Below are 55,453 nucleotides of genomic sequence, written 5' to 3'. Positions count from 1 at the left end.
CTCGTGGTGGCACTGGCCGCCGCCAGCCTCAACTTCATCCTCGGCTTCGGCGGCATGGTCGCGCTCGGGCATGCGGGCTTCATCGGCATGGGCGCCTACACGGTGGTGGCGCTCAGCGACGCGGGCGTGGTGTCGGCCTGGGTGATGTGGCCGGCGGCCGCGCTCGTCGCCGGCCTCGTCGCGGCGCTGATCGGCACGGTGGCGCTGCGCACGCGCGGCGTCTACTTCATCATGACCACGCTGGCCTTCGCGCAGATGCTGTACTTCGTGGTGGTGTCGCTGCGCCGCTATGGCGGCGACGACGGCTACACGCTGATGAGCCGGCCCACGCTGCTTCCCGGGCTGGACCTGGGCAACGAGTCGAACTTCTACTGGGTGGTGCTGGCGCTGGTCGCGCTTGCGCTCTGGTGGCTGCACCGCGCGACGCAATCGCGCTTCGGCCATGCGCTGATGGGCATCCGCGACAACGAGACGCGCATGCGGGCGCTGGGCTATCCGGTGTTCAGGCTGCAGCTGGTGGCCTTTGCGATTGCCGGCGCCATCGCAGGGCTGGCGGGCGCGCTGCTCGCGGGTGGCAATGGCTTCGTGAGCCCGGCGACGATGCACTGGACGCAGTCGGCCACGCTGCTGGTGATGGTCGTCATCGGCGGGCTCGGGCGCAGCTGGGGCGGGCCTGTGGGCGCCGTCGTGTGGCTCGTGCTCGAAGAGTTCCTGAAGCAGCACACGGAGCATTGGCACATGCCGCTCGGCCTGTTGCTGATTGCTGTCGCGTTGTGGGCACCGAAGGGGCTTGCTGCTCTCTATCGACGCCGCTTGCCCCTCACCCCAACCCTCTCCCCACAGGGGCGAGGGAGCAAGGCAACAACATGAGCCTTTTCAGAATCGAAGGGTTGGTCAAGCGCTTCGGCGGCTTGCTCGCGACCGACCATGTGAACCTCACGGTGGAGCGAGGCGAAGTGCATGCGCTCATCGGGCCGAACGGCGCGGGCAAGACCACGCTGGTGAACCTGATCACCGGGCTGCTCAAGGCCGACGCCGGGCGCATCCTGCTCGACGAGAAGGACATCACCGGCCTCAAGGACCACCAGCGCGTGGCAGCCGGCATGTCGCGCTGCTTCCAGGTGACGCGCGTCTTCGCCAAGGAAACCGTGCACGACAACCTCATGCTTGCGGCGCAGGCCCATGCGGGCAGCAGCCTGCGCTTCATGGCACCGCGCGCGACCGAACGCGGCCTGGTCGAACGCGCGATGGCGCTGGCCGACCGCGTGGGGCTGGGCGGCGAACGCCACCGCATCGCGGGCACCTTGCCGCACGGCGCACAGCGCGCGCTCGACGTGGCGCTGGCGCTCGCGGCCGAACCCAAGCTGCTGCTGCTCGACGAGCCGATGGCCGGCATGGGCCCCGACGAATCCGCGCGCATGGTCGAGCTGATCGAATCGCTGCGCGAATCGATGGCCATCCTGCTGATCGAGCACGACATGGACGCAGTGTTCCGCCTCGCCGACCGGCTCACGGTGCTGGTGCAGGGCCGCGTGCTGATGAGCGGCACGGCCGACGAAGTGCGCGGGCATCCCGACGTGCAGGCGGTCTATCTCGGAACGGAAGCAGAAGGGCACGCATGAACGCAACGACCATCACATTGCTCGATGCGAAATCCATCGAGGCCGGCTACGGCGCCAGCCAGGTTCTGTTCGGCATCGACCTTCATATCCGGCCCGGCGAAGTGCTTGCGCTGCTCGGCCGCAACGGCATGGGCAAGAGCACGCTGCTGAAGGTGCTGACCGGCATGCTCGCGCCGATGCGCGGCAGCGTGCATTTCGGCGGCGACGCCATCGGCGGCCACAAGCCCGACGCCATCGCGCGGCGCGGCGTCGCCATCGTGCCCGAAGGCCGGCATGTGTTCCCGAACCTCAGCGTGGACGAGCACCTGCGCGCCTTTGCACGGCCACGCCCGGGCAGCGCGCCACGCTGGACGATCGAGGCGCTGTACGGCCTGTTTCCGCGCCTTGCCGAACGCAAGGCCAATGCGGGCAACCAGCTGTCGGGCGGCGAGCAGCAGATGCTGGCGATTGCGCGCGCGCTGTCGACGCATCCGCGCCTTCTGATCCTCGACGAAGCCACCGAAGGCCTGGCCCCGGTGATCCGCGAAGAGATCTGGCATTGCATTGCCACGCTCAAGGCCGAGGGCGAAGCGATCCTGGTGGTCGACAAGTACGTGCAGCGCCTGCTGCCGCTGGCCGACCGTCACGTGATCCTCGAACGAGGGCGCGTGGTGTGGCAGGGCGACTCGGCCGCGCTGGACGCCGACCGTTCGCTGTGGACGCGCTACCTGGGCGTGTAGGTCTGCACGCGCTCCCGTGGACGGCACGCGAGGAAGCTGACCCACGTCACGTTCTCGCGGCCGATCCACTGCCTGTCCCATTCCGTGCGCAGGCCGGCCGCTGCGAGCTCTTCGGCAAACCGGTCTTTCGCCCAGTACACGGTCTGGTAGTCGCCATTCGTCTCACCTTCGCCGATGCGCATGGCCACGAGGAAGACGCCGCCGGGCTCGAGGGCGTCAAACACCTTGCGCAGGACCGGCGCGACCTGCGCGCGATCGACATGGATCAGCACGGCCATCGCGAGGATGGCGCTGTAGGGCCCGCCCAGCGCATCCGTCACGACGTTGAGCAGCTCGCCCTTCTTGCCGCGCTCCGCCTGCAGATGGAGAAAGGCCTGCGTCGCATCGGTGCGCCTGACGATCCCGCCCAGGGACTCGACGAAGTCGGCGTCCCGCCCCGTGCCGGAACCGATCTCGAGCACGGTGCCGCCGGCGGGGACGAGCGCCATCATCCGGCGCAGCGCGTCCTCGATCTCGGGCGGCGGGTGGTCCGCCACGATCGCGTCGTATTCGCGCGCGGAGTCTTCGTAGGACTGGACGGTGCGGCGCATGTTCGTCAGCACCGGAGCGGGAATTTTCATGAGAGCCTTTCCGGTCCATCGGACATCCGACGGGAACCGGAAAGGCTAGGTCCAAGGCACCACCCGGCTCATGGGGAAAATCACCTAAAACCCACGCCTTACACCGGCGCGGCGTCCAGCCGCAGGATCAGGTCGCGGCTGGCCTGGTTGAGCCCGATGGCATCCACTTTGCGCAGCCGCTCGACCGCCTTCATCAGCGCGGCCACGGCGGTCGCGACGCGCTGGACATGCGCTGAAGGCGGGGGGACATTCGAGGAGCAAGGCACCCGTCGGCGGGAGCGCGCCCTGAAGAACTCTAGAACTCTAGACCGCAGGCAAAGTCGCCTGCATCGAAGCACGCCGGTTGAACGCATCGAACCACTTCGCCGTGTTCAGCGCCTGGGCTCGCCAGTCGACCGAAGGAAAACGGAAGTCCATGTACCCCAGCGCACAGCCGAAGGCGATGGTGCCGATGTCGACGCGGTCGCCAAACGAAGGCGCGGCCGTTTCGAGCCATTCGACACCGGTACGCACCTTGGCGAGTTGCCCCTCGGTCCATTCGTTCCAGCGTAGCGCCTCCGGGCGCAGCATCGTTTCATAGCGCGCGAGCAATGCAGCGGCGGTCATGCCGTCGGCCAGCGCGAGTTCCGTCAGGCGCGCCCAGCGCTCGGCGCCTTCCGCCGGGAACAACGCACCCGACTGCGTGGCGTTGAGGTACTCGCAGATCACGCGGCTGTCGAACAGTGCCTGCCCGTCATCGCACAGAAAGGTCGGCACCTGGCCGAGCGGGTTCTTCGGAAGAATGGTGGCATCGCGCTTCACCGGACCGGCGGCGCTCGGCAGTTTTTCGATGCGGTCGGCAATGCCCAGTTCGTGGGCCACGACCATGCATTTGCGCACGAAGGGGGAAGCCGGCGAGTAGAAGATCTTCATGTCGATGCAGGTCCTTGAATTGTTTTCAGCGCTTCACGCGCAGCATGCCTTCTTGCGCCGTGGAGGCCACCAGCCGCCCGTCGCGCGTGAACAGGCTGCCGCGGCACAGGCCGCGTGCACCGCTCGCGCTTGGCGAGTCGAGCACGTAGAGCAGCCAATCGTCCATGCGGAAATCGCGGTGGAACCACATCGCGTGGTCGAGGCTCGCGGGACGCACCTGGCCGCTCATGAAGCTCAGGCCGTGCGGCAGCATCGCGGCGCGCAGCAGCCCGTGGTCGGAAGCGTAGGCCAGCAGCGCACGGTGCACGACCGGGTCGTCGGGCAGCGGCGCAATGGCGCGCATCCAGATGGCGCTTTCGGACGGGCGCACCTCCGGCGTCAGCAGGTCGTCGGCCTCGACGCGGCGGTATTCGATGCCGTGCGGCTCCAGGCCCTTGATGCGCCAGCGCTCGGGCAGGCGGTCGCCGAGCGCAAGGCGCTGGTCGAGTTCGCTCACCAGCCCCTCGGGGCCCACGACGGTGGGCATGGCGGACTGGTGCTCGACGCCGTCGTCCACCGTCTGGAAGGAGGCCGACATCTCGAAGATGATGCGCTCCTGCTGGCGCGCCACCACGTGCCGCGTGGTGAAGCTGCGGCCGTCGCGCACGCGGTCCACGCTGTATTCGATCGGCGCATGCTCGCCCGGCAGCAGGAAGTAGGCGTGCATGGAATGCACCGGCCGGTCGGCGCCGACCGTGAGGCTTGCGGCCGCGAGCGACTGGCCGAGCACCTGGCCGCCGAACACGGCGGGCGTGCCGATGTCTTCGCTCTGGGCCAGGAACTTGTCGCCCCCAAGGGGTTCGAGCTGCATGAGCGCGACGAGTTCGTCGACAAGGCGGGCGGCGGTGGCGGGATCGGTGGTCATCGGGAGAGGCGCGTTCAACGCAGAGGAAGCAACCCTCAACCATAGCAAAGGCCGGGCCCGCGGGCTGTCGCGGGGCGGTCAACACCACGCCGCAGGATCAGCGATCGAGATCGGCGCCGTCGGCGACCAGCTTCTTTTGCAGCGCAGGCATGTCGACGTCCGCGAACTTCGAGCTGTCGCCCAGCGAAGCCGCTGCCGTACCCGCTGCCTGCCCCATGACAAAGCAGCCGCCGCTCGCGCGCGCGGCCGACTGGCCTTCATGCGTCATGGCGGCGCAGCGGCCGGCCACCAGCAGGTTGTCGATCCGGCGCGGCACCAGCATGCGCCAGGGCAGCTGGTTGTAGGTGCGGTTGTCGTCGCGCGGAAAGGCCCATTCGATGCGGCCGTCGGCATGCATTTCCATCGGCCAGGCGTTGATGCCGATGCTGTCGTCGAAGCTGGCCGACGACAGTATGTCTTCGCCCGTGAGTGCGTACAGGCCCTCGATGCGGCGCGTTTCGCGAATGCCGACCTGCGGCGCGATCTCCACGATGGCCGACTCGGCGAAGCCCGGCACCTCGGCCTTCATGAACTTGAAGTATTCGGCAATCTGGCGCCGGCCTTCGAGCTCGCCCTCGGTGAGCTCGCGCGCATCGACGCCGTTCATCGCACGGCCGGCCGCGTTGCGGATCTGCGTGACGTTGGCACGCCATTCGCGTGGGTCGATGTTGGGCCGCAGGATCGCGCCTTCGCGCGGGAACTTGTAGGCGCCGGGCTTTTGCGCCTGTACCCGCTCCATCAGATCGTTGATGGCCTTGAATTCGCCCACGGCCGCGAGCGCCGGCTGCGCATCCACCTGGCCGACGCGAAACATCGTGGTCGGGAAGAGGCCGCTGCCATGGCCGTCGCCCACTTCGAAAGGCACGCCTGCAAAGGCCGCCACGTCGGCGTCGCCGCTGGCATCGACAAAGGCATTGGCGCGAATCGCCTGCCGGCCCGACTTGGTCTCGACCACCAGCGCCGCAATGCGGTCGCCGTCGCGAATCACCGCCGCCGCCCAGGCGTGGAACAGCAGGTGCACGCCGGCATCGAGCAGCAACTGGTCCGCCGCGATCTTGTAGGCCGAGGTGTCGTAGGAGCGCACGCGGATGCGGCCCTGCATGCCGTCCTGCGGCTTGTTGAGGCCACCCAGCGCGTCGATGCGCGCCAGCAGGTCGTCGGTCACGCCGCGCACCAGCTGCGTCATCTGGCCGTCGCGCTTGCCGTACAGGCCCGCGAAGTTGGTCACGCCGCCCGCGGTGCCCATCCCGCCGAGAAAGCCGTAGCGCTCCACCAGCAGCGTGCTGGCACCGTGGCGCGCCGCGCTGACGGCCGCGGCAATGCCGGCGGGCCCGCCGCCGACCACCACCACGTCGTATTCGCCGAACACCGGCAGCTCGCGCGCCGGCTCGGTCAGGGTCTTGCTGTGCTGGACGGCTGTCATCACTGGATCTTGATGCCGCGGGTCGCGATGATCTTGCTCATGATTGCCGCTTCTTCCTTGACGCGCAGGCGCATGCCGTCGGGCGAGGTGCCCACCGCCTGCCAGCCCTGCTCGAAGAGCTTCTGGCGCACTTCGGGCTGCTTCATGATCACTTCGAGTTCGCGGCTGATGCGGGCCTGCGCCGTCTTCGAGAGGTTGGCGGGGCCGAGCAGCGCCACCCACACTTCGAGCGAGAAGTCGCGCACGCCGGCGTCGGCCAGCGGCGGCAGCTCGGGCACCAGCGCGCTGCGGCCGCCCGTGAGGCCGATGGCCTTGAGCTTGCCGGCGCGCACCTGCGGCATGGCCACGCCCGGGGGAATGAGGGCCATCTGCACCTGGTCGCCGAGCATCGCGGTCACGACCTGAGGATTGCCCTGGTAGGGCACGTGCTCAGGATTGAAACCGGCCACGCGGCTCTTGAGCAGCTCCATGCCCAGGTGCCCGACCGAGCCCACGCCCACCGAACCGTAGTTCCACTTGTCGCCGCCCTTGCGTGCCGCATCGAGGAAGGCCGCGCCCGAAGGCAGGTTGTTCTGCGCCACCAGCACCAGCGGCGCCGTGGCAATCAGCGAGAGGTAGGTGAAATCTTTCGCCGGGTCGTAGGGCAGCCGCGGGTACAGCATCTTCGACGAGGTGAGATTGCCGTTGATGACGATGCCCAGCGTGTGGTCGTCGGTGGCCTTGGCCACCATGTCGGCCGCGATGTTGCCCGAGGCGCCGGGCTTGTTGTCCACCACGACCGGCTGGCCCAGCGCCTTGGCCAGCGGCTCGGCGATGGTGCGGGCGGCGATGTCGGGCGTGGAGCCGCCCGGAAAACCCACGAGCAGGCGAATCGGCTTGGTCGGCCAGGCGTTGTTCTGCGCCTGGGCCGCCAGCGGCAGCGCGGCGGCGGCTGCCAGGCCGCAGGCGATCAGGAGGGCTCTCTTGGATGCGTGCATGGAAGAAGGTGAAAAAGAAGACTGTGAAAAAACGTAATGGTACTGATGGGCGCCGCTACTCGAGGCTGATGTTGCCCCGGCGCACCAGTTCGCCGTACACCTTGGACTTGGCCTCGGCGTTGCGCTCGATCTCCTCGGGCGACCAGGCCAGCGGCTCGAACGCGAAGGTGTCGAAGCGGGCGCGGATTTCGGGGTCTGCAATGACCTTGGCCACGTCGGCGTTGATCTTGGCCTTGACCGCCGCCGGCACGCCCTTGGGCGCAAGCAGCGAGACGAAGGAATTCACCTCGAGCGAGGCCGGGCCACCGGCTTCCGCCATGGTCGGCACGTCGGGCAGCTGCGGAATGCGCTTGGGCGCCGCGATGGCCAGGTAGCGCAGCTTGCCGGCCTTGTAGATGCCCTGGCTCGACGGAATGCTGGCAAAGCTCCACGGCACGTCGCCCGTGCCCACGTTCGAGAACAGCTGCGACACCTCGCGGTACGGCGCATGCCGCATGCGGATGCCCGTGAGCGCCTCCAGCTGCTGCGCGCCCAGGTGGCCCGGGCTGCCCACGCCCCACGAGCCGTAGACGATGGCTTCGGGGTTGGCCTTGGCGTCGGCGATCAGGTCGCTCATGTTCTTCCACTTCGACTCGCTGGACACCGCCACGAAAAACGGCGTGCGAAACAGCGAGGCCACGGGGTCGAAGTGCTGCAGCGTCACGAAGTTGCGCGACTTGTACAGATGCGGCAGCGCGGCGATGTGTTCGCTGTCGAGCTGCAGCAGCGTGTAGCCATCGGGCGCGGCGCGCCGCGCCTGGTCGATGGCGATGAAGCCGCCGCCGCCGGGCTTGTTGTCGATCACCACGCGCTGGTTCCACAGGCGCGAGAGCTTGTCGGACACCAGCCGCAGCACCGCGTCGGGCCCGCTGCCGGCGGCAAAGGGCGTGACCAGCGTTACCGGCTTGCTCGGAAAGTCGCTGGCCTGCGCCAGGGCGGCACCGCTGGCCGAAAGGGCGATGAGCCCCGTCCACAGTGCGCGTGAGATGTTGTTGTTCATGGTCCTTTGTCTCCTGGGCCTGTGGCCTCAAATGGTGATGGTGGAAGAAATCCGTGCGATTCAGTGCGCTGAAATCACCGCGGCCGAGCAGCCCGGTCGCGCGTCGTCCAGGCAATGCTCGGGCCGCCAGGCATAGAGCCATTCGACCGCATCGTAGAAGCGTTCGGGCGTACGGCCTACCCAGAGGCTGTTGCGCACCAGCCGCTCCACGCCCTTGGCGTGATAGAGCCGGCCCATCTCGCGCACCGAAAGCACCACGCGGGCGGTGCGTGGAATGCGCGCGGCCTCGTAAAGCTTGAAGGCGGCCGGCATGTCGAAATCGCAGGCCTGCACCGCGGCGCCCAGTGTCACCGCGTCTTCGAGCGCCATGCAAGCGCCCTGCGCGAGGTACTGCATCATCGGATGGGCCGCATCGCCAAGCAGCGTGGCCGGGCCGTCGCTCCAGCGCTCCACCGGATCGCGGTCGGCCGTGCTCCAGCGGCGCCACGACGTGGGCCGGTCGAGCAACTGGCGCGGGCGCGCATGCACGCCCTCGAAGTAGGAGAGAACTTCTTCCCTGCTGCCCTCGGAAACGCCCCACTCTTCCTTGTCGCGGCTGTGGAAGGTGACGACCAGGTTGTATTGCTCGCCATGGCGCAACGGATAGTGCACCAGGTGGCAGTTGGGACCGGCCCAGACCACGGGTGCGTTCCAGCGCAGGTCGGCCGGCATGTCGGCCACCGGCACCACCGCGCGGTACACCACATGGCCCGAGGCGCGTGCCTCGTCGCCGACGAGTCTGGCGCGCACGACCGATTTCACGCCGTCGCAACCCACGATGGCGTCGGCCTTGAAACGCCGGCCGTCGCGCGTGGTGACGACCACGCCTTGCGTTCCGCCTTGGCCGATGTCGATGGCCTCGACCTGTGCCGAGGTGTGGAAGCGGATCAGGGGATGCTGCTTCACCGCCTCGTGGATGGCACCGTGCAGGTCGGCGCGGTGGCTCACCGCGTACGGATTTTTGAAGCGCGCGCGAAAGGCCTCGCCCACGGGCACCGAGGCCACCTCGCCGCAATCGACCGCATCCATCATCACGAGCCGGTCGGTGAAGACCGAACTCTGGCGCACCGCCTCGCCCACGCCCAGCGCGTCGAGAGCGGCGAAGGCATTGGGACCGAGCTGCAGGCCGGCCCCGATCTCGCCGATGGTGGCGCTCTGCTCCAGCAGGTCGATGGAAACACCGAGGCGCGCCAGCGACAGTGCCGCGGCCATGCCGCCGATGCCGCCGCCGACGAGCAGCACGGTGGGGGGATTCTTCGGGGGAGATGTGCTCATGGTGGGCCTCTGCGCAATGCTCGATCAGTCGATTCGCACGGTGAGCAAGGGGAGCTTGTCGATGCTCACCTTGAGGATCTGGCCCGGCTTCACCGCGCCCACGCCTTCGGGCGTGCCCGTGAAGATCAGGTCGCCGGGCTGCAGCGTGAAGAGCGTCGAGAGATTGGCGATCACCTCGTTGACGGACCAGATCAGGTGCGTGATGTCGCTGTTCTGGCGCACCTGGCCGTCGACCTCGAGCGTGATGGCGCCGGCATTGATCTCGCCCACGTCGGCAAAGGTGCGAAGCGGCGCGATGGGCGCCGAGAAGTCGAAGGCCTTGCCGATCTCCCACGGACGGCCCTGTTCGCGCATCTTCATCTGCAGGTCGCGGCGCGTCATGTCCAGGCCCACGGCATAGCCGTGGATGTGGCTGGCCGCCTGCTCCACCGCGATGTCCTTGCCGCCCTTGCCGATGGCCACCACCAGCTCGGCTTCGTAGTGGTAGTTGCTCGTGAGCGGCGGGTATGGAATGGCGCCGGTTTCACCTTCGGCCACGGGCACCACGGAGGCGTCGTCGTTGGGCTTGCAGAAGAAGAACGGCGGCTCGCGGTCGGGGTCGAAGCCCATCTCGCGCGCATGCGCCGCGTAGTTGCGGCCCACGCAGTAGACCCGGCGCACCGGGAACAGGTCGCTCGAACCGGCGATGGGCAGGCCGACGATGGAAGGAGGCGTGAAGACGAAGGACATGAAGGCTCCTGCCGCGCGGCGGCACAGGGTCAAGACAAGGACGGAAGAAAGAAAGAAAAAATGAGGTCCGGCCGGCTCTCAGGCCTCGTCGAGGAAGGCTTCGCGCAAGATGCCCATGGCCTGCTGCACGGGACGGTCGGAGAAGCTGAAGAGCACCACGTCTTCGCCGGATGCCGAGAGGCGCAGCGGCGCCCAGGAGGGCACGACGAAGGTGTCGCGCGGGCCGAACTCGAAGCGCTGGCCCGCGATGTCGGCGCTGCCGCGGCCTTCGACCACGCTGTAGACGGTGCCGTCGGTGGCGCGGTGCGTCTTGCCCGCAAAGCCCTTGGGCAGCAGTTGCAGCTGGGTGCCGATGGTGGGCATCGGCGCGCCGCCGGTCAGCGGGTTGATGTAGCGCAGCTTGTGGCCCAGCCAGGCATCGGGCGCTTCCTGCTTCTGCAGCAGGGCCAGCGCCTCGCGGCTGCGGGCATAGGGGTAGTTGAAGATCGGCGAGGTGGCCGACACGTGGTCGTGACGCACCGGCACCATGTTGTGTCCGAAGCGCGCGAGGCTGTTGCCCTCGGGGCGCGCCACGTGCTGCACCTTGGCGTCGTCGTTCTCGGCAAAGCCGGCATCGAAGAAACGCAGCATCGGAATGTCGAGCCCGTCGAGCCAGACCACCGGCTCCACCGTGCCGCCGACGCCCTCGTTGCCGTGGTCGTGCCAGGCCCACGACGGCGTGATGATGAAGTCGCCCGGGTACATGGTGGTGCGCTCGCCGCCCACCGTGGTGTAGGCCCCCTTGCCGTCGACGATGAAGCGCAGTGCCGACTGCACGTGGCGGTGCGAGGGCGCCACCTCGCCCGGCATGATGAGCTGCAGGCCGGCGTAGAGCGACTGCGTGATCGACGAATTGCCGGGCAGCGCGGGGTTCTCGAGCACCAGCACGCGGCGCACCGCTTCCTCGGCGGTGATGAGGTCCGCCGACTCCATCAGCAACGGCCGGATTTCGTCGTAGCGCCAGAGCGCCGGCACGCAGGGCGTGGCGGGCTCGCGCGGCACCAGCGCATGCAGCGACTCCCACAGCGGCGTGAGGTGGAGCGGACGGATGCGCTCGTAATAGCCGCGGCGCTCCGCGGCGTTGGCAGGCGCTGTGGCGGCAGGTTTCTTGGCAGTGGGATTCATGGCGGTTCCGGCCCTCGCGTGGCCGTTGTCTCCGGGAAAAGGCTATCTTCCACCGGTACTACTATTGGCGCAATCGAGACAAGGCGATAGCCTCGATCTGGTTTTTTGATAATGGTGGCGGCAAAGGAGTTGTTTCATGGCCCAGCTCGATCTCGAATGGCTGCGGGTGTTCGACGAGGTCTACAAGACCGCCAACGTGTCGAGTGCGGCCGGGCGGCTCGGCATTGCGCAGTCGGTGGCCAGCACCGCCCTGGCCCGGCTGCGCACGCATTTCGGCGACAAGCTGTTCGTGCGCACCTCGCGCGGCATGGAGCCGACGCCCTACGCGCGGCAGATCCAGCCGCTAATGCAGGACGTCCTCGACCGGCTGAACCGGGCCAAGGGCGGGCGCGCCAGCTTCGACCCCGCCACCGCGGCACGCAGCTTTCGCATCTGCATGACCGACATCAGCGAGGTGGTGCTGCTGCCGGGCCTGCTCGGCCACCTGCGGCATGCGGCGCCGGGGGTGCGCATCGAGACCGAGATCATTTCCACCGAGAGCGCGCGCCGGCTCGAGGACGGCGCGGTCGACCTGGCAGTGGGCTTCATGCCGCAGCTGGACGCGGGCTTCTACCAGCAGACGCTCTTCATGCAGAACTTCGTCTGCCTGGCAGCGCGCAACCATCCGCGCATTGGCCAGCGGCTCACGCGCAAGCGCTTCGAGGCCGAGGCGCACGCGGTGGTGGCTTCGTCGGGCACCGGCCACGCCATCGTCGACAAGACCATCGCCCGGCTGGGGCTGAAGCGCAACGTGGTGACCAGCCTGTCGAGCTTTCTGAGCGTGGCGCGCATCGTGGCGCATACCGAACTCATCGTGATCGTGCCCAGCATCCTCGGCAAGGTGCTGGCCACGCAGGAACCGGTGAAGCTGCTGGAGCCGCCCTTCGAGCTGCCGGCCTACGCCGTCAAGCAGCACTGGCACGAGCGCTTCCATGCCGACGCCGGCAACGCCTGGCTCCGGCTCACCCTGGCGGAACTGTTCGGCGGCGGCTGAACGTGCGTGCCATGGCGACCGGCGGCGAGCCGCCCAGGGGCCGGTCGCTCGCATAATTGAGGTTCCCACCCATCAGCCCACGAAAAAGGCGGCGTATGTCTTCCATCACCCTTCGCTTTCTGGCCGAGCCCAGCACCGTCAACTTCGGCGGCAAGGTCCATGGCGGCACGGTCATGAAATGGATCGACGAAGCGGGCTACGCCTGCGCCACCAGTTGGGCCAAGCGCTATTGCGTGACGGCCTTCATCGGCAGCATCCGCTTTCACCACCCGATCATGATCGGCGACCTGGTCGAGGTCGAGGCCCGGCTGGCCTACACCGGCACCACCAGCATGAACATCTCGGTCGAGGTGCGCAGCGGCGACATGAAGGGCGGCACCATGGACAAGACCACCGAATGCCTGATCGTCTTCGTCTCGGTCGATTCGCACGGCCGCCCCCTACCGGTGCAGCCCTTCGTGCCCGGCACGCCGGGTGAAATGGCTCTGGCCGAACGGGCCAAGACCCACCTCGAGGCAAGCCGCGCTGCTGGAAAAGCCTAGCGGCTTGCAGCCCCCATCAGGCTCGATTCGTAGACATGAAGCTCTAACGGGAAGGGCGTGGAGCGGATAGAGTAGCCCGATAGTTTTCACAGGAACATCCGCATGGCTACCCAGGACGACGATCACGGCAACAAGGGCTCCGACCGGATCAAGGATTCCGCGCAGCAGATCTGGCTGGCGGGACTCGGCGCCTTCGCCAAGATGCAGCAGGAAGGCAGCAAGGCTTTCGAGGCGCTGGTGAAAGACGGCGCCGGCATGCAGAAGAAAACCCAGGCAGCCGCCGAAGAAACGCTGACCCAGGCGCAAACGCGCATGGCCGGCTTCGCGAGCGAATTCGGCACCAAGGCCGCGGGCCAATGGGGCAAGCTCGAGAACATCTTCGAAGAGCGCGTGGCGCGCGCCCTCGAGAAGCTCGGCCTGCCTTCGGCCGCGGACCATGCCGCGCTGCAGGCGCGCGTGGCGGCCCTCGAGGTCGAACTGCAGCGCATGCAGGGCAAGGGCACCGCCGCTCCGGCACGCACCGCGAGCCGCAAGACGGCCGGCCGCAGCGCGGCATCCCCGGCGTCGGCCACCAAGAAGACCGTTCGGCGCAGCACCAAGGCCGGCTGACCGCCGCCTCGAGCTTCCTTTTTGCGGCGGCGCACAACGGCGGCGCTGCAAAAACATGGCCCTCCCAGTTTGTGGCGCGGGGCACATACGCTAGAGTGTCCTCAAAAGACAAACGGGGACTGACATGGCCAAGAAGGCGCCACGCCGCACAGCGCAACGCATTCTCGAAGCCGCACTCGAGCTGTTCAACCGCTTCGGCGAGCCCAACGTCTCCACCACGCTGGTGGCGGGCGAGCTCAACATCAGCCCCGGCAATCTCTACTACCACTATCCCGCCAAGGAAGAGCTGATCAACAAGCTCTACGAAGGCTACGAGGCCGAGCTCAACGAGCTCCTGCACGCCAGCGAAGGCGTGCACGATGTGGAAGACGCCTGGTTCTTCATGCACAGCCTGTTCGAGCTGATCTGGCGCTATCGCTTTCTCTACCGCGACCTGAACGACCTGCTGAGCAAGAACCGGCATCTCGAAACGCAGTTCCAGCTCGTGCTCAAGAACAAGGCCCGCGCCATCCGCGTGCTCATCGCGGGTTTGAGCCGGGCCGGCCACCTGGAGATCGACGCCCACGAGGTCGACACGCTCGCCCAGAGCATGGTGGTGGTGCTGACCTACTGGCTCAGCTACGAATACGTGCGCAACCCGCGCGAGGCACTGGAACCCGCGCATGCCCAGGGTGCGCTGATGCGCGGCGGCCGGCACACGCTCCAGCTGCTCGCGCCCTACCTCGGCCCTGAACAGCGGCGGCATTTGCTGACACTGAGCCATGCCTACAGCGGCGATGATGCGGACAGCGCGCCGCCTCCGGCCGCGCCAGTCGATTTGGCAGCCCAGTCCTAGACCATGCCCCATCCAGACTTCAAGCCGCTCTCGCTGATGTCCGCCAGCCCGGTTGCCACGACAGCGGACCCTTGGACGCCGCTGCCCTATGCCGACGTGCCGCGCTACGACGCGCGGAACCTTCTTGCGCATTGGCCCCGCCTGCACGCCGGCCACGCCGTGCCGCCGCCGGCCGAGGGACACCCGCTGGCCGAAGGCTGGGCGCTGTACCACAACGGTGAGTTCCAGCGCGCCGCCGCGCTCGGCCTGCTGCACGGCGCAGAAGGCCTGGTGCTGGCCAACCAGGCCACCGCCATCTATGCCAACTACCTGGAGCCGCGCGAATCGGTCCGGCTTTCGATGTTCCGCCAGGTGATCGAGCGCGCTGGCGCGCAGGTTGCCTCCGATCCCGGCAACTGCCACGCGCTCTACTGGCAGGCCTATGCGCTCGGCCGCTACAGCCAGGGAATCAGCGTGGCGCGCGCGCTGGCGCAGGGCCTCGGCAGCAAGCTCAAGGGCGCACTCGAACGGGTGATCGAGCTGCAGCCGGACCATGCCGACGCGCACATCGCGCTGGCCGCCTTCCATGCCGAGGTGATCGACAAGGTGGGCGCGCTGGTCGGCCGCATGACGTACGGCGTGCGCGCCGAGATGTCGGTCGAGCTGTTCGAGCGCGGGCTCGAGCTGCACCCCCACTCGTCCAGCGCGCTGATGGAGTACGGCCGCGCGCTGCTCATGCTGCGCGGCGACGCCTACCTGGGCGAGGCCACGCAGCTGTACGAAAAAGCCGCGGCACTGCTGCCCGCGGACGCCAAGGAACGGCTCGACGTGGAGCTGGCGCGGGCGGGGCTGTCGGACTGAGCACCGCCCCTCGACGGGCGCCACCGGTACTGCCGGGTACCGCGCACTTTAAGATGTGGCCGTTCGCTTTTTCAATTCCTATTTTTCACCGCCATGTCTGACCTCAACGCCCAATTCGAAACTGCCCAGGCCAATTCCAAGCTGCTGGCGGAGCGCCCCGACAACCCGACGCTGCTCAAGATCTACGGCCTCTTCAAACAGGCCACCGAAGGCGACAACACCGCCAAGAAGCCCAGCTTCAGCGACATCGTCGCGCGCGCCAAGTGGGACGCCTGGACCGCGCAAAAAGGCCTTGGCGCCGACGAAGCCAAGCAGAAATACATCGACCTGATCGAATCGCTGCGAGGCTGACCCCCACCCATTCGACCGCTCAGCCGACGATCCCGCGCGCGTGCAGCGCGGCGATCTGCTCGGCGCTGAGGCCGATCTCCTTCAGCACGGCATCGGTGTCCGCGCCCAGCGCGGGCGCGTTGTGCCGATGGCTGGCCGGCGTGAGCGACAGCTTGGGCACGAAGCCGGGCACCGCGAGCGCGCTGCCATCGGCCATCTGCACCTGCTGCAGCATGCCGCGCGCGGCATAGTGCGGGTCGGCGGCAATATCGGCGATGGTGTAGATGCGCCCGCCCGGCACCTGGGCCGCGGCCAGCGCGGCCAGCACCTCGTCCACCGTGCGCTGCGCGGTCCAGTCGCCGATGGCGGCGTCGAGCCTTTCCACCTGCGCCACCCTGCCCGTGTTGCCGGCCAGCGCCGGATCGGCGGCGAGGTCGGGCCGGCCGATGCATTCCATCAGCCGGCGAAAGATGCTGTCGCCGTTGCCCGCCACGATGGCATAGCCGCCGTCGGCGCAGCGGTAGGCGTTGGTGGGCGCAATGCCGGGCAGCGCGCTGCCGGCCGCCTCGCGCACCGCACCGAACGCCCCGTATTCGGGCAGCAGGCTTTCCATGCAGTTGAAGACAGCCTCGTAGAGCGCCACGTCGACCACCTGGCCCCTGCCCTTCGGATGCTCGGCGCTGACGGTGGCATGGCGGTGCTGCATTGCCATCAGCACGCCGATCACGCCGTGCAGCGATGCCAGCGTGTCGCCGATCGACACGCCCACGCGCACCGGCACGCGGCCGGGCTCGCCCGTGAGGTGACGCAGCCCGCCCATCGCCTCGGCCACCACGCCGAAGCCCGGCCGGTCGCGGTAGGGGCCGGTCTGGCCATAGCCGCTGATGCGCAGCATCACGAGCGCGGGATTGCCGGCCAGCAGCTCGTCGGGGCCGAGGCCCCAGCCTTCCATCGCGCCGGGGCGGAAGTTCTCGATCAGCACGTCGGCCTCGGCCGCCAGCTGCCGCACGATGGCCTGCGCTTCGGCCTGGCGCAGGTCGAGCGCGAGCGAACGCTTGTTGCGCGACTGCACCTGCCACCAGACCGAGGTGCCGTTCTTCAGCAGCCGCCATGTGCGCAGCGGATCGCCGGCGCCGGGCGGCTCGATCTTGATCACCTCGGCGCCGAAGTCGGCCAGCGTGCGCGCGGCGAAGGGGCCGGCGATCAGTTGCCCGAGTTCGATCACCTTGAGTCCGGCCAGCGGGCCCGCGGCGGTCGGCGCAGCGGGGAAAGAAGAGGTGTTCGTCATGGCGCCAGAGTGTGCCGTGCCGCCGCCGGCCTTCGCTCTGGTGGCGAACCGTGGCGCTTCGATGATCGGCGGCTAGACCATCGCCTGAAGAACCCGCTCACGCGAAGCGCGTGCCGCCTTTGGGAGCTTCGAGCAGCGCATCGAGGTTGCGCGAGATCTTCTGCTCGATCTGCTGGCTGAAGCTCGCGAACAGAAAACCCAGCGTCGCCTCCAGCTTGAAGGTGCGGGCCGTGACCTCCACCGTGCCGTCGATGCCCGCGCGGCTGAACTGCGCCAGGTCGCGGTCCTTGCCTTCGGTGTAGGTGCATTCCAGGCCGTAGTCCTGCTCCACCTGCTGGATCCACTGGCGCGCGACCTCGCGGGCGCTGGCAATGCCCAGCGCGTGGTTTCGTTCGATAAGGATGTCAGGCACCGTGATCTTCTCCGTTGTTGTCGTGACTTGAATTCGTCTGCTGGATTCCGGTGGCCGTTTGCAATGCGTGCCGCCGCTCATCGGTGGTCGGCAATGCGGCGATGCGGCGAACCTCCTTGTAGAAGCGCGGCCAGTTGCGGCTCTCGCGTTCGAACAGCGCCTCGAAGGCGGGAACCAGGTCGTCGTAGGCAGCCTGGGCTCCAAAGGCGGCATTGTTCGCGCGGGCCACCCAGCCATCGTAGGCGCCTTGGCGCGGGCCCTGCCATTCTGCGCGAAGCCTTGCGTAGCGCTCGCGGAAATCGTCCATGGCCGCTTTCTTCATGGCGTCGACCGCCGCCCAATCGCCCGCCTTGGCCTCCTTCGATTCGTACGCCTGGTTCAGCGCGCGGCGCGTATCGAGCGCCAGTGCGCGAAACTGCCGGCGCTGGGCGTCGAAGCGCGCGTACTCGCTGCGCGCCGTCTCGCTGGCCTCGCGCTGCAGCCACATCGCACCGCCGATGCGCTCCACTGCCGTGGCATACGACTCGTTGAAGACCGTGTCGCCGGGCACGTAGAGCACCTGGTGCGCGAGCTCGTGAAACACGATGCGGGCCAGTTCGCCTTCGGGATAGCCGATGAAGGTGGAAAGCAGCGGATCGCCGCCGGCCCAGTTCATCCACCCCAGCGTGGAATACGCGGGCACCGGGTACACCGCCGTTTCCATGCCCTTGCCCCGCTGCGCGTCGGCTTCGGCCCTGGCCGCGGCCTCGTCGTAGTAGCCGCGGTAGCCCACGCAACCCGCCACCGGGAAGCACCAGTTCTTGAGCATGAGCGAATACGGCGGCGCGGCCACCACGTTCCACACGGCCGCGGGTCGGCGCAGGTCGGCGTACGACTTGTAGCTGGGGTTGTCGGGCAAGCCCAGCTCGGTCACGGCAAAGCGCCGGATGCGCTGCGCGAGTTCGAGCTTGGCCTTGAGCGGCTCGGAAACGGCCGGGTCCGCGAGCCATTCGGGCACCGGCTTGGCGACCCGCATGATGCCGATGTGACCGTTGGCCGATTGCCAGTAGTAGCCCAGGTCGGCGCAGCCGCCGAGCAGCAACAGCGCGGCGGCGGCTGCGGTGAATGCGGGCGCGGCCCTCACGCCAACCCGCCCCCCGCGGGCGAAGGAACGAGACGCTCGACCTGCACCAGGCAGTCGTAGAAGGTCGGGCCGCGGCCGATGTCGGTCAGGCGCTGGCTGGTGAGCTGGTTGACGTTGGTGCCGTCCATGCCGAGCTTGCGCCACCAGATGCCCATGCCGTGCACCACGCCGGGCCGCGCGCGGCGCGAGACTTCGGCGCGGCAGCGGTGCTCGCCGCGATGGTTGAAGACGCGCACGGTGGCGCCGTTCTCGATGCCGCGCGCGGCGGCGTCGGCCTCGTGGATCTCGAGCAGCGGCTCGCCCTCGATGGCGCGCAGGCTCGTCACGTTGACGAACGTCGAATTGAGGAAATTGCGCGCCGGCGGCGAGATCATGGCCAGCGGAAACTCGGCGGAGCTGCCCGCCGCTTCGTAGTTGGGCACGTGGTCGGGCAGCCCGTCCATGCCTTGCGCCTGGAGCCGCTCGCTGAAGAATTCGCAGCGGCCCGAAGGTGTCGGAAACTTGCCGTCGGCAAAGGGTGCTTCAGGCAGCTTCAGGCTGGTGAAGCCCTGCGCCAGCAGCTGCCCGTAGTCGATCACGCCCGGCGCAAACGCGCTGCGGCACAGCGTCTCGTCGTCGTCCGAGAAGCAGGGCTCGTCGAAGCCCATGCGGCGCGCGAGTTCGCGAAACACCCAGGCGTTGCTGCGCGCCTCGCCGCGCGGCGCCACCGCGGGACGGTTCAGCAGCACGTCGGTGTGGCCGTAGCTGCAGTGGATGTCCCAGTGCTCGAGCTGGGTGGTGGCGGGGAGCAGGTAGTCGGCGTAGTCGGCGGTGTCGGTGCGGAACTGCTCCAGCACTACCGTGAAGAGGTCTTCGCGCGCGAAGCCCGCCACCACCTTGCCCGACTCGGGCGCCACCGCGACCGGGTTGCTGTTGTAGACCACGATGGCCTTCACCGGCCTGGCCTCGTCGAGCAGCGCATCGCCGATGGTGCTCATGTTCACGGTGCGCGGCTGGCGGCCCGCGAGCAGGTCGGGGCGCTGCAGCGCGGCGCGGTCGGCCGGAAAGTGGCCCGAACTGCTCAACAGGAGCCCGCCGGCCCGGTCGCGCCAAGCGCCCACCAGCGCGGGCAGGCAGGCGATGGCACGCGCCGCGTTGCCGCCGCCGCGCACGCGCTGCATGCCGTAGTTCAGGCGGATCGCGGCCGGCCTGGTGGTGCCATAGGCCTCTGCCAGCGCCACGATCTGCGCCTCGGGCACGCCGCACACGGCGGCGGCGCGCGCAGGCGGCCACTGCAGTGCGCGCTCCCGCAACTGCTCCCAGCCCAGCGTGTGGCTGGCGATGTAGTCGTGGTCGAGCCAGTCGTGCACGATGAGTTCGTGCATCAGCGCCAAGGCCAGCGCGGCATCGGTGCCGGGCAGCAATGCGATGTGCTCGTCGCACTTGTCGGCGGTTTCGGTCTTGCGCGGATCGATGCACACCAGCCGCGCGCCGGCGCGCTTGGCGGCCTGCGCATGGCGCCAGAAGTGCAGGTTGCTGGCAATGGAGTTGCTGCCCCAGATCAGGATCAGCTTCGCCTCGGCGAAGAATTCGATCCGCATGCCGACCTTGGCGCCCAGCGTGTGGACCATCGCTTCGCCGCCCGCCATGGAGCAGATGGTGCGATCCAGCAGCGAGGCGCCCAACTTGTGGAAAAAACGACGGTCCATCGACTCGCCCTGGACCAAACCCATGGTGCCGGCGTAACTGTACGGCACAATTGTGTCTGGATTTGTCTGCAATGCGCGAAGATGCGCGGCGATGTCGTCAAGCGCGGCCTCCCAGCTCACGGGCTCGAACTGGCCGCTGCCCTTGGGGCCGGTCCGTTTCAGGGGCTGAACGAGCCGCTCGGCATGCTCGTTGCGTTCGATGTAGCGCGAGACCTTGGTGCAAAGAACGCCAGCCGTGTGCGAATGGGCCGGATTGCCCTGCAGCTTCACGGCCACGCCGTCCTGGACGGTGGTGACAAGGGCGCAGGTATCCGGGCAGTCGTGCGGACACGCGCCCAGAACCACGGAAGTTGGGGTGGGGAGAACAGCTGTTGTGGAGACCGGGGCATCGACCATCCGGCAAGTCTAAAGTTTTCCAGGTTTGGCGCGCCAGCGCGCAAAAAAGAGGTTTTCACCATGATGAATCGCAGACATTTTTCCGTTGCCGCGGGCGCGGCGGCGCTGGGCGGCTTCCAGCTGGCCAGGGCACAGGGCGAAACGCCGCTCGTGCTGGGCCAGTCGGCCCCGTTCACCGGGCCGGCCGCGCAGCTCGGCATCCAGTTTCACCAGGGCGCCAAGCTGTTCCTGGACCAGTACAACGCGCAGTCCGGCCGGCGCGCGGTGGTGATCAAGAACCTGGACGACGGCTACGAGCCCGACCGCTGCGCCGCCAACACGCAGAAGCTGATCGAAGAGGACGTGTTCGCGCTCTTCGGCTATATCGGCACGCCCACCAGCCTGGCCGCGCTGCCGCTGGCGGTGAAGGACAAGGTGCCCTTCATCGCGCCGTTCACCGGTGCGATGTCGCTGCGCGAACCGTTCCACAAGAACGTGTTCCACCTGCGCGCCTCGTACAACGACGAGACCGCGCTCATCGTGAAGCAGCTCACCCACCTCCACCTGAAGAAGATCGCGGTCTTCTACCAGAACGACGCCTACGGCAAGGCCGGGCTCGACGGCGTGACCCTGGCTCTTTCGCAGCAGGACCTGAAGCCGGTGGCGCTGGCCACGGTGGAGCGCAATTCGGTCGACGTGGCGGCGGCGGTGAAAAGCATCGTGGCCGCAAAGCCCGATGCGGTGGTCCAGGTGGGCGCCTACAAGGCATGCGCCGCCTTCATCCGCCAGGCGCGCAAGGCGGGCTACGGCGGCACGTTCTTCAACGTGTCCTTCGTGGGCACCCAGGCGCTGGCCGACGAACTTGGCAAGGAGGGCGCGGGCGTCATGGTGACGCAGGTGGTGCCCTCGCCCTACAACCCGGCCAACGCGATCACGCGCGAGTTCAGCGACGCGGTGAAAAAAGCCGGTGCCAGCGCCAGCGCCAATTTCTCGAGCATGGAAGGCTACCTTGCCGCCAAGGTGCTGACCGAGGGCCTGCGCCGCGCGCCGGGCAAGGCCACGCGCGACAGTCTCATCACGGGGCTCGAAAGCATCGACCGGCAGCAGTTCGGCGGCTTCGAGGTGTCTTTCTCGGCCAAGAATCACGTGGCATCGAAGTTCGTCGAACTGTCGATGATCACGGCCGACGGCCGGGTCAGGACCTGATCCCCGGCCCCGCCGGCTTCAGGCGCCCAGGCCGTCCACGGCCTGGAACATGGCCTGGCGGGCCTGGCTGACGACCTGGCCGCGCCAGGCGTCGGTGTCGGTGTAGAAGGCCTCGTGCATGCGCGCGCGGATGCCGTCGGCCAGGTCGGCCGGCGCCTCGGGGTGCTTGTGCAGCCAGTGGTCGGCGCGCAGGGCGTTCATCACATCCAGCAGCGGCAGCGTGCCGTACTCGAGCGCAATGCCGGTGTACTCGGCCGCCGGGCACTCCTGGTACACCGCTTCGCACATCAGGCCGCGCAACGGCGCCGAGGTGGAGGAGCCGTCGTAGATCGACGTGACCGGCGCCGCGGGCGTGCCCCACCAATCGTTGGCGCGGGCATGGGCCGCCTTGTCGTCCTTGCCGGCAAAGATGCGCTCGCCGATGCCGCTCGGGCCGAGCCCGGTGTGCAGGTCGATCCAGCCCAGCCGGCGGGCGCCGCCCGCATGGCGTCGCAGCACGTTGCGCAGCGTCTTGTTGCCCCAGGTCTCGGCCTTGCCGCCAAAGAAGAGCCCGTCGTCGAACTGGTATTGCCCGCCGCTCACGGCGGCCTGGAATGCGGCGACGCCGTGCTTGCCGACCCACTTCTCCAGGGCCGCCTGGTTTTCCGGCGTGGGCGGCCAGGTCTCGGGCACCAGCAGCGGATGCAGCTTGGCGTAGGCTTCGTTGGCGGGCAGCGGCTTCGAGAAATCGACGAAATTGCGGTTCAGGTCGACGCCTTCGTGCGTGACGCGCCGCCCGAACGAAAAGCCGTGCGGATTGAGCGCGTGCACATAGAGCACCGCCACGCCCTGGGCGCGCGCCTTCTCGCGCCATTCGGCGTCGTGCAGCGCAAACACCTGCACGCCGCTGCCGCAATGGCCTTCGGCGCCGTGGCAGGCGCTGGAGACGATCAGCAGGCGCTCGGCATTGGCAGCGCCGTCGAGCGCCACGTCCATCGAGAGCTCTTCGCCGTCCTGCCCCTTGCCCGGATGCGCATGCGGCTCGACCGCAAGGCCGGCACTCACGCAGGCCCGCAGGAACTTCTGGCGCGCCTGCGCGTAGCGGGGCGAAAACGCCTCGCCGATGCCGATCAAGGCGCTGCTCCCCCGGGTTCCAGGAATTGCTCGGCCAGTTGCACCCAGCAGGTGGCGCCCAGCGGAATCAGGTCGTCATTGAAGTCGTAGCTCGCGTTGTGCAGCGTGCACGGCCCTTCGCCGTGGTGCACGTCGCGGTGCGCACCGTCGCCGTTGCCGATGAAGGCATAGGCGCCGGGCTTGGCCTGCAGCATGAAGGCGAAGTCTTCCGAGGTCATGGCGGCCTCCTGCCGCAGCACGTTCTCGGCCCCCACGATCCCGCCCATCACGCGGCGCGCAAAGTTGGCTTCGGCCTCGGTGTTGATGGTGGGCGGGTAGTAGCGCTCGAAGCGGAAGTCGCAGGTCGCGCCATGCGCGGCGCAGATGTGCTCGGCGATCAGCTTCATGCGCGCCTCGATCATGTCGAGCACTTCGATCGAGAAGGTGCGCACCGTGCCCGTCATCTCGCAGTTGTCGGGGATCACGTTGTTGATTTCACCCGCATGGATGGTGGTGACCGAGATCACGGCCGAGTCGGTCGGCTTCATCTTGCGCGTGAGAATGGTCTGGAACGCCTGCACGATCTCGCAGGCGATCGGCACCGGGTCGATGCCGGTCTGCGGCAGCGCGGCATGGCCGCCCTTGCCGATGACGTTGACGTAGAACTTGTTGCCCGAGGCCATCACCGGTCCGGGGCTCACCGCGAACTGGCCGGCCTTCATGCCGGGCCAGTTGTGCATGCCGAACACGGCGTCCATGGGGAACTGCTCGAACAGCCCTTCCTTGATCATCTCGCGGGCACCGCCGCCGCCCTCTTCGGCCGGCTGGAAGATCAGGTAGACCGTGCCATCGAAATTGCGGTGCTTTGCGAGGTGCTGCGCCGCGGCCAGCAGCATGGCGGTATGGCCGTCGTGCCCGCAGGCGTGCATCTTGCCGTGGTGCTTGCTGGCGTGGGCGAAGGTGTTGAGCTCGGTGACGGGCAGCGCGTCCATGTCGGCGCGCAGGCCGACGGCGCGGCTGCTGGTGCCGTTCTTGACGATGCCAACCACACCGGTGGTGCCCAGGCCGCGGTGAATGGGAATGCCCCACTCGGTGAGCTTGCCTGCCACCACGTCGGCGGTGCGGACTTCTTCGAAGCAGAGTTCGGGATGGGCGTGGAGGTCACGTCGGACGGCGGCGATGCCGGCCGCCTGCGTGACGAGCGAATCGATGAGTTTCATGGGGGCACAGTCTAGGCTTTGCAAAGACCTCCGCAAAGACCGTGCCGGGCAAACCCCCAGGCCGTACTCAGCGACCGAGGCTCTTCAGATACTCGGCGCGCGCGGCGATCGCGGTGTCGGTGAAGTCGGTGAAAACGCCGTCCACGCCCAGCTTGTAATACACGCCATACTCGTTCTTGCCGTCCTTGTTGTAGTCGGCCGCGAGCCGGCGCGACTCGTTGCGGAAGGTAAACGGGTGCACGAAAAGCCCCGCCTTGTGGGCATCGGCAATGAGCGTGGTGGGCGCGATGGAGGTGGCGTCGGCGTCGTTGATCTTGCCGTCCTTGTTGACGTCCACCGGCTTGCCGTCGGCGCCGATGGTGCCCTTGACGCTCACGATGTAGCGCTTCCAGGGGCCGATGCCGTCGGCATAGGTCTTGATCTCGGCCAGGCCCGCGGGCGTGACCATGGCGTCGAAGTTGCGCTTGTCGCCGGCCTTGGTCCAGTCATAGGGGCGGTCGCTCGGCACGGCAAAGGTCACGGCGCCGGTCTTCAGGTCGACGCTGTCGCCATCGATCAGCTGGATCAGCCGGGTATTGAGGCCCTTGCTCTTCATGTACTTGAGGCTGCCCGGCTCGAAGGACTGCACGTAGATGGGCGCGGTCTTGCTGTTCCAGCCGGCGGCGTTGATGGCCGCGATGACCTTGTCTTCCATCGGCAGCCCGAGGTCGCGGAAGTAGGTCGGGTTCTTGGTCTCTGGGTAGATCGCGATGGTGCGGCCGGTTTCCTTCGACTTGGCCTTGGCGAAGTCGATGATCTCCTGGAAGGTCACGACCTTGAACTTGCCATTGAACTCCTGCGGCCGCTCGGCGTCGGTCGAGATGCCGCCCAGCGTCTTGATCTCGGCCAGCGTGAAGTCGTTGCTGAACCAGCCGGTCTGGGTTTCGCCGTCGACCTTGATGGTCTTCTTGCGCGAGGCGAAGCGGGGGTGCTTGGCCACGTCGGTGCTGATGGCCAGGTTGGGGTCATGGCGGGCGATGATCACGCCGTCCTTGGTGGAGACCAGGTCCATCTCGATCACGTCGGCGCCGAGTTCGATGGCGCGCGCATAGGATTCGAGCGTCTGCTCCGGCAGCAAGCCGGAAGCGCCGCGATGCGCGATGACCAGCGGCGGCTGGCCGTCGAGCGTCTGCAGCTTCCCGGACGAGCCGGGGCCGGTGGTGCTGCAAGCCGCCAGGCAAAGGGCGGCGGTCGCGGTGAGGGCGATCTGAACAGTGCGCATCGTCTTTTTCTCCATCCAAAAGAGGCGCAGGGTACCCGCTCCGCATGACAGCAAGGGCGCTCGGCGGCGCGGGGCACCGACTTCTTGGACAATCTGTTGCATGCCCCATACGCTTTCCCCTCAAAGCCTCGCACTGGCCCAGACGCTGGTGCGCATGAACACCGTCAGCGCAAACAGCAACCTCCAGCTGATCGACCTCGCGCAAAGCCACCTGGCCGCCCTGGGCGTGAAGAGCCGCATCACCTACAACGCCGAACGCACCAAGGCCAACCTGTTTGCCACGCTCGGCGAAGGCAAGCCGGCCGGCGTCATCATTTCGGGCCACACGGACACGGTGCCCTGGGACGGGCAGGACTGGAGCGTCGACCCACTCTCCGCCACGGTGAAGGACGAGCGCCTCTACGGCCGCGGCTCGGCCGACATGAAGAGCTTCATCGCGATTGCGCTGTCCAATGCCGGGCGTTTCCTGGAAAGCGATTCGCCCTTCGCGGTGCACTTCGCCTTCAGCTATGAAGAAGAGATCGGCTGCTTCGGCGTGAAGGAACTCATCGCCGACATGCGCGACGCCGGCATCAAGCCCATCGCCTGCATCGTGGGCGAGCCCACCAGCATGGTGCCGGCCATCGCGCACAAGGGCGTGTACCGCTACCGCTGCTGCGTGCGCGGCAAGGAGGCGCATTCGTCGCTCACGCCGCACTCAGTCAATGCCATCGAGATGGCGGCGCGCGTGGTCGGCAAGGTGCGCGACATGGCCGAAGGCTTCGAGCGCAGCGAGCCGCGCTACGAGGGCTTCGACGTGCCCTTCAGCACCGCGAGCGTGGGCCAGTTCCACGGCGGCATTGCCGACAACGTGGTGCCGCGCGATGCCGAGTTCCGCTATGAATTCCGCGACCTGCCGACGGCCGACGCAAAGAAGATGCAGGACGAGGTCGTCTCCTATGCCGGCAGCCTCGAAGCGTCGATGAAGAAGGTGGCGCCCGATGCGGGCTTCCGCTTCGAGACCATCTGCGAGATTCCGAGCTTCCTCGGCGCGGCGGGCGATCCGGTCACACAGCTCGCGCAGCGCCTCTCGGGCGAAGAGCGCACCACGCTGGTGGCTTTCGGCACCGAGGCGGGCCTGTTCAAGAACGCCGGCATCCCCACCGTGGTGTGCGGCCCGGGCAGCATCAACCAGGCGCACCAGCCCGACGAGTTCGTGAGCCTCGAGCAGCTGGGGCGCTGTGAGCTCTTCATGGAGCGCCTCGCCTCGACGCCGAAGATCGGCTGATGGCGGCGCTCACGGGCTCGCATCGGACCGCATGAAGCGCGTCGCGCTCGGCCTGCTGTGCGCCGCCGCGCTGCTTTATGCGCTGGCCAGCGCGCTGCACGGGCTGCACCCGGCCTGGGGCTACGTGGCCGCCTTTGCCGAGGCCGCGATGGTCGGCGCCATTGCCGACTGGTTCGCGGTGGTGGCGCTGTTTCGGCATCCGCTCGGCTTGCCGATTCCGCACACCGCGATCATCCCGAGCAACAAGGATCGCATCGGCGCCAAGTTGGCGGGCTTCATCTGCAACAACTTCCTGAGCACGGCGCAGGTGCTTGCCAAGCTGCGGCAGTTCGATGCGGCCGGCCGGCTGGCCGACTGGCTCGCGCGCCCGGCCAGCGGCGAGAAGCTCGGCGAATGGGGCGTGGCGGCGGCGCGCTACGGCCTTTCCGCATTCGACGACGAGCGCGTGCGCGCCTTCATGGGACGCGCCGCCGCGGCAGGCCTCGGGAAGATCGACCTCTCTCGCCTGATGGGCCAGGCGCTGGACGCCCTCACGGCGGGCGGACGCCATCAGGCGCTGCTCGACGACGTGCTGCAGCAGGTGGCCGGCCTGCTCGATGGAGAAGAGGTTCAGTCGCACATCACGGAGGCCATTGCGCGCGAGATCAAGACGCTGCGCTACGTGGGCCTGGACCAGGTGGCGGCCAAGCTCGCGACGCGCAAGATCGTGGCGGCCGTGGCGCGCACCATCGCCGAACTGGCGGCCGAGCCCGACCACCCCATGCGCAAGCGCTTCGATCACTTCGTGGACGACTTCGTGGTGCGGCTCAAGCTCGACCCCGAGTTCCAGCAGCGCGGCGAGCAGATCCGCGCCGAGCTGATGGCGCACCCCGCGCTGGGCGACTACCTGCATGGAATCTGGGGCGAGCTCCTGGCCTGGCTGCATGACGATCTCGGCCGCGGCGATTCGACGATCCGCCGGCGCATCGCGTCGATGGCGGGCGCACTGGGCCAGCGGCTGCAGGCCGACGAGGCGATCCGCCACTGGATCAACGAGCAGATCGAAGCGGCCGCGCCGCTGGCCATCGAGCGCTATCGCGAGGACATCCGCCGCTACATCGAGGAGCGCGTCGGCGAATGGAACGCGAGCGAGATGACCGACGAGCTGGAGCGCCACATCGGGCGCGACCTGCAGTTCATCCGGATCAACGGCACGCTGGTGGGCGGCTTGGTGGGGCTCCTGATTCACACGGTGACGCAGCTGCTGCGCGGGTGAACAGTGCGCGGATGCGGGTAATCCGCAGCGAACGAAAGTGCGCATGTCCCGGGAGAGATTGCGCCGCCTCCCCGTCCTCCTTCTAGACTGCTCGCGCATCCACCAGAAGGAGAAGACATGTCCCGTCGCCCGTTTTGCGCCGCCGCGCTGATTGCCATGTTCGCGCTGCTGGGCGCCTGCGGAAGCCTCGCACCGAAGCCGCCGCCCACCAGGCCCGCGTCGTGGTCCGAGCCCGAAGCGCTGGTGCCGCCGTCCTCGTTCGCAGGGGTTCATGGGCTGACCATCGACCAGAAGGGCCGGCTGCTCGCAGGCTCGGTGCTCGGCAATACGCTGTGGGAAGTCGACCGCAACACCGGCGCCGCCAAGGTCCTGGTCGACGCGCCGGAAGGCCAGGCCGACGACATCGCGGTCGGTCCCAAGGGCGAGCTGGCGTGGACCAACTACCTCATGGGCATGCTGCGCTACCGCGAGAACGACGGCGCGCCGATGCGCGTGCTCGCCAAGGACCTGCCCGGCCTCAACTCGCTGGACTTCGACCGCCGCAACCACAAGCTCTACGCCTCGCAGGTGTTTTTGGGCGATGCGCTGTGGGAGATCGACCGCATGGGCCAGAAGCCGCCGCGGCTCATCAAGAAGGACATGGGCGGTTTCAACGGCTTCGAGGTCGGCCCGGACGGCATGCTCTACGGCCCGCTGTGGTTCAAGGGCCAGGTGGTGAAGATCGACCCGGCCAACGGCAACATGACCGTGATCGCCGACGGCTTCAAGATTCCCGCGGCCGCCAACCTCGACGGCAAGGGCAACCTCTGGGTGGTCGATGCGCGCAGCGGCGAGCTGGTGCGGGTCGACCTGGCCAGCGGCCGGAAGACCGTCGCCAAGCAGTTGCGCCCCTCCCTCGACAACCTCGCCATCGCGTCCGACGGCACGATCTACGTGTCGAACATGGCGAACAACGAAATCCAGGCCTTCGACCCCGCCACCGGAGCGCTGCGCACGCTCACCAGCGGCAAGCTCGCGGCGCCGGCCGGCCTCAAGATCGACGGCCACACGCTCTGGGTGGCGGACGTGTTCGGCTTCCGCCAGGTGAACGTGCGTACCGGCGAAGTGCGCGACGTGTTCCGCATGCAGCGCGATCCCGAGCTCGACTACCCCTTCGCGATCGGCGTCTCGGGCACGCTCTTCGCGCTGACCTCGTGGTTCACGGGCACGGTGCAGTTGGTCGATCGCCAGACCCTCAGGACCGTGGAAACCATCCACGGACTGAAGGCGCCTTTCGATGCGATCCCCATGCCCGATGGCAGCGTGATCTATGCCGAGATTGCCACCGGCACCATCACCCGCGCGCGAGGCCTTCGCTTCGCGGAGAAGCAAGTGCTCGCCAGCGGACTGGGCGGGCCGGTGCAGATGATCGTCGGGCGGGACGGGGCGCTCTACGTGACCGAGGCGGCCGGCAAGCTGACCCGCATTCCGCTTGACGCCAGCGCCCCGCTGCGCGCCGTTGCCGAGGGTCTGGCCTTGCCCGAGGGCGTGGCGCAAACGCCCTGGGGCAGCTTCATCGTGGCCGAAAGCGCGGCGCGCCGGCTGGTGGAAATCGACCCCGCCAACGGATCGCGCCGCACGGTGGCGGAAAACCTGCCGATCGGGCTGGCCGCCAGCCCCGGCTTGCCGCCGCCTTACGTGGTCACAGGGGTCGCGGTGGGCAGCGACGGAACCATCTACATGTCAGCCGACCGGAACAACGCGATTTATCGGATCCGCCCGAAAAACTGAGGCGCCGACAAGGCATGAAGAAGTGATTTACTTTTAAAAACAAGTATTACAAACTCCTCGGCGGGCGTCTCGTTACACCTTTTGGCCAGCCGGCCGTCGGCGGCGAGTCGTTCTCTTTGGAGATAAAAACATGACTCCCCTCGTCGTAGGCCAACTGCTGTCGCCCGAGTATTCGCTCGGGCTGGTGGCACTCTCGTTCCTCATCTCGTTCGCAGGTTCCCTGGTGGCGCTGATCTGTGCGGGGCGCATGGTTGGCGCCGACGGCAAACCCAATCTCGCGGTCGTGGCGTGCGCCGCGGTGGCGCTGGGGGGCATTGGCATCTGGTCGATGCATTTCATCGGCATGCTGGCGTACCGGCTGCCGGTCGGCATTTCGTACAACGTGCCGCTGACCGTGGTGTCGCTCGTGGCAGCCATCCTGATCTCGGGCATTGCGCTGTACCTGGCGGGCGGCCGGCGCAAATTCAGCAAGACCGGCTGGCTGGCCGGCAGCCTGCTGGCCGGCGTGGGCGTCTGCGTGATGCACTACATGGGCATGTTCGCAATGAACATGCGCGCTTCGATGGACTTCGACCCCACCATCGTGGCGCTGTCGGTGGCCATTGCGATCACCGCGGCCGGCGCGGCCCTGTGGCTGGCCTTCAACCTGCGCCGGCTGAGCCACCAGATCGCCGCCGCCGCGGTGATGGGGGTTGCCGTCTGCACCATGCACTACGTGGGCATGAGCGCCGCCAGCATGATCTGCATCGCGGCCGCGCCCACCGATGCACTGGCCATCGGCGGCAACTACATGGGCCTGACGGTGTTCGGCACGGCCGGTGCGGTGCTGATCTTCATCTACTGGGTGATCACGGGCTCCAGCCTGGACGCACCCGCTGCGCCGCAGCGGGCCCGCACCAGCTAATTGGCGCAAGCCGGGCGCGCATCGGCGCCCTAGAGTCGGTGCAGAGCGAAAGCGTTCTGCACTGACTCCTCCATGCCCGCCATCGAATCCCGGCTGCACACGGCCAGCGAATCCTTCCAGGCCCACCGCGCCGGCATGCTCGCGCTGCTCGGGCAGGTGCGGTCGCACGAGGCCCGCTCGGTGGCGGCCTCGAATGCCTCGGCCGAGCGCTTTGCCAGGCGTGGCCAGCTGCTGCCGCGCGAACGGCTCGCGCTGCTGCTCGACACCGGCGCGCCCTTTCTGCCGCTGGCCTCGCTCGCGGGGCTGGGCCACGACAACGAAGACCTCGGCAAGAGCGTGCCCGGTGGCGGCGTGATCGCGGGCATCGGCCGGGTCTCGGGCGTGCGCTGCATGGTCAGCGCGTCCGACTCGGGCATCGACGCGGGCGCGCTGCAGCCCATGGGCCTGGACAAGCAATTGCGCGTGCAGGAGATCGCGCTCGAAAACAAGCTGCCGTATGTCCAGCTGGTGGAAAGCGCGGGTGCCAATCTCATGCAATACCGCGTGCAGGACTTCGTGCGCGGTGGCGGCATCTTCCGCAACCTGGCGCGGCTCTCCGCCGCGGGGCTGCCGGTGGTGACGGTGACGCACGGCTCGTCCACCGCGGGCGGCGCTTACCAGACGGGGCTTTCAGACTACATCGTGATGGTGCGGGATCGCACCCGCGCCTTCCTGGCGGGGCCGCCGCTGCTCAAGGCTGCCACCGGCGAGATCGCGACCGAGGAAGAGCTGGGCGGCGCCGTGATGCATACCCACGTCTCCGGCCTTGGCGACTACCTGGCCGAGGACGACCGCGACGCGATCCGCATCGCGCGCTCGATTCTCGGCGGCATCGACTGGGCGCGCGACGAGGCGCCGCGCCGCTTTGCGCCGCCGCTGTACGAGGCCGAAGAACTGCTCGGCATCATGCCGGGCGATGGACGGCGGCCGGTGGACATGCGCGAGGTCATCGCGCGCATTGCCGACGGCTCCGAGTTCCTCGAATTCAGCGCGCACTATGGCAGCGCCACGGTGTGCGGGCACATGCGGCTCGAAGGCCACGCCGTGGGCATCGTCACCAACAACGGGCCCATCGACTCCGATGGTGCGACCAAGGCCACGCACTTCATCCAGGCCTGCTGCCAGTCGCGCACGCCCATCGTCTACCTGCAGAACATCACCGGCTACATGGTGGGCCGCGCGCATGAAGAGGCCGGCATCATCAAGCACGGCGCCAAGATGATCCAGGCCGTGACCAGCGCCACCGTGCCGCAGGTCACGCTGCATTGCGGCGCCTCTTACGGCGCAGGCAACTACGGCATGTGCGGCCGCGGCTTTGCGCCGCGCTTCTGCTTTTCGTGGCCCAACGCGCGCACCGCGGTGATGGGCGGCGAGCAGGCTGCACAGACCATGGCCATCGTGATGGAAGCCGGAATGTCTCGCAAGGGAACGGTCGACCGCGCGAAGATCGATGCCATGCAGCGGCAGATCGTCGAGCGCTTCGAGCGCCAGACCAGCGTGTTCACCACCAGCGCGCTGCTGCTCGACGACGGCGTGATCGACCCGCGCGACACACGCGCGGTGCTGGCGGAAGTGCTTGCTGTCTGCCGCGACGCCGATGCGCGCGTGCCGCAGGCAATGCAGTTTTCGGTGGCGCGGCCATGAGCTTCAACAAGATCCTCATCGCCAACCGCGGCGAAATCGCGGTGCGCGTGATGCGCACGGCGCGTGCCATGGGCTATCACACGGTGGCCGTGTATTCGAGCGCGGACGCAGAAGCCGAGCATGTGCGGCAAGCCGACCAGGCCGTGTGCATCGGCGAGCCGCTGCCCGCGCAAAGCTACCTGAACATCGCCGCCATCATCGAGGCCGCGCACGCCAGCGGCGCCAAGGCGGTGCACCCGGGCTACGGCTTCCTGGCCGAGAACGCGGAGTTCGCGCAGGCCTGCCTGGATGCGGGGCTGGTCTTCATCGGCCCCTCGCCCGCGGCCATTCGCGCCATGGGCGACAAGGCCGGTGCCAAGCGCCTGATGCAGGCGGCCGGCGTGCCGTGCATTCCGGGCTATCAAGGCGAGGACCAGCGCACCGCCACGCTCGCCGCGGAGGCGGCACGCATCGGCTGGCCGGTGATGATCAAGGCGACGGCGGGGGGCGGCGGACGCGGCATGCGGTTCGTGCCTTCGGCTGCGGCGTTTGCCGAACTGCTGCAAAGCGCGCAGTCCGAAGCACTCCATGCTTTCGGCGACGCAACCGTGATCCTGGAGCGCGCAATCGTTGCACCGCGGCATATCGAGATCCAGGTGTTTGCCGACCGGCACGGCCACGCCATCCATTTCGGCGAGCGCGACTGCTCGGTGCAGCGGCGGCATCAGAAGGTGATCGAGGAATCGCCCTCGCCGGCCGTGTCCGCTGCCTTGCGCGAACGCATGGGTGCGACGGCCGTGGCGGCGGCCAAGGCCATCGGCTACGAAGGCGCGGGCACGCTCGAGTTCCTGCTCGACGCCGAGGGCCAGTACTGGTTCATGGAAATGAACACGAGGCTGCAGGTGGAACACCCGGTGACCGAAGCGGTGACGGGGCTCGACCTGGTCGAGCTCCAGCTGCGCGTTGCGGCCGGCGAGCCGCTGCCCCTTGATCAGGACGGCGTGCGCATGAGCGGCCATGCGATCGAGGTGCGGCTCTGCGCCGAAGACCCGCAGCAGGGCTTCATGCCGCAAAGCGGCACGCTCGCCGCATGGCGGCCTTCGCCGGCCCTGCGCGTCGAGCACGCGCTGCGTGATGGCGCGGCGGTGCCGCCTTTCTACGACTCGATGATCGCCAAGCTCGTGGCGCACGGCCGCACGCGCGACGAAGCGAGACGGCGGCTGATCGCAGGGCTGCAGGACACGGTGGCATTGGGCATCGCAACCAACCAGCAACTCTTGCAGCGCGCCCTGTCGCACCCTGTGTTTGCCGACGGCAAGGCGACGACGGCGTTCATTGCCGAGCACGCCGATGCATTGCTCGCGCCTGATGCCGCCACGGAAGACCGCGCCGTATGGCTGGCCGCGCTGCTGCTTCAGCTGGGCGAGCGCGGATGGCCTTCGCCGATTGCGCACACGCTGCCCAACGCCCTGCGTTTTTCGCTCAACGGCAAGGTGCACGCGGTGCGGGTGACGCCGCGGGGTTCGGGCCGTTTCGATGTCGCGCTCGATGCAGCGCCGCCGGCCCGGATCGAGTTGCTGTCGCTGCCCGGCGATGGCAGCGTGCGCTTTTCGTGCGGCGGCGTCTCGGAGCAGGCTATGGCAGTGCGCGCATCCGCCGATCGCTTGTGGTTCCACTTTCGCGGCCAGGCCTTCGAACTGCAGGACCTCACGCATGTCGCCGTGCCCCGCGCCGATGCCGCGGCCGGCGACGGCCTGCTGCGCGCCTCGATGAACGGCCGCGTCATCGCGCTGCTGGTGGCCGAGGGTGATGCCGTCGCCGCCGGCCAGCCGCTCGTCACGCTCGAAGCGATGAAGATGGAACATGTGCATTGCGCGCCGCGCGCCGGCCGCGTTGCCGCGCTGCACGTGGCGCTGGGCGCGCAGGTGGCCGCGCGCCATGTGGTGGCGGAGATTGCGGACGCATGACGGCGCACACTGCGCTTGTCCAGTTTTTCCGGAAGCCTTTCGAATGAATGCATCTTCCCGCTACCGTTCCGTGTTCGCGCCCGGGCTGTTCGCCGGGCAGGTGATCGTCGTCACCGGCGGCGGCTCGGGCATCGGCCGCTGCACGGCACACGAACTCGCATCGCTGGGTGCAGAGGTGGTGCTGGTCGGCCGCAAGGCCGAAAAGCTGCAGCAGGTGCAGGCCGAGATCGCCGAGGCAGGTGGCAAGGCAGGCATCCAGGCCTTCGACATCCGGCAGGAAGAGGCGGTGCGCACGGCGGTCGCCGACATCGTTGCGACGCATGGCCGCATCGACGGGCTCGTCAACAACGCGGGCGGCCAGTACATCACGCCGCTCGCGGCCATTTCGGCCAAGGGCTGGGAGGCGGTGATCCACACCAACCTCACGGGCGGCTTCCTCGTCGCGCGCGAATGCTTCGTGCAAAGCATGCAGGCGCACGGCGGTGCCATCGTCAACATCGTGGCCGACATGTGGGGCTCCATGCCCAACATGGGCCACAGCGGCGCCGCGCGCGCGGGCATGGTGAGCTTCACCGAAACGGCCGCGCTCGAATGGGCCGCGAGCGGCGTGCGCGTGAACGCCGTGGCGCCGGGCTACATCGCGTCGAGCGGCATGGACCACTACCCGCCCGAGGCCGGCGACATGCTGCGCGCGATGCGCAACACCGTGCCCGCGGGCCGCTTCGGCAACGAGGCCGAGACCTCGGCCGCCATCGCCTTCCTGCTGAGCCCGGCGGCGAGCTTCATCAGCGGCAGCGTGCTGCGCGTGGACGGCGCACGGCCGCAGGTGCGCATGGGCTGGCCGATGGCGCTGCCCGACGCACAGGCGCGGCAGCGCGCGGCGGTGCGTCCTTTCGACGGCTTTCACCTGGCCGAGACGCCGCGCGTGTTCCAGGACGGCGGCGAATCACCGAGCGATTGATTGGAGACAACCGCATGCAGTACACCCACGAACATCTCGAGATCCAGAAGACGCTGCGCCGCTTCATCGACGACGAGATCAATCCGCACGTCGACGAATGGGAAGAGGCCGAGATCTTTCCCGCGCACGAGGTCTTCAGGAAGCTCGGCAACCTGGGCATGCTGGGCCTCAACAAGCCCGAGGAATTCGGCGGCGCAGGGCTGGACTATTCGTATGCGATGGCCATGGCCGAGGCGCTGGGCCACGTGAGCTGCGGCGGCGTGCCGATGGCGATCGGCGTGCAGACCGACATGTGCACGCCCGCACTCGCGCGCTTCGGCAGCGACGAACTACGGCGCGAGTTCCTGGCGCCCGCCATCGCGGGCGACACGGTCGGCTGCATCGGCGTGAGCGAGCCCGGCGCGGGCAGCGACGTGGCGGGCCTGAAGAGCCATGCGCGCAAGGACGGCGGCGACTACCTCATCAGCGGCCAGAAGATGTGGATCACCAACAGCCTGCAGGCCGACTGGATGTGCATGCTGGTCAACACCGGCGACGGACCGGTGCATCGCAACAAGTCGCTCGTGATGGTGCCCATGGACAGCCCCGGCATCGAGAAGGCGAAGAAGATCCGCAAGATCGGCATGCATTCGAGCGACACGGGGCTCATCTACTTCGACAACGTTCGCGTGCCGCAGCGCTATCGCATCGGCGAAGAAGGCCAGGGCTTCGTCTACCAGATGCAGCAGTTCCAGGAAGAGCGCCTGTGGGCCGCCGCGAGTTCGCTCGAACCGATGGAGGACTGCATCGCCCAGACCATCGCATGGGCGCAGGAGCGCAAGATGTTCGGGGCCACGCTGGCCGACCAGCAGTGGGTGCAGTTCAAGCTGGCCGAGCTCAAGACCGAAGTGGAGGCGCTGCGCGCCCTCACCTACCGCGCCTGCGACCTGCACGTGCAAGGCGAGGACGTGCTCGAGCTGGCGTCGATGGCCAAGCTGAAGACCGGCCGGCTCACGCGCCAGGTGGCCGACACCTGCCTGCAGTTCTGGGGCGGCATGGGCTTCACGCTCGAGAACCGCGTCTCGCGCCTGTACCGCGACGGCCGGCTGGGCTCCATCGGCGGCGGTGCGGACGAGGTGATGCTCGGCATCCTCGCGAAGACCATGGGCATCGCCAAGCGGCCGCCGCGCGGCTGAAGCGCGATGGACGCCGAACTGCAAGCCGACCGCGCGGCGCTCGCCGACACGGTGCGGCGCTTTGCCGAAAACGAGATCGCGCCGAATGTCGAAGCCTGGGACGACGCGGGCGAATTTCCGCGCGCGCTCTATGCGCGCGCCGCGGAACTCGGGCTGCTCGGTCTCGGCTATCCCGAAGCGTTCGGCGGTACGCCAGCTTCGTATGCGCTCAAGCTCCCGGCGTGGATCGCTCTCGCGCGGCACGGCAAAAGCGGCGGCGTGCTCGCGAGCCTGTTCTCGCACAACATCGGCCTGCCGCCGGTGGTGCTGCATGCGAGCGACGCCGTGCGCGCCGAGGTCGTGCCGGCCGTGCTGCGCGGCGAGAAGATCTCGGCGCTTGCCATCACCGAGCCCGGCGGCGGCTCCGACGTGGCGGCGCTGCGCACCACGGCAAGACGCGACGGAGAACACTACTTGGTGAATGGCGAAAAGACCTTCATCACCTCGGGCATGCGCGCCGACTGGATCACGGTGGCCGTGCGCACCGGCGAAGGGCGCGGTACGGGCGGCATCTCGATGCTGCTGGTGCCCGGCGATGCGGCCGGCCTCACGCGCACGCGCCTCGCGAAGATGGGCTGGTGGTGCTCCGACACCGCGCAGCTGCATTTCGACAACGTGCGCGTGCCCGCGCGCTACCTGCTCGGCGAAGAAGGCGCGGGTTTTCGCATGGTCATGGGCAACTTCAACGGCGAGCGCATCGGCCTCGCGGCCGGCGCGCTCGGCTTCGCAGAGGCCTGCCTCGACGAGGCGCTGGCGTGGTCGCGCGAGCGCAAGACCTTCGGCGCTGCGCTCATCGAGCACCAGGCGGTGCGCCACAAGCTGGTGGACATGCAGATGCGCATCGCCTCGACCGAGGCCTGGCTCGAAGCGGTGTCGGCCGAAGGCGATGCACTCGAGGCGGCGGGCCGTTTCAACGCGCCCGAGTGGGTCGCAAAGGTCTGCATGCTCAAGAACCACGCCACGCAGACCATGCAGTTCTGCGCCGACCAGGCCGTGCAGATCCTCGGCGGCATGGGCTTCATGCGCGGCACGGTGAGCGAGCGCATCTACCGCGAAGTGAAGGTCATGATGATCGGCGGTGGCGCCGAGGAGATCATGAAGGAGCTGGCCGCCCGGCAGCTGGGCTGGCTCTAGTCCTGGGGTCAGTCGTTCTGCTCGCTTTCGCCTGGCCGGCCCGCGGCCAGTGCGTTCGCCGCGCGCAGCTTGTCCTTCTTGCTCGGCCGCGTGCCCTTGATGCCGCCAGTGCCCGAGGCATCGACCATCGGCACGGCGGCCTCGGTCGGCTCGAAGCCTTCGATGCGCTCGCGCGGAAGACTCAGGCCCTGGCGCTTTTCGATCAGGCGGAAGTGCGCCTCGGTGGCCGCGCTCACGAAGCTGATGGCCAGCCCGCTCTCGCCAGCGCGGCCAGTGCGGCCGATGCGGTGGATGTAGTCGGTGGGCGAACGCGGCAGGTCGTAGTTGATCACCACCGGGAGCTGCGCAATGTCGATGCCGCGTGCGGCCAGGTCGGTGGCAATCACCACGTCCCACCGGCTCTCCTTGAACTGCGCGAGGATGCCGGTGCGCGTGCCCTGCGCGATGTCGCCGTGGAAGGGCACGGCGTAGACGCCGTTCTTGTAGAGCTTCTCGGCCACGGTCTGCGCCGCATGCTGCGTGGCGACGAAGACCAGCACGCGGCCCCACTCGTTTTCTTTCAGCAGGTGGCGCAGCAGCTGCGTGCGTCGGTTGGCGTCGACCTCGATCACGCGCTGCACGATGGCGGGCTCGGTGCCGGGCTCGCCCTGCACGTCGATCACCGCCGGTTCCTTCAGCGTGCCGTCGGCCAGCGCCTGGATGGCGGGCGGGAAGGTGGCGGAGAACAGCAGGTTCTGGCGCCGCGGCGGCAGCAGCGCGAGGATGCGGCCCAGTTCCTCGGCAAAGCCGAGGTCGAACAGGCGGTCGGCCTCGTCGAGCACGAGCACGGACACGGCGTTGAGCTTCAGCGCGTTGTGGTCCACCAGGTCGAGCAGGCGGCCCGGCGTGGCCACCACGATGTCGGCGCCGCCGCGCAGGCTCATCATCTGCGGGTTGATCGACACGCCGCCGAAGGCAATGGCGATCTTGAGCCGCTCGGGCAGGTGCTGCGCCAGGCTGCGCATCGTCTCGCCGACCTGGGCCGCGAGTTCGCGCGTGGGCACGAGCACCAGCGCGCGCACGCGACGCGGCGTTTGCGCAGGTTCGGCGGCCAGGCGCTGCAGCAGCGGGAGGGAAAATGCGGCGGTCTTGCCGGAACCGGTCTGCGCCGAACCCCGGACGTCGCGGCCTTGCAGAATGGCGGGAATGGCCGCAGCCTGGATGGCGGTCGGCGCGGCATAGCCGCTTTCGGCGGCGGCCTGCACGAGCGCGGGGGCCAGGCCCAGTGAGTCGAATGGCATGTGGAGAGGCAGAGAGAGATGAAACCGGAAGCCGTGAAGCAGATTTGAAGAAGAGAGCGATCGAATGGCAACGATGAAAAGCAATCAGGCCAGCGCCCTGGTGTACTCCACCGAGGCGGGCGGCCGCATGTGCCCCGATTGCCGCGCGCCGATGGCGCAGTGCCGCTGCAAGGAAAACAAGGCGCGCATTCCGGCCACCGATGGCATTGTGCGTGTATCGCACGAGACCAAGGGCCGCAAAGGCAAGGGCGTGACCGTGGTCAAGGGCCTCGCGCTCGATGCGGCCGCGCTCGCGGCCGTGGGCAAGCAGCTCAAGACGGCCTGCGGCTCGGGCGGCACCGTGAAGGACGGCACCATCGAGATCCAGGGCGATCACCGTGAACTGGTGATCGCCGCCCTTGTGAAGCAGGGCCACACGGTCAAGCGTGCGGGAGGCTGAAGCGTATGAAACCCGAAGACCTGCAGCGTCTCGTCACGCTCGAAATGCCCTTTGGCAAACACAAGGGCACATTGATTGCCGATTTGCCCGGAAATTATCTGAATTGGTTTGCGCGCGAGGGTTTTCCCTCGGGCGAGATCGGCCGGCTGCTCCATTTGATGCATGAAATAGACCACAACGGGCTTTCCGGCCTGCTCCAACCGTTGCGAAACCGCCCGTCAGGACGTGATGTTTCGTAATAACAGCGGATTTCGCCACGCTTTTTCCAGTTCGGCTTGATAATCCGGCCTACGTGTCTGTGAGCATGCTCCCGTGCACGTAATTCGGTGATCGGTCAGTTTCGCGCCACAGCGCATTTGTTTGTTGTGATTCTGGGACTCCATCGCTTTGTATTGTTGGTTTGAATTAGGAGTCCCTCAATGGGCAAGAAACTCTACGTAGGCAACCTCGCCTACTCCGTGCGTGATAACGACCTGGAACAGGCTTTCGGCGAGTTCGGCTCGATCGTCAGCGCCAAGGTCATGATGGAACGCGACACCGGCCGCTCCAAGGGCTTCGGTTTCGTGGAAATGGGCACCGACGCTGAAGCGCTGGCTGCCGTTGAAGCCATGAACGGCCATTCGCTCCAGGGCCGCGCCCTGACCGTGAACGAAGCACGTCCGATGGAAGCTCGTCCCCCCCGTACCGGTGGTGGCGGCGGCTACGGCGGCGGCGGCGGTGGTGGTGGTTACGGCGGTGGTGGCGGCGGCGGCTACGGTGGCGGCGGCGGCGGCGGTGGCCGCAGCGGTGGTGGCGGCGGCTACGGCGGCGGCGGCGGTGGCCGCGGCGGCTACTAAGCCCTCACGCGCTTTCCCGCACTCATCAAGAGAGCCCCGGCTCTCTGAATGAAAAAAAAAGCTCCTTCGGGAGCTTTTTTCGTTTCCGCCGGTCCGCAGCGGTGCTGCTGCTTGGCGGCGTGGCTGCTCGTCGAGCCGGGCGCGAAGAGAAGCCTTTCGTCAAGGGATAGGCTCCGCGAGCGTCAGCGCATGAGCAGTTGCCAGGCCATGCCGGCCAATGCGGAGGCGAGCACCACCGGGATCACACCGGCCTTGAAGCGGAAAAGCGCGATGGCCGCAATGACGCCGATGACCGCGGAGGGAATCTCGAAGGGGCCTGACAAGCCCGCGGGCCAGAGCACGTGGTAGGCGAAGAAGACCGCCAGGTTGACGATCACGCCGACCACGGCCGCGGTGATGGCGGTCAGCGGGGCGGTGAACTTCAGGTTGCCGTGGGTCGACTCGATGAAAGGGCCGCCCAGCAAAATGAACAGGAACGACGGCAGGAAGGTGAAGAAGGTCACCACCGCCGCCGCTGCCGCGCCGGCCGCGAACAGCGCATGCGGGCCGAACAGCGCCTGCCCCCAGCCACCGACGAAACCCACGAACGACACCACCATGATCAATGGGCCGGGCGTGGTTTCTCCGAGCGCCAGTCCGTCGATCATCTGCGTGGCGCTGAGCCAGTGGTAGTGGTCGACCGCCCCCTGGAACACGTAGGGCAGCACCGCATAGGCGCCGCCGAAGGTCAGCAGTGCCGCCTTGGTGAAGAACCAGGCCATCTGCGTGAGTGCGCCGCTCCATCCGTACAGCGCCGTGAGCGCGCCCAGGGCGCCAAGCCACAGCAAGAGAAACACCGCCAGCACGCGCGCGAATCGGCCCCAGCCGAAAAGCGCGTGCGGCGGCGTCGGGGTGTCGTCATCGATCAGCGCCGGGCCGGACGATGCCGCGGCGGCTCCGTGTCCGCCGCCCGGTGCAAAGTACGCCGGCGCGAACCGGCTGCCGAAGTAGCCGACGGCTCCGGCGGCAAGCACGATCAGCGGAAATGGCAGGCGTAGCGCAAAGATCGCCACGAAGGCGGCCACCGCAATCGCCCAGAGCCATGCGTTCTTGAGCACCCGCGAGCCGATGCGCCAGGCGGCGAACAGCACGATGGCCGTCACCGCTGGCTTCACACCGTAGAGCAGGCCCGCCACGGCCGGCACGTTGCCGTAGGCCATGTAGGCCCACGACAGCGCAATCAGGATGAAGAGCGAGGGCAGCACGAAGAGCACGCCCGCCGCAATACCGCCCCAGGTGCGGTGCATGAGCCAGCCGATGTAGGTCGCCAGCTGCTGGGCTTCGGGGCCGGGCAGCAGCATGCAGTAGTTGAGCGCATGCAGAAAGCGCTTCTCCGAGATCCAGCGTCGGCGCTCGACCAGCTCCTGGTGCATCAACGCAATCTGTCCGGCCGGGCCGCCGAAGCTGATGAAGCCGAGCTTGAGCCAGTAGCCGAAGGCCTGCCAGAAGCTGACGGGAGCGGGTGGTTCGACGGCGGGCTCTGGCAATGCCATGAAATGAGGCTTTCTCGTTTTTTTTCGCTATTTCAGGAATGCGTCGTAGGCGGTCTTCAAGATCAGCGCGCTCACGACGACGATGAACACCACCCGCACGAAGCCTGCCCCGTGCTTCAGGGCAACACGCGTACCCAGCAAGCTGCCGGCCACGTTGGCCACCGCCATCACCAGCCCATAGTGCCACCAGACATGCCCCTTGAGCGCCAGCAGCAGCAGGGCCGCGGCATTGGTGAGCGTGTTGATGACCTTGGCCGAGGCCGACGCGTTCAGGAAGTCATAACCCATCCAGCGCACGAACAGGAAGACGAGAAAGCTGCCCGCGCCGGGGCCGAAGAACCCGTCATAGAAGCCGATCGACAGCCCGATGGCGCAGGCCGCCAGCGTTTCGGCTCGGCCGCTGAAACGCGGGACATGATTGCGCCCCAGGTCCTTGCGCACCACCGTGTAGATCAGCACTCCGACGAGCACGATGGGCAGCGCCCGGCGCAAGAAATCGCCAGGGAACACCGTCACGCCCCAGGCGCCCAGCATGGATCCCGCGAAACCGAGCACCGCAGCCGGCCACAGGGCGCCCCAGCGCATCTGGACCCGCTGGCTGAATTGGGCCGCCGCGGCCGCCGTGCCCCAAATCGAAGCACTTTTGTTGGTGCCCAGCAACGTGGCTGGCGGCGCGCCCGGGAAGACCGCAAAAAGCGCCGGCACGAGGATCAGTCCGCCACCGCCTACGATCGAATCGACAAAGCCCGCGAGCAGCGAGGCGCCCGTTACCACCAGCATTTCCATGGCTGGATTGTCGCACCCGTAGCGCTATCAAAAAGGGAGCTTCATCCAAAGGTGTGACGGGCGCAGGCGCTCTCTTTGGCCAGAGAGAAACGCCAGGGCCGGCGCCATGCGGCGGGCATAAAAAAGGCGCCGACCAGCGGCGCCTTTCAAGTTCAAGCACGGCTTCTCGAACGGAAGCCTTGAAGAATTTTTGTTGTAGACCGAATTTGTCTCCTCGGACCCTCGGCAGTACGAGCTTGGCCCGTTCGCGAGTGGGCAGACTTTAGGGGGTGCACCGGCTCAGTGCATTGGGAATAACCCGCTTTTCCTTACCTCCGCAGGCCTCTTCCCATACAAAAGTGTTTCCACGCGTTAATGAGGTGCGTCCCACGATGTGGCACGACTTGTGCACGCAAACGGACGAGCCATTCCTGGAGGACCGCCCCATGTCCATGTCCGAAAGCGATCGCATTGCCCTCGCCGCGCGCCTTCATGTCGCGCTGCGGCGAAAGCATGGACGCGTGACCGACACCGAATGGATGGCCACCAACGCCGAGTACGCCGCGGAGATCGTGCGCATGACGCGCGCACATGCCGCCGAGACCAAGGACGAGGATCTCTATCTGCTCGCCACCCGCCTCGAGCAGGCCATGGAGCCATTGGCGCGCGCCGCACGGCTGGCGGCACGTGCGCCCGACGGCAATCCGCCGAACCCGCTGCCGCGCTACGCGGGCGGACTGGGCTGATTCCTTCTTCCTCTTTCAGCCGGCAGCGAGAGCGGCCTTGCGGATCGACTGCAGCGTGCTGACCGGCGTGATGGCTTCCGGGTCGAGCAGGCAATGCAGGATCGCGGGCTTGCCGCTCGCACGCGCCCGCGCCAGCGCGGGGCCGAACTCCTCGGTGCTGGCCACGCGCTCGCCATGGCCGCCGAACACCTCGGCGTAGCCACGGAAGTCGGGGTTCTTGAGCTGCGTGGCGCTCACGCGGCCGGGATAGTGCTTTTCCTGGTGCATGCGGATGGTGCCGTACATGGCGTTGTCGAGCAGCACCACGATGATCGGAAGCCCGTACTGCACGGCGGTGGCGAACTCCTGTCCATGCATCATGAAGTCGCCGTCGCCCGCGAACACCACCACCTCGCGCTGCGGCCACAGCCGCTTGGCGCCCACGCCCGCCGGCAGGCCATAGCCCATCGATCCGCTGGTGGGCGCCAGCTGGCTCGCAAACGCGCGAAACGGCCAGAAGCGGTGCACCCAGGTCGCGAAGTTGCCCGCGCCGTTGCAGAAGATGGTGTCGGCCGGCAGCACTTCGCGCAGGTGCTGCATCACTTCACCCATCTGCAGCGGGCCCGGAATGCGGATGGGCGCCGGATCGCTCCAGCGCAGGAAGTCTTCGCGTGCGGCCTGGGTCTCGGCCTGCCACACGGGCGCTGAAGCCGGGCGCAGCGCGGACACGGCTTCGGCGAAAGCCTGCGGCGTGGCATGGATGCCCAGCGCCGGGCGGTAGAGCTTGCCGAGCTCGTCGGCATCGGCGTGCACATGCACCAGGGCCTGCCTGGGCTGCGGAATCGCGAGCAGCTCATAACCTTGCGACGGCACTTCGGACAGGCGCCCGCCCACCAGCAGCACCAGGTCGGCATTGCGGATGCGCTCGAGCATGCGCGGATTCGCGCCCAGGCCCAGGTCGCCCGCGTAGCAGGGATGATCGGCCGACAGCAGCATCTGGCGGCGGAACGAGCAGTACACCGGCAGCGAGAAAGCCTCGGCGAAACCGGCGAACTGCAGGGCCGCGGCTTCGGACCAGCGGCTGCCGCCCAGGATGACCACGGGCCGCTGCGCCTCTGACAAGCGCTGTTGCAACTCGGCGATCTGCACCGCACCGGGATGGGTTTCAACCACCGCGTAGGGCTGCGCATCGGCCACCGTGGCGGCTTCGGTCAGCATGTCTTCGGGCAGCGCGATCACCACCGGCCCCGGCCGGCCCGACGTGGCGACATGGAAGGCGCGCGAGACCAGCTCGGGCACCCGCGCGGGATCGTCGATCTGCACCACCCACTTGGCCATGGTGCCGAACACCGCACCGTAGTCCAGCTCCTGGAAGGCTTCGCGGCCCAGCGCCTCGCGCGCGACCTGGCCCACGAAGAGCAGCAGCGGCGTCGAATCCTGGTGCGCGATGTGCACGCCGGCCGCCGCATTGGTGGCGCCCGGACCGCGCGTGACGAAGCACACGCCCGGCTTGCCCGTGAGCTTGCCCTGCGCCTCGGCCATCATCGTGGCGCCGCCTTCCTGGCGGCACACCGTCACGTCGATGGATGCGTCGTGCAGCGCGTCGAGCACGGCCAGGAAACTTTCACCGGGCACGCAGAAGAGCTGCTCGACGCCGTGGGTGATGAGCTGGTCGACCAGGATCTGGCCGCCGGTGCGGGAAGAAGTCATGCTGTGTCCAATGCAATGAAGGTCTTGGTATTCGCTCCTTCCCCCTCTGGGGGAAGGTTGGGATGGGGGCAGACGGCGTCAACCACGCCGACGGTGACAGACACGCCGCCTGCCCCCACCCCTGCCCTCCCCCGGAAGGGGAGGGAGAAATTCATGTGAGAGCTTCGCATGCCGCGGCAATGCGTGCACACGCCTCCTCGAGCTGCGCCATCGACGTGGCATACGAAATGCGGAAATACGGCGCCAGCCCGAACACGCTGCCCGGCACCACCGCCACTTCGAAATCCTGCAGCAGGTAGTTGCAGAAGTCGCTGTCGGTCTGCAGCAGCACGCCGCCGCGGGTGCGCCGACCAAGGACGCCGGCGCAGCTCGCAAAGGTATAGAAGGCGCCTTCGGGCACGCGGCAATGCAGCCCCGGCGCTCGGTTCAACGCGGCCACCACGAAATCGCGCCGCGCCTGGAAATCGGCGCACCGCTCGGCCACGATGTCCTGAGGACCGGTCAGCGCCTCGATCGCGGCGGCCTGGCTCACCGACGACGGGCACGAGGTCGACTGGCTCTGCACCACCGCCATGGCCGCGATCAGCGCGCGCGGCCCGGCACCGTAGCCCAGGCGCCAGCCGGTCATCGCATAGGCCTTCGAAACACCGTTGACGGTAAGCGTGCGTTCCCGCAGCCGCGGCTCCACGGCCACCGGCGTGGCGAAAGCCAGGCCGTCGTAGAGGATGTGTTCGTAGATGTCGTCGGCCAGTACCCACACCTTGGGATGCCGCAGCAGCACTTCGCACAGCGGCGCGAGCTGCGCCGCGCTGTAGGCTGCGCCGCTCGGGTTCGACGGCGAGTTCAGAAAGAGCCAGCGCGTGCGCGGCGTGATGGCCGCCTCGAGCTGCGCTGCCTCCAGCCGGAAGCCGTGCTCTGCGCTGCAAGGCACGCTCACCGGCACGCCGCCGCAGATCTGCACGATGTCCGCGTAAGAGGTCCAGTAAGGCGCGGGCAGGATCACCTCGTCGCCCGGATTCAGGCTGGCCATCAGCGCGTTGAAGATCACCTGCTTGGCGCCCGCGCCCACGCTGATTTCATTCAACGCAAAGTCCAGCGCGTTGTCGCGCTTGAACTTGAGCTGCACCGCGGCCTTCATGGCCGGGCTGCCGTCGAGCACGGTGTAGCGCGTGTCGCCGCGCTCCATCGCGCGGGCCGCAGCCGCGCGAATGTGCTCGGGCGTGTCGACGTCCGGCTCGCCCGCGCCCAGCACGATCACCGGCCGGCCGGCGCGCTTGAGTGCGTTGGCATGGTCGGTGATGCGCAGGATTTCCGACACGCCGATGGCGCGCACACGCTGTGCGGGCTCGAACGCGGAGGACGAAGAAAGCGCGGAATCGAGAACGGCGGATGTCACTTCGCGTAGGCCTCCAGCGGCTTGTCGTTGGGCTCGGCGATGAGCTGCTTCAAGGCCGTGCTCATCGGCAGGTTGAGGCTGGTGTTCTTCGGCGGAATGGGCGCGACGAACCACTTGGTGTAGATCTTCTCGAGCTCGCCGCTCTTCATGAGACGGCGCAGCGCATCGTCCACCGCGGTCTTGAAGGCCGGGTCGTCCTTGCGGAACAACAGCGCGATGGGCTCGGAGCCCAGCGCATCGCCGACGATGCGGTAGGCGGCCGGGTTCTTCGCGTTGGCGATGATGCCGGCGAGCAGGTTGTCGTCGAGCACAAAGGCATCGGCGCGGCCCGACTCCATCAGCAGGAAGCTCTCGAGGTGGTCCTTGCCGAGCATCGTGGTGATGGTGGTGTTCTGCGCGCGCTCGCGCTTGCGCAGCAGCTGCACGGCAGTGGTGCCGGTGGACGCCGACACGGTGCGGCCCGCCAATTGGTCGAGCGAGCTGATGCCCGAATCGACGCGCGTGGCCATGCGCACCTCGCTCACATAGGTGGTGAGCGCAAACGCAACCTGCTGCTGGCGCGCGGTGTTGTTGGTGGTGGGGCCGCAGCCGATGTCGAGCGTGCCGTTCTGCACCAGCGGGATGGTGTTCTGCGCCGTCACGGCCATGTATTCGAGCCGGGCAGAGGGCGCGATGTCCTTCAGCACGCGCTCGCAGAGCTCGACGTGGTAGCCCACGTATTTGTCGTTCGCGCCCAGCATGTAGGCCATGGGCGGCGAGGCCTCGCGCACGCCGAGCACGGCCTTGCCGCTGCTCTTGATCTTGTCGAGCGTGCCGCCGGTGGGGGCCTGCTGCGCCGAAGCGCCGAATGCGAGCGCGAGCAGCGCTGCGGCGATGGCGAGGGTCTTCAATTGCATCTTCATCTTCTCTGTCTCCTTGGTTGTTTTTCCGGGGCACGCACGGCCGCTGTCTTGCCGCTGCGGCGAAACGCCGCGCGGCAAGAACAGAAGGCCGGAGTCGATCAGTCGTTGATCTCGAAGGTCACGCCTTGCGCGAGCGGCAACGCGGTCGAGTAGTTGATGGTGTTGGTCGCGCGGCGCATGTACGCCTTCCAGCTGTCGGAGCCGGCTTCGCGGCCACCGCCGGTTTCCTTCTCGCCGCCGAAGGCACCGCCGATCTCAGCGCCACTCGGTCCGATGTTGACGTTGGCAATGCCGCAGTCGGAGCCGGCGCTCGACAGGAAACGCTCGGCCTCGCGCACGTTGAGCGTGAAGATCGACGACGACAGGCCCGCGCCCACCGCGTTGTGCCATTCGATGGCGTCGTCGAGCGCGCTGTAGCGCACCACGTAGAGAATGGGCGCGAAGGTCTCGCGCAGCACCGGGCCGTCATGCGACTTCAGTTCCACCAGCGCCGGGCGCACGTAATAGGCGTCTTTCGTGCCGATGCCGTCGACCCGCTGGCCGCCATGCACCGTGGCGCCGATCTCGCGGCATTCGCCCAAGGCCTTCTGCATGCCGTCGAAGGCGGCGCGGTCGATCAGCGGCCCCACCAACGTGCCGGCCTCGCGCGGATCGCCCACCTGAACGTTGCCGTACACCTTGGCGAGCTTGGGCACCAGCGCGTCGTACACGCTGTCGTGCACGAAGAGCCTGCGCAGCGTGGTGCAGCGCTGGCCGGCCGTGCCCATGGCCGAGAACGCGATGGCGCGCAGCGTGAGGTCCAGGTCGGCCGAAGGCGTGACGATGGCCGCGTTGTTGCCGCCCAGTTCGAGAATGGCGCGGGCAAAGCGCGCGGCCAGCTTCGGCCCCACCTGGCGGCCCATCGCGGTGGAACCGGTGGCCGAAAGAATGGGCACGCGGTGGTCGTCGACCAGCACCTCGCCGATGTCGCGCTGGCCCAGCAACAGGCCGAGCAGGCCTTCGGGCGCATCGCCGAAACGCGCGATGGCACGCTGCGCAATGGCGTGCGTGGCCAGCGCGGTGAGCGGCGTCTTTTCAGACGGCTTCCACACCACCGAATCGCCGCACACCAGCGCCAGCGCCGCATTCCACGACCACACGGCCACCGGAAAGTTGAAGGCCGAGATCACGCCGCACACGCCCAGCGGATGCCAAGTTTCCATCATGCGGTGCTCGGCGCGCTCGGTGGCGAGCGTGAGGCCGTAGAGCTGGCGCGAGAGGCCGACCGCGAAGTCGCAGATGTCGATCATTTCCTGCACCTCGCCCGCGCCTTCGGACGGGATCTTGCCGGCCTCCAGCGTGACGAGCCGGCCGAGGTCGCCCTTGGCGGCGCGCAGCTCTTCGCCCAGCAGGCGCACCAGCTCGCCGCGGCGCGGCGCCGGCACGTTGCGCCACGCCTTGAAGGCCTCGTGCGCCTGGCCGATGGCCGCGGCCGCTTCGGCGGCGCTGGTCTGCGGCACCTGTGCAATCACCTCGCCGGTGACCGGCGAGCGCACCGTCAGTTCGCCGCCGGTGCAGGCGGAACCGGGAACGCCGAGGCGCTGCAGCAGCTGCTCGATTTCGGCGGCGACGGAAAGGGAGGATTTGGCTTCTGGCATGGGCGCTCCGGGTGGAGAAGAAAGAACAGAACGAAGGGAGACGGGACGCGGCAACAGGTCAATATCTGCGAATCCCGCGCGCTTGCATAGCGAAAAAACGGAAGGACTTGGTGCGTTTCATGAAGGACCTCAGCAGCCCTTCATGCTCGCAGCGCACCAACACAGGCTCAGGCCGAGGGCCCCGGCGCCTCGGGCAAGCTGATGCGCTGCCCTGCCGGCGAACCCGCGAGGCTCTGCGCCGGCCGCCGCAAGGTCGCGTCGAAGGGATTGATCTTCGGCCCGATGGCCGCCGCCTCGCGCTTGAGCAGCTCCACCACCGTGGGCATGCGGTCGGCATTGAGCCGGTCGGCGATGGTGCCCACGCTCAGCGCGGCCACGGCACGGCCCTCGCGGTCGAGGACGGGCACCGCCACGCCGGCCATGCCTTCGAGCAGGCCGGTGTTGCGCCCCGCGTAGCCGGCCTGGCGCACGCGCTCGATCTCGGTGCGCAGGTAAACCTCGTCGTACACGCCGTACTCCCGCACGCGCGAGAGGTTGAAGCGAATCACTTCCTCGCGCTCGGCCTCGGGCAGAAAGGCCAGGATCGCGAGCGCGCCCTGCCCCACGCCCAGCGCAATGCGCCCACCGATGTCTCCGGTGAACGAGCGGATGGGGAACGGCCCTTCGCTGCGGTCGAGGCAGATCGCGTCGAAGCCGCTGCGCGCCAAGAGAAAGATGCTGTCGCCCAGGCTCGCGCACAGGCGCAGCAGCACGGGGCGGCAAATAGAGCGCAGGTCGCCGGGGTTGCCGGCGCTGGCCGCGAGCGCGAAGAAATCGATGCTCAGGCGATAGAGCTTGCTGCGCTCGTCCTGTTCGACCATGCCCTCGGCCATGAGCGACTGCAGCAGCCGGTGCGTGGTGGCCTGGGTAAGGCCCACAGAACGTGCGATCTGGGTCACGCGGCCGCCTTCGGCCTGCACTGCACCGAGCGCGCGGATCACCGAAAAGACACGCGGCACGCCGCCGCTGGCCGCCGAGGGGGTTTCCATACCTTGCTCCTGTGGAATTCTTGAGATCTATTCCTTTCATGATATTCCATTCATCGGAATAAATATGAAAAAGATTCTGATTAATGGAATACCCGAGGCGAACTGGCGTGATCGTTGCAATAGAGTGAATTGAAAGTTCTCTCTTGTCCATGGCGTGCACCAAGGTGCTGCACGCCATCCACGACCGCGCAGAAAGGCCCTTCCATGTCATTCCTACGGCTCACCGACGTGACCAAGTTCTACGGCGCCACGCGCGCCGTGTCGGCCATGAACCTCACGGTGGAGAAGGGCGAGTTCGTCTCGCTGCTCGGCCCTTCGGGCTGCGGCAAGACCACGACGCTGCAGATGATCGCGGGCTTCGAGGCGGTCTCCAGCGGGCGCATCGAGCTGGCGGGCAAGGACATCACGCATGCCAAGGCCAACACGCGCGGCCTGGGCATCGTGTTCCAGACCTACGCCCTCTTTCCGCACATGACCGTGGCCGACAACGTGAGCTTCGGCCTAGAGATGCGCAAGATGCCGAAGTCCGAACGCATCGAGCGGGTGAAGCAGGCGCTGGCGCTGGTTCATCTCGAAGCGCACGCCACGCGCTACCCGCGCGAGCTCTCGGGCGGGCAGCGCCAGCGGGTGGCGCTGGCGCGCGCGCTGGTGATCGAGCCGCCGGTGCTGCTGCTGGACGAGCCGCTGTCCAACCTCGACGCCAAGCTGCGCGAAGAGATGCAGTTCGAGCTGCGCCAGATCCAGCGCAAGGTCGGCACCACCACGGTGATGGTCACGCACGACCAGAGCGAGGCCATGTCCATCAGCGACCGCGTGGTGGTGATGGAAGGCGGCTGCGCCACGCAGATCGACCATCCGCACCGCGTGTACGAGCACCCGAGCACGCGCTTCATCTCCACCTTCGTGGGCAAGGCCAACCTGCTGAATGGCCGCGTCACGGCCTGCGGCGCGCGCAGCTGCCATGTCGCGGTCGGCGCGCTCGCGGTCGAGGTGGACGACACCGGCTACAGCTCGGGCGCGGCCGTGCTGATGAGCGTGCGGCCCGAGAAGCTGCAGCTGGTGGAGGCCGGCCGCGGCCGGCTCGACGGCACGGTGCAGGAACGCTTCTTCCTCGGCAGCCAGTGGCTTTATCGCCTGAGCACGCACGCCGGCGACCTGACGGTGCTGAGCCCCAACGACGGCCGCGACGCGCTCGACGAAGGCAGCGACGCCGGCATCGACTGGCCCGCGCATTGCACGCGCCTGCTGCCGGCCGACGAGGCGGTGGCGGCGTGAGCGGTTCGACCCGCAAGGCGGCCACGCCGTGGTGGCTGTCGGGCCCCGCGCTGCTGCTGTTCGCGGCCCTGCTGCTGGTGCCGCTCGCGCTCACCGCCGTGCTGTCGTTCAACGTCTACGACCCGGCCACCGGGCCGAAAGCCGGCGAGTTCACGCTCGAGCACTACGCGCAGGTTTTCACCGACTCGTACTACCACGGCATCTTCTGGCGCACCTTCTGGATCTCGGGCGTCGTCACGCTGATCTGCGTGCTGGTCGGCGCGCCCGAGGCCTATGTGCTGAGCCGCATGCGCAACCCGTGGCGCTCGGTGCTGCTCTTGGTGGTGCTGGCGCCGCTGCTCGTTTCGGTGGTGGTGCGCGCCTTCGGTTGGAGCATGCTGCTCGGACCCGAGGGCGCGGTGAACGGCCTGCTGCGGCTGGTCGGCATCGGGCCGGTGAAGATGCTCTACACCGAGATCGCGGTGATCGTGGCGCTGGTGCACGTGATGCTGCCCTTCATGGTGATTCCGGTCTGGACCTCGCTGCAGAAGCTCGACGCGGGCGTGGAGAACGCGGCGCTGTCGCTCAGGGCCTCGCCCTTCACCACGCTCAGGCGCATCGTGCTGCCGCAGGTGATGCCGGGCATTCTCTCGGGCAGCCTGATCGTGTTCGGCCTGGCCGCCAGTTCGTTCGCGATTCCGGGGTTGCTCGGCGGGCGTCGATTGAAGATGGTCGCCACCGTCGTTTACGACGAATACCTGCACGAACTCAACTGGCCCCTCGGCGCCGCCGTTGCGCTGGTTCTGCTGGCAGCGAATCTCGTCGTGATGCTGAGCTACAACCGCCTCGTCGAAGGCCGCTACAAAAAGGCACTGGGGTGATCAGATGAGCAAGAACGGCCCCCTCGCCCTCGCGTTCAACGCGCTCGTCATCACCTTCATGCTGGCGCCGCTCGTGGTGGTGTGCATCGTCGCGTTCACGCCCGAGAACACATTGACCATTCCGACCACGCACTTCTCGCTGCGCTGGTTCAAGGCGGTGTTCGCGCACCCGGACTTCATGCAGTCGTTCTGGAACAGCCTGTGGCTCGCGCTGGCCTCGGCCACCATCGCCACGCTGATCGCGGTGCCGGCCGGCATGGCGATCACGCGCTACGCGTTCCCGGGGCGCGACTTCCTCAACGGACTGTTCCTCTCGCCGCTGATCATTCCGCACCTGGTGCTGGGCGTGGCGCTGCTGCGCCTCTTTGCGCTGGTGGGCGGCACGGGCAGCTTCGGCTGGCTGGTGATGGCGCATGCGCTGATCGTCACGCCCTACACGCTGCGCCTCGTGGTGGCCGCGCTCGTGGGCTTCGACCGCAGCGCCGAGCAGGCCGCGCTCTCGCTGGGCGCGAGCCAGGCCACGATGTTCCGGCGCATCACGCTGCCGATGATCCTGCCGGGCGTCACGGGCGGCTGGCTGCTGGCCTTCATCAACAGCTTCGATGAAGTGACGATGTCGATCTTCGTCACCTCGCCCAGCACGGTGACGCTGCCGGTGCGCATGTACATGTATGCCACGGAGTCGATCGATCCGCTGATGGCGGCGGTGTCGGCGCTGATGGTGGCGGTGACGGCCATCGCGATGGTGGTGCTCGACCGCGTCTACGGGCTGGACCGCGTGCTGGTGGGGCGCCGATAGATGAGCCTTCCGCCTCTTCATCAACCGCTGCTGCACCGCGTGGCCGAGACCGGCCGCGCCGCGGTGCTCTTCACGCTCGACGGCGAGCCCGCCTCCGCGCTCGCGGGCGACACGGTGCTCACGGCCGTGCTCACGCAGGCCGCCCAGTTGCGGCGCAACGAATTCAGCGGCGCACCGCGCGCGGGCTTCTGCATGATGGGCGCCTGCCAGGATTGCTGGATCGCCACCGAGCAAGGCGAGCGCCTGCGCGCCTGCTCCACCTTCATTGCGCCGGGCATGGCGCTGGTCACCGGAAGGAGCGGCGCATGACGGCTTCCTCTTCCGCATTGCGGCCGGTGATCGTCGGCGCGGGCCCGGCGGGCGTGCGCGCCGCAGAGGCGCTGGTGGCCCACGGTGTGCGGCCAACGGTGATCGACGAAGCTTCGCGCGCCGGCGGCCAGATCTACCGGCGCCCGCCCGCGAGCCTGGCCCAGCGCAGCGCGCAGGCACTCTACGGGTTCGAGGCACGCCGTGCCGATGCGGTGCACGCGGCCTTCGACGCGCTGCGGGATCGCATCGACTACCGCCCCGACAGCCTGGTGTGGAACGCGCACGGCGGCCGGCTCGACGTGCTGCACGGCCCGACGCGCAGCACCTCCGGCGTGCCCTACGGCCAGCTGATCGTTGCCACCGGCGCCACCGACCGCGTGCTGCCGGTGCCCGGCTGGACACTGCCCGGCGTCTACACGCTGGGCGGCGCGCAGGTCGCACTCAAGTTCCAGGGCTGCGCCATCGGGCAGCGCGTGGTGTTCATGGGCACCGGCCCGTTGCTTTACCTGGTGGCCTATCAGTACGCAAAGGCCGGCGCGAAGGTGGCCGCAGTGCTCGACACGGCGCGGCTCGCCGACCAGCTGGCCGCCACGCCCGCGATGCTCCGTCAACCCGCGGTGTTCGCAAAAGGCGTGTACTACGTGGCCTGGCTGCGCGCGCATGGCGTGGCGCTGCACGGCGGCGTGCGGCCGTTGCGCGTGCTCGGCGACGCCGCCGAAAGCCGCGTGGCCGGCGTGGCGTGGCACGACGGCCGCGAAGAACGCACGCTGCCCTGCGATGCCGTCGGCTTCGGCTATGCGCTGCGCTCCGAAACCCAGCTGGCCGATCTGCTCGGCTGCCGCTTCGAATTTGCACCGCTGCACCGCGCCCACCTGCCGGTGCGCGATGCGGCCGGCCGTTCCAGCGTGCAGGGCGTGTACCTCGCGGGCGACGGCGCCGGCATCATGGGTGCCGATGCGGCCGAATGGGCCGGCGAACGCGCCGCGCTCGCGCTGCTGGCCGACCATGGCGTCGCCGTCGACCCCGCGCGCGCCGAAACGCTCGAACGCAAGCTCCACAAGCTCGGCGGATTTCGCGAGGGGCTGGAACGCGCCTTCCCGGTGCCGCACGACTGGGCCGCGCAAGCGCCCGACGAACTGGTGGTCTGCCGCTGCGAGAACATCACGGCCGGCACGCTGCGCCAGGCCGTTTCCGTCAACGGCGCCGACGAAATGAACCGCCTCAAGGCCCTGTCGCGCGTTGGCATGGGCCGTTGCCAGGGCCGCATGTGCGGCGTGGCCGCGGCCGAGATCCTCGCGCACGCCACGGGGCTGCCATTGCAGCAGGTCGGACGGCTGCGCGGGCAGGCGCCGATCAAGCCGATTCCGATCCAGCTCGCCGTGCGCGAGTCCGCTGAAGGCGCTGGCGCATGAGTTCGATCAAGACCCTGCGCACCGACGTGGCCATTGTCGGCGGCGGCATCGTCGGCTCTTCGGCCGCGCTCGCGCTGCGGCAGATGGGCATCGGCGTGGCGCTGCTGGAGCGCGACCTCTGCGGCTCGCGCTCCAGCGGTGTGAACTTCGGCGGCGTGCGGCGCCAGGGGCGCCCGCTGAGCCAGTTGCCGCTCGCGCAACGCGCGCACCAAATCTGGGGCGGCCTGCCTTCGCTGATCGGCACCGACGGCGAATATCTGCGCTCGGGCCATTTCAAGATCGCGCGCAGCGAGTCGGACATGGCCTCGCTTGAACGCTACCGCTCCCAAAGCCTGGACTTCGACCTCGGGCTCGAATTGATCTCCGATGCCCGACTGCGCGAGCGCTGCCCGTGGCTCGGTGCGCGCGCTGTCGGCGGCTCGCTGTGCGTGGAAGACGGGCAGGCCAATCCGCGGCTGGTGTCGCCGGCCTTCGCGCTCGCGGCGCAGCACGCGGGCGCGCAAGTCTTCGAGCGCCACGCGGTCGAAGAAGTGGCGCACGACGGCGCGATGTTCATGCTGCGCTCGGGCAATGCGCTCGAAGTGCACGCGCCCGTGCTGCTCAACTGCGCGGGCGCCTGGTCCGGCCCGATCGCGACCCGATTCGACGAAACCGTGCCGCTGCGCTCGGGCAACCCCGTGATGGTGGTGACCGAGCCGATGCCGCATTTCATGGACTGGAGCCTCGGCGTGGAGGGCGGCGGCATCTACGGCCGGCAGGTGGCGCGCGGCAACCTCGTGCTCGGCGGCGGCGCGGGCATCGCGGTCGACGCCGACCGCGCCCGCGCCGGCAGCGACGCCATCGCCACGCTCGCGGCACAGGCCATCGAGCTGCTGCCCGCGCTGCGCCACGCGCACTTCATCCGCACCTGGAGCGGCACCGAAGGCTACCTGCCCGACCGCGAGCCGGTGCTCGGGCCCAGCCGCACCACGCCCGGGCTGTTCCATGGCTTCGGCTTTTCGGGCGCGGGCTTCCAGATCGGCCCCGCGGCTGGAGAAGTGCTGGCCGAACTGGTGCGCGACGGCCGCAGCAGCACGCCGATCCAGGCCTTTTCGATCG

52 protein-coding genes and 1 pseudogene (2 of these 53 only partly in view) are annotated in these 55,453 nt (G+C 68.0%); 29 read left to right on the top strand and 24 right to left on the bottom strand.

The window, feature by feature from the left end; all coding sequences use genetic code 11:
- From ACJ7Z0_RS18115 to ACJ7Z0_RS18105, 3 genes and pseudogenes are all read left to right on the top strand, one after another.
- Positions 1–870: the 3' portion of a branched-chain amino acid ABC transporter permease gene (locus ACJ7Z0_RS18115; RefSeq protein ID WP_434790941.1), read on the top strand. It extends 117 nt beyond the left edge of the window; the window shows 870 of its 987 coding nt (coding positions 118–987); its start codon lies beyond the left edge, outside the window; it ends in the stop codon at positions 868–870.
- The gene (locus tag ACJ7Z0_RS18110; protein ID WP_434790940.1) at positions 867–1,622 is read left to right on the top strand and encodes an ABC transporter ATP-binding protein; all 756 of its coding nucleotides are present in this window, start codon (positions 867–869) and stop codon (positions 1,620–1,622) included. The genes ACJ7Z0_RS18115 and ACJ7Z0_RS18110 overlap by 4 nt, the downstream gene beginning before the upstream one ends.
- Positions 1,623–1,702: 80 nt before the next feature.
- Positions 1,703–2,341 (top strand): annotated as a pseudogene (locus ACJ7Z0_RS18105) (ABC transporter ATP-binding protein); the annotation flags it as partial.
- Here ACJ7Z0_RS18105 and ACJ7Z0_RS18100 read toward each other — a convergent pair.
- The 9 genes from ACJ7Z0_RS18100 to gtdA form a co-directional block, all read right to left on the bottom strand.
- Positions 2,326–2,961 carry a class I SAM-dependent DNA methyltransferase gene (locus ACJ7Z0_RS18100; RefSeq protein ID WP_434790939.1) on the bottom strand — a complete coding sequence of 212 codons (636 nt, stop codon included), beginning with the start codon at positions 2,959–2,961 and terminating at the stop codon, positions 2,326–2,328. The pseudogene ACJ7Z0_RS18105 and the gene ACJ7Z0_RS18100 overlap by 16 nt on opposite strands.
- A gap of 303 nt (positions 2,962–3,264) precedes the next feature.
- A complete protein-coding gene (locus ACJ7Z0_RS18095; protein WP_434790938.1) occupies positions 3,265–3,873 on the bottom strand; it encodes a glutathione S-transferase in 609 nt (202 codons plus the stop codon).
- 25 nt (positions 3,874–3,898) lie between these two features.
- Positions 3,899–4,777: an acyl-CoA thioesterase gene (locus ACJ7Z0_RS18090; protein ID WP_434790937.1), complete on the bottom strand. Its 879-nt coding sequence runs from the start codon at positions 4,775–4,777 to the stop codon at positions 3,899–3,901.
- A 97-nt stretch (positions 4,778–4,874) separates the two neighbouring features.
- A complete protein-coding gene (locus ACJ7Z0_RS18085; RefSeq protein WP_434790936.1) occupies positions 4,875–6,239 on the bottom strand; it encodes an FAD-dependent oxidoreductase in 1,365 nt (454 codons plus the stop codon).
- The gene (locus ACJ7Z0_RS18080; protein WP_431125601.1) at positions 6,239–7,216 is read right to left on the bottom strand and encodes a Bug family tripartite tricarboxylate transporter substrate binding protein; all 978 of its coding nucleotides are present in this window, start codon (positions 7,214–7,216) and stop codon (positions 6,239–6,241) included. Before ACJ7Z0_RS18080 ends, ACJ7Z0_RS18085 begins: the two co-directional genes overlap by 1 nt.
- A 55-nt stretch (positions 7,217–7,271) precedes the next feature.
- The gene (locus ACJ7Z0_RS18075) at positions 7,272–8,255 is read right to left on the bottom strand and encodes a Bug family tripartite tricarboxylate transporter substrate binding protein (protein WP_434790935.1); all 984 of its coding nucleotides are present in this window, start codon (positions 8,253–8,255) and stop codon (positions 7,272–7,274) included.
- A 60-nt stretch (positions 8,256–8,315) separates the two neighbouring features.
- Positions 8,316–9,569, bottom strand: coding sequence for a 3-hydroxybenzoate 6-monooxygenase (locus tag ACJ7Z0_RS18070; protein ID WP_434790934.1), 1,254 nt, complete (start codon positions 9,567–9,569; stop codon positions 8,316–8,318).
- Positions 9,570–9,593: 24 nt separating this feature from the next.
- Positions 9,594–10,298 (bottom strand): fumarylacetoacetate hydrolase family protein, encoded by a 705-nt coding sequence (locus ACJ7Z0_RS18065; RefSeq protein ID WP_434790933.1) that lies wholly within the window; start codon positions 10,296–10,298, stop codon positions 9,594–9,596.
- A 78-nt stretch (positions 10,299–10,376) separates the two neighbouring features.
- Complete coding sequence (gtdA, locus tag ACJ7Z0_RS18060) at positions 10,377–11,462, bottom strand: gentisate 1,2-dioxygenase (RefSeq protein WP_434790932.1); 1,086 nt, start codon at positions 11,460–11,462, stop codon at positions 10,377–10,379.
- A 136-nt stretch (positions 11,463–11,598) separates the two neighbouring features.
- On the opposite strand from gtdA, the gene ACJ7Z0_RS18055 reads away from it, so the two are divergent.
- From ACJ7Z0_RS18055 to ACJ7Z0_RS18030, 6 genes are all read left to right on the top strand, one after another.
- Positions 11,599–12,495 (top strand): LysR family transcriptional regulator, encoded by an 897-nt coding sequence (locus tag ACJ7Z0_RS18055; RefSeq protein ID WP_434790931.1) that lies wholly within the window; start codon positions 11,599–11,601, stop codon positions 12,493–12,495.
- A gap of 95 nt (positions 12,496–12,590) precedes the next feature.
- Positions 12,591–13,037 carry an acyl-CoA thioesterase gene (locus tag ACJ7Z0_RS18050; protein WP_093021435.1) on the top strand — a complete coding sequence of 149 codons (447 nt, stop codon included), beginning with the start codon at positions 12,591–12,593 and terminating at the stop codon, positions 13,035–13,037.
- 102 nt (positions 13,038–13,139) lie between these two features.
- Positions 13,140–13,646 carry a phasin family protein gene (locus tag ACJ7Z0_RS18045; protein ID WP_434790930.1) on the top strand — a complete coding sequence of 169 codons (507 nt, stop codon included), beginning with the start codon at positions 13,140–13,142 and terminating at the stop codon, positions 13,644–13,646.
- Between the two features lie 124 nt (positions 13,647–13,770).
- The gene (locus ACJ7Z0_RS18040) at positions 13,771–14,481 is read left to right on the top strand and encodes a TetR/AcrR family transcriptional regulator (protein WP_431125615.1); all 711 of its coding nucleotides are present in this window, start codon (positions 13,771–13,773) and stop codon (positions 14,479–14,481) included.
- A 3-nt stretch (positions 14,482–14,484) separates the two neighbouring features.
- Positions 14,485–15,321 carry a tetratricopeptide repeat protein gene (locus ACJ7Z0_RS18035; RefSeq protein ID WP_431125617.1) on the top strand — a complete coding sequence of 279 codons (837 nt, stop codon included), beginning with the start codon at positions 14,485–14,487 and terminating at the stop codon, positions 15,319–15,321.
- Positions 15,322–15,414: 93 nt separating this feature from the next.
- Entirely contained in the window at positions 15,415–15,672 is a 258-nt protein-coding gene (locus tag ACJ7Z0_RS18030; RefSeq protein WP_431125619.1) for an acyl-CoA-binding protein, read from the top strand.
- 19 nt (positions 15,673–15,691) lie between these two features.
- Here ACJ7Z0_RS18030 and ACJ7Z0_RS18025 read toward each other — a convergent pair whose 3' ends face one another.
- The 4 genes from ACJ7Z0_RS18025 to ACJ7Z0_RS18010 form a co-directional block, all read right to left on the bottom strand.
- Positions 15,692–16,939: a CaiB/BaiF CoA transferase family protein gene (locus ACJ7Z0_RS18025; RefSeq protein WP_434790929.1), complete on the bottom strand. Its 1,248-nt coding sequence runs from the start codon at positions 16,937–16,939 to the stop codon at positions 15,692–15,694.
- Between the two features lie 97 nt (positions 16,940–17,036).
- A complete protein-coding gene (locus ACJ7Z0_RS18020; RefSeq protein WP_431125623.1) occupies positions 17,037–17,351 on the bottom strand; it encodes a polyhydroxyalkanoic acid system family protein in 315 nt (104 codons plus the stop codon).
- Positions 17,344–18,474 carry an aminopeptidase gene (locus ACJ7Z0_RS18015; protein WP_434790928.1) on the bottom strand — a complete coding sequence of 377 codons (1,131 nt, stop codon included), beginning with the start codon at positions 18,472–18,474 and terminating at the stop codon, positions 17,344–17,346. The genes ACJ7Z0_RS18020 and ACJ7Z0_RS18015 overlap by 8 nt, the downstream gene beginning before the upstream one ends.
- Entirely contained in the window at positions 18,471–20,558 is a 2,088-nt protein-coding gene (locus ACJ7Z0_RS18010) for a molybdopterin-containing oxidoreductase family protein (RefSeq protein WP_434790927.1), read from the bottom strand. The genes ACJ7Z0_RS18015 and ACJ7Z0_RS18010 overlap by 4 nt, the downstream gene beginning before the upstream one ends.
- A 60-nt stretch (positions 20,559–20,618) precedes the next feature.
- Between ACJ7Z0_RS18010 and ACJ7Z0_RS18005 the strand changes: the two genes are divergently transcribed.
- Positions 20,619–21,743, top strand: coding sequence for an ABC transporter substrate-binding protein (locus ACJ7Z0_RS18005; RefSeq protein ID WP_434790926.1), 1,125 nt, complete (start codon positions 20,619–20,621; stop codon positions 21,741–21,743).
- 18 nt (positions 21,744–21,761) lie between these two features.
- Here ACJ7Z0_RS18005 and ACJ7Z0_RS18000 read toward each other — a convergent pair whose 3' ends face one another.
- From ACJ7Z0_RS18000 to ACJ7Z0_RS17990, 3 genes are all read right to left on the bottom strand, one after another.
- Complete coding sequence (locus ACJ7Z0_RS18000) at positions 21,762–22,856, bottom strand: M14 family metallopeptidase (protein WP_434790925.1); 1,095 nt, start codon at positions 22,854–22,856, stop codon at positions 21,762–21,764.
- Complete coding sequence (locus ACJ7Z0_RS17995; RefSeq protein WP_434790924.1) at positions 22,853–24,055, bottom strand: M20 aminoacylase family protein; 1,203 nt, start codon at positions 24,053–24,055, stop codon at positions 22,853–22,855. The genes ACJ7Z0_RS18000 and ACJ7Z0_RS17995 overlap by 4 nt, the downstream gene beginning before the upstream one ends.
- A gap of 67 nt (positions 24,056–24,122) precedes the next feature.
- Complete coding sequence (locus tag ACJ7Z0_RS17990) at positions 24,123–25,316, bottom strand: glycerophosphodiester phosphodiesterase (RefSeq protein WP_434790923.1); 1,194 nt, start codon at positions 25,314–25,316, stop codon at positions 24,123–24,125.
- 100 nt (positions 25,317–25,416) lie between these two features.
- Here ACJ7Z0_RS17990 and argE point away from each other — a divergent pair, with 100 nt between their 5' ends.
- The 9 genes from argE (at position 25,417) to ACJ7Z0_RS17945 (ending at position 37,450) form a co-directional block, all read left to right on the top strand.
- Complete coding sequence (argE, locus tag ACJ7Z0_RS17985; protein WP_431125637.1) at positions 25,417–26,583, top strand: acetylornithine deacetylase; 1,167 nt, start codon at positions 25,417–25,419, stop codon at positions 26,581–26,583.
- A 31-nt stretch (positions 26,584–26,614) separates the two neighbouring features.
- Positions 26,615–27,838: a DUF445 domain-containing protein gene (locus ACJ7Z0_RS17980; protein WP_434790922.1), complete on the top strand. Its 1,224-nt coding sequence runs from the start codon at positions 26,615–26,617 to the stop codon at positions 27,836–27,838.
- Between the two features lie 117 nt (positions 27,839–27,955).
- Positions 27,956–29,608 carry a Vgb family protein gene (locus ACJ7Z0_RS17975; RefSeq protein WP_434790921.1) on the top strand — a complete coding sequence of 551 codons (1,653 nt, stop codon included), beginning with the start codon at positions 27,956–27,958 and terminating at the stop codon, positions 29,606–29,608.
- Positions 29,609–29,738: 130 nt separating this feature from the next.
- On the top strand, positions 29,739–30,512 hold the full coding sequence (locus ACJ7Z0_RS17970) for an MHYT domain-containing protein (protein ID WP_434790920.1): 774 nt from the start codon (positions 29,739–29,741) through the stop codon (positions 30,510–30,512).
- Between the two features lie 72 nt (positions 30,513–30,584).
- On the top strand, positions 30,585–32,195 hold the full coding sequence (locus tag ACJ7Z0_RS17965; RefSeq protein WP_434790919.1) for an acyl-CoA carboxylase subunit beta: 1,611 nt from the start codon (positions 30,585–30,587) through the stop codon (positions 32,193–32,195).
- Positions 32,192–34,141: an acetyl/propionyl/methylcrotonyl-CoA carboxylase subunit alpha gene (locus ACJ7Z0_RS17960; protein WP_434790918.1), complete on the top strand. Its 1,950-nt coding sequence runs from the start codon at positions 32,192–32,194 to the stop codon at positions 34,139–34,141. The genes ACJ7Z0_RS17965 and ACJ7Z0_RS17960 overlap by 4 nt, the downstream gene beginning before the upstream one ends.
- A 43-nt stretch (positions 34,142–34,184) precedes the next feature.
- Positions 34,185–35,102: an SDR family oxidoreductase gene (locus tag ACJ7Z0_RS17955; protein WP_434790917.1), complete on the top strand. Its 918-nt coding sequence runs from the start codon at positions 34,185–34,187 to the stop codon at positions 35,100–35,102.
- A 14-nt stretch (positions 35,103–35,116) separates the two neighbouring features.
- Entirely contained in the window at positions 35,117–36,277 is a 1,161-nt protein-coding gene (locus tag ACJ7Z0_RS17950; RefSeq protein WP_434790916.1) for an acyl-CoA dehydrogenase family protein, read from the top strand.
- Positions 36,278–36,283: 6 nt separating this feature from the next.
- Positions 36,284–37,450, top strand: coding sequence for an acyl-CoA dehydrogenase family protein (locus ACJ7Z0_RS17945; protein ID WP_434790915.1), 1,167 nt, complete (start codon positions 36,284–36,286; stop codon positions 37,448–37,450).
- Positions 37,451–37,458: 8 nt separating this feature from the next.
- On the opposite strand, the gene ACJ7Z0_RS17940 is transcribed toward ACJ7Z0_RS17945, so the two are convergent.
- Positions 37,459–38,730 carry a DEAD/DEAH box helicase gene (locus tag ACJ7Z0_RS17940; protein WP_434790914.1) on the bottom strand — a complete coding sequence of 424 codons (1,272 nt, stop codon included), beginning with the start codon at positions 38,728–38,730 and terminating at the stop codon, positions 37,459–37,461.
- A gap of 64 nt (positions 38,731–38,794) precedes the next feature.
- On the opposite strand from ACJ7Z0_RS17940, the gene ACJ7Z0_RS17935 reads away from it, so the two are divergent.
- From ACJ7Z0_RS17935 to rbp, 3 genes are all read left to right on the top strand, one after another.
- Complete coding sequence (locus ACJ7Z0_RS17935; protein ID WP_369653716.1) at positions 38,795–39,169, top strand: translation initiation factor Sui1; 375 nt, start codon at positions 38,795–38,797, stop codon at positions 39,167–39,169.
- A gap of 5 nt (positions 39,170–39,174) precedes the next feature.
- Complete coding sequence (locus ACJ7Z0_RS17930) at positions 39,175–39,408, top strand: DUF3820 family protein (protein WP_012745483.1); 234 nt, start codon at positions 39,175–39,177, stop codon at positions 39,406–39,408.
- A gap of 180 nt (positions 39,409–39,588) precedes the next feature.
- On the top strand, positions 39,589–40,005 hold the full coding sequence (gene rbp / locus ACJ7Z0_RS17925; protein WP_434790913.1) for an RNA-binding regulator: 417 nt from the start codon (positions 39,589–39,591) through the stop codon (positions 40,003–40,005).
- A 182-nt stretch (positions 40,006–40,187) separates the two neighbouring features.
- Here rbp and chrA read toward each other — a convergent pair whose 3' ends face one another.
- Together chrA and ACJ7Z0_RS17915 are read right to left on the bottom strand one after the other, a co-directional pair.
- On the bottom strand, positions 40,188–41,537 hold the full coding sequence (gene chrA / locus ACJ7Z0_RS17920; protein ID WP_434790912.1) for a chromate efflux transporter: 1,350 nt from the start codon (positions 41,535–41,537) through the stop codon (positions 40,188–40,190).
- A 27-nt stretch (positions 41,538–41,564) separates the two neighbouring features.
- Positions 41,565–42,323, bottom strand: a complete 759-nt coding sequence (locus ACJ7Z0_RS17915) for a TSUP family transporter (protein ID WP_434790911.1) — start codon at positions 42,321–42,323, stop codon at positions 41,565–41,567.
- 425 nt (positions 42,324–42,748) lie between these two features.
- Between ACJ7Z0_RS17915 and ACJ7Z0_RS17910 the strand changes: the two genes are divergently transcribed.
- A complete protein-coding gene (locus tag ACJ7Z0_RS17910) occupies positions 42,749–43,048 on the top strand; it encodes a hypothetical protein (RefSeq protein ID WP_431125658.1) in 300 nt (99 codons plus the stop codon).
- 15 nt (positions 43,049–43,063) lie between these two features.
- Here ACJ7Z0_RS17910 and ACJ7Z0_RS17905 read toward each other — a convergent pair whose 3' ends face one another.
- The 5 genes from ACJ7Z0_RS17905 to ACJ7Z0_RS17885 all read right to left on the bottom strand — a co-directional run bounded on the left by ACJ7Z0_RS17905 (position 43,064) and on the right by ACJ7Z0_RS17885 (position 49,700).
- Positions 43,064–44,737: a thiamine pyrophosphate-binding protein gene (locus ACJ7Z0_RS17905; protein WP_434790910.1), complete on the bottom strand. Its 1,674-nt coding sequence runs from the start codon at positions 44,735–44,737 to the stop codon at positions 43,064–43,066.
- 151 nt (positions 44,738–44,888) lie between these two features.
- The gene (locus tag ACJ7Z0_RS17900) at positions 44,889–46,133 is read right to left on the bottom strand and encodes a pyridoxal phosphate-dependent aminotransferase (protein ID WP_434790909.1); all 1,245 of its coding nucleotides are present in this window, start codon (positions 46,131–46,133) and stop codon (positions 44,889–44,891) included.
- Positions 46,130–47,035, bottom strand: a complete 906-nt coding sequence (locus ACJ7Z0_RS17895) for an amino acid ABC transporter substrate-binding protein (RefSeq protein ID WP_434790908.1) — start codon at positions 47,033–47,035, stop codon at positions 46,130–46,132. Before ACJ7Z0_RS17895 ends, ACJ7Z0_RS17900 begins: the two co-directional genes overlap by 4 nt.
- 98 nt (positions 47,036–47,133) lie before the next feature.
- Positions 47,134–48,672, bottom strand: a complete 1,539-nt coding sequence (amaB, locus tag ACJ7Z0_RS17890; RefSeq protein WP_434790907.1) for an L-piperidine-6-carboxylate dehydrogenase — start codon at positions 48,670–48,672, stop codon at positions 47,134–47,136.
- A 167-nt stretch (positions 48,673–48,839) separates the two neighbouring features.
- Positions 48,840–49,700: an IclR family transcriptional regulator gene (locus tag ACJ7Z0_RS17885; RefSeq protein WP_434790906.1), complete on the bottom strand. Its 861-nt coding sequence runs from the start codon at positions 49,698–49,700 to the stop codon at positions 48,840–48,842.
- 204 nt (positions 49,701–49,904) lie between these two features.
- Here ACJ7Z0_RS17885 and ACJ7Z0_RS17880 point away from each other — a divergent pair, with 204 nt between their 5' ends.
- The 6 genes in view from ACJ7Z0_RS17880 to ACJ7Z0_RS17855 are tightly spaced (at most 4 nt apart) and all read left to right on the top strand, a layout consistent with a single transcriptional unit that may run on beyond the window.
- Positions 49,905–50,975, top strand: coding sequence for an ABC transporter ATP-binding protein (locus ACJ7Z0_RS17880; protein WP_431125668.1), 1,071 nt, complete (start codon positions 49,905–49,907; stop codon positions 50,973–50,975).
- Positions 50,972–51,835: an ABC transporter permease gene (locus tag ACJ7Z0_RS17875; RefSeq protein WP_434790905.1), complete on the top strand. Its 864-nt coding sequence runs from the start codon at positions 50,972–50,974 to the stop codon at positions 51,833–51,835. Before ACJ7Z0_RS17880 ends, ACJ7Z0_RS17875 begins: the two co-directional genes overlap by 4 nt.
- Before the next feature lie 4 nt (positions 51,836–51,839).
- Positions 51,840–52,634, top strand: a complete 795-nt coding sequence (locus tag ACJ7Z0_RS17870; RefSeq protein ID WP_369653730.1) for an ABC transporter permease — start codon at positions 51,840–51,842, stop codon at positions 52,632–52,634.
- Positions 52,635–52,943 (top strand): (2Fe-2S)-binding protein, encoded by a 309-nt coding sequence (locus tag ACJ7Z0_RS17865; RefSeq protein WP_434790904.1) that lies wholly within the window; start codon positions 52,635–52,637, stop codon positions 52,941–52,943.
- On the top strand, positions 52,940–54,355 hold the full coding sequence (locus ACJ7Z0_RS17860) for an FAD/NAD(P)-dependent oxidoreductase (protein ID WP_434790903.1): 1,416 nt from the start codon (positions 52,940–52,942) through the stop codon (positions 54,353–54,355). Before ACJ7Z0_RS17865 ends, ACJ7Z0_RS17860 begins: the two co-directional genes overlap by 4 nt.
- A protein-coding gene (locus ACJ7Z0_RS17855; protein ID WP_434790902.1) for an NAD(P)/FAD-dependent oxidoreductase crosses the window boundary here: on the top strand, positions 54,352–55,453 show its 5' portion. 44 nt of this gene lie beyond the right edge of the window; 1,102 of the gene's 1,146 nt are visible here — the first part of the coding sequence; its start codon is at positions 54,352–54,354; its stop codon lies beyond the right edge, outside the window. Before ACJ7Z0_RS17860 ends, ACJ7Z0_RS17855 begins: the two co-directional genes overlap by 4 nt.

Source organism: Variovorax palleresanus (assembly GCF_051144945.1).
Lineage (GTDB): Bacteria > Pseudomonadota > Gammaproteobacteria > Burkholderiales > Burkholderiaceae_C > Variovorax > Variovorax paradoxus_S.
This window is presented reverse-complemented; position numbering and strand designations above follow the sequence as displayed.

Coding starts and splice junctions, on each gene's coding strand:
- ACJ7Z0_RS17865 (WP_434790904.1), top strand. CDS start 52,635: ATGAGCCTTCCGCCTCTTCATCAACCGCTGCTGCACCGCGTGGCCGAG.
- ACJ7Z0_RS17885 (WP_434790906.1), bottom strand. CDS start 49,700: ATGGAAACCCCCTCGGCGGCCAGCGGCGGCGTGCCGCGTGTCTTTTCG.
- ACJ7Z0_RS17955 (WP_434790917.1), top strand. CDS start 34,185: ATGAATGCATCTTCCCGCTACCGTTCCGTGTTCGCGCCCGGGCTGTTC.
- gtdA (WP_434790932.1), bottom strand. CDS start 11,462: ATGAATCCCACTGCCAAGAAACCTGCCGCCACAGCGCCTGCCAACGCC.
- ACJ7Z0_RS17915 (WP_434790911.1), bottom strand. CDS start 42,323: ATGGAAATGCTGGTGGTAACGGGCGCCTCGCTGCTCGCGGGCTTTGTC.
- ACJ7Z0_RS17995 (WP_434790924.1), bottom strand. CDS start 24,055: ATGAAACTCATCGATTCGCTCGTCACGCAGGCGGCCGGCATCGCCGCC.
- ACJ7Z0_RS17945 (WP_434790915.1), top strand. CDS start 36,284: ATGGACGCCGAACTGCAAGCCGACCGCGCGGCGCTCGCCGACACGGTG.
- ACJ7Z0_RS17990 (WP_434790923.1), bottom strand. CDS start 25,316: ATGCGCACTGTTCAGATCGCCCTCACCGCGACCGCCGCCCTTTGCCTG.
- ACJ7Z0_RS18090 (WP_434790937.1), bottom strand. CDS start 4,777: ATGACCACCGATCCCGCCACCGCCGCCCGCCTTGTCGACGAACTCGTC.
- ACJ7Z0_RS17950 (WP_434790916.1), top strand. CDS start 35,117: ATGCAGTACACCCACGAACATCTCGAGATCCAGAAGACGCTGCGCCGC.
- ACJ7Z0_RS17975 (WP_434790921.1), top strand. CDS start 27,956: ATGTCCCGTCGCCCGTTTTGCGCCGCCGCGCTGATTGCCATGTTCGCG.
- amaB (WP_434790907.1), bottom strand. CDS start 48,672: ATGCCAGAAGCCAAATCCTCCCTTTCCGTCGCCGCCGAAATCGAGCAG.
- ACJ7Z0_RS17935 (WP_369653716.1), top strand. CDS start 38,795: ATGGCAACGATGAAAAGCAATCAGGCCAGCGCCCTGGTGTACTCCACC.
- ACJ7Z0_RS17940 (WP_434790914.1), bottom strand. CDS start 38,730: ATGCCATTCGACTCACTGGGCCTGGCCCCCGCGCTCGTGCAGGCCGCC.
- ACJ7Z0_RS18010 (WP_434790927.1), bottom strand. CDS start 20,558: ATGGTCGATGCCCCGGTCTCCACAACAGCTGTTCTCCCCACCCCAACT.
- ACJ7Z0_RS18055 (WP_434790931.1), top strand. CDS start 11,599: ATGGCCCAGCTCGATCTCGAATGGCTGCGGGTGTTCGACGAGGTCTAC.
- rbp (WP_434790913.1), top strand. CDS start 39,589: ATGGGCAAGAAACTCTACGTAGGCAACCTCGCCTACTCCGTGCGTGAT.
- ACJ7Z0_RS17910 (WP_431125658.1), top strand. CDS start 42,749: ATGTCCATGTCCGAAAGCGATCGCATTGCCCTCGCCGCGCGCCTTCAT.
- ACJ7Z0_RS18080 (WP_431125601.1), bottom strand. CDS start 7,216: ATGCACGCATCCAAGAGAGCCCTCCTGATCGCCTGCGGCCTGGCAGCC.
- ACJ7Z0_RS18030 (WP_431125619.1), top strand. CDS start 15,415: ATGTCTGACCTCAACGCCCAATTCGAAACTGCCCAGGCCAATTCCAAG.
- ACJ7Z0_RS17895 (WP_434790908.1), bottom strand. CDS start 47,035: ATGAAGATGCAATTGAAGACCCTCGCCATCGCCGCAGCGCTGCTCGCG.
- ACJ7Z0_RS18070 (WP_434790934.1), bottom strand. CDS start 9,569: ATGAGCACATCTCCCCCGAAGAATCCCCCCACCGTGCTGCTCGTCGGC.
- ACJ7Z0_RS18075 (WP_434790935.1), bottom strand. CDS start 8,255: ATGAACAACAACATCTCACGCGCACTGTGGACGGGGCTCATCGCCCTT.
- ACJ7Z0_RS17870 (WP_369653730.1), top strand. CDS start 51,840: ATGAGCAAGAACGGCCCCCTCGCCCTCGCGTTCAACGCGCTCGTCATC.
- argE (WP_431125637.1), top strand. CDS start 25,417: ATGCCCCATACGCTTTCCCCTCAAAGCCTCGCACTGGCCCAGACGCTG.
- ACJ7Z0_RS17960 (WP_434790918.1), top strand. CDS start 32,192: ATGAGCTTCAACAAGATCCTCATCGCCAACCGCGGCGAAATCGCGGTG.
- ACJ7Z0_RS17930 (WP_012745483.1), top strand. CDS start 39,175: ATGAAACCCGAAGACCTGCAGCGTCTCGTCACGCTCGAAATGCCCTTT.
- ACJ7Z0_RS17860 (WP_434790903.1), top strand. CDS start 52,940: ATGACGGCTTCCTCTTCCGCATTGCGGCCGGTGATCGTCGGCGCGGGC.
- ACJ7Z0_RS18095 (WP_434790938.1), bottom strand. CDS start 3,873: ATGAAGATCTTCTACTCGCCGGCTTCCCCCTTCGTGCGCAAATGCATG.
- ACJ7Z0_RS17980 (WP_434790922.1), top strand. CDS start 26,615: ATGAAGCGCGTCGCGCTCGGCCTGCTGTGCGCCGCCGCGCTGCTTTAT.
- ACJ7Z0_RS18110 (WP_434790940.1), top strand. CDS start 867: ATGAGCCTTTTCAGAATCGAAGGGTTGGTCAAGCGCTTCGGCGGCTTG.
- ACJ7Z0_RS17965 (WP_434790919.1), top strand. CDS start 30,585: ATGCCCGCCATCGAATCCCGGCTGCACACGGCCAGCGAATCCTTCCAG.
- ACJ7Z0_RS18045 (WP_434790930.1), top strand. CDS start 13,140: ATGGCTACCCAGGACGACGATCACGGCAACAAGGGCTCCGACCGGATC.
- ACJ7Z0_RS18005 (WP_434790926.1), top strand. CDS start 20,619: ATGATGAATCGCAGACATTTTTCCGTTGCCGCGGGCGCGGCGGCGCTG.
- chrA (WP_434790912.1), bottom strand. CDS start 41,537: ATGGCATTGCCAGAGCCCGCCGTCGAACCACCCGCTCCCGTCAGCTTC.
- ACJ7Z0_RS17970 (WP_434790920.1), top strand. CDS start 29,739: ATGACTCCCCTCGTCGTAGGCCAACTGCTGTCGCCCGAGTATTCGCTC.
- ACJ7Z0_RS18040 (WP_431125615.1), top strand. CDS start 13,771: ATGGCCAAGAAGGCGCCACGCCGCACAGCGCAACGCATTCTCGAAGCC.
- ACJ7Z0_RS18035 (WP_431125617.1), top strand. CDS start 14,485: ATGCCCCATCCAGACTTCAAGCCGCTCTCGCTGATGTCCGCCAGCCCG.
- ACJ7Z0_RS17880 (WP_431125668.1), top strand. CDS start 49,905: ATGTCATTCCTACGGCTCACCGACGTGACCAAGTTCTACGGCGCCACG.
- ACJ7Z0_RS17905 (WP_434790910.1), bottom strand. CDS start 44,737: ATGACTTCTTCCCGCACCGGCGGCCAGATCCTGGTCGACCAGCTCATC.
- ACJ7Z0_RS18085 (WP_434790936.1), bottom strand. CDS start 6,239: ATGACAGCCGTCCAGCACAGCAAGACCCTGACCGAGCCGGCGCGCGAG.
- ACJ7Z0_RS18065 (WP_434790933.1), bottom strand. CDS start 10,298: ATGTCCTTCGTCTTCACGCCTCCTTCCATCGTCGGCCTGCCCATCGCC.
- ACJ7Z0_RS18050 (WP_093021435.1), top strand. CDS start 12,591: ATGTCTTCCATCACCCTTCGCTTTCTGGCCGAGCCCAGCACCGTCAAC.
- ACJ7Z0_RS18100 (WP_434790939.1), bottom strand. CDS start 2,961: ATGAAAATTCCCGCTCCGGTGCTGACGAACATGCGCCGCACCGTCCAG.
- ACJ7Z0_RS18025 (WP_434790929.1), bottom strand. CDS start 16,939: ATGACGAACACCTCTTCTTTCCCCGCTGCGCCGACCGCCGCGGGCCCG.